The sequence below is a fragment of the Ureibacillus endophyticus genome (assembly GCF_003628435.1).
Taxonomy (GTDB): domain Bacteria; phylum Bacillota; class Bacilli; order Bacillales_A; family Planococcaceae; genus Ureibacillus; species Ureibacillus endophyticus.
This window is the reverse complement of sequence record NZ_RBZN01000027.1, coordinates 1-46,967: the sequence shown is the minus strand read 5'-3', so window position 1 is coordinate 46,967 and position 46,967 is coordinate 1. Positions and strand designations below refer to the sequence as shown.

Here is a 46,967-nt window from a genome sequence, read left to right as displayed (position 1 = left end):
CCGAATGGAGAAAAGGTTAAAATTGGTATTTGGCGAGGGTTATTTAGTGTGCCTACTTTTTCCTCTTCGCCCTCAAAAACAAGGCGCAACCTTTTCGGAATGTTTGTCAAGAGCGATTGTCCCCTCGTTCGGAGAGTACTTATCGCCTAATACTTTGTGATTTTCAGTTTTTCATAGAAGTTTTTACACTACCTTCAAATCTTTCCTTTTTATATTTTATGATGTTATGTATTTTATTAACAGTGTAAAGTGGCCGTCTAAAAAAAGAGAGTTACTTTTTGCGACGGGGATGGTGGGATATTGGTGCGACCACCGCAAGTAAAATTAATCCAGAATAAAAAAGTGCCCAAAAAGTTTAACTTTTTGGACACCTCATAAAAAAGAGAATAAACTCCTTTAGCATTCTCCTCGTTCGCGAGCAGCTGCTTCATCTTTAATTTCTTCACGTAAACCTCTAACAGCTTCTTTACGTCTTTTATTTTTCGCTTCTATTTTTGCTCTCTCTTCAGGTCCCGCAAAAGCGGCAGTTTCTTCTGCGGCTTCAATATTTTCTAATGTATTTTGAACCATACTTTGTAATTTTTCTACGTTATCTGAACGATCATCTGGTTTTGCATTTCTGCGACGAGCCATAATAACATCCTCCCCTAAAGATATAATTATTACGGTCTTTAGTGTGGATGGTACAACTAATAATATACTAAAAAAAGCCCTTCCATTAAAAGGTAGGGCTTTTTTACGAGGGTTATTCTTCTTCTTTAATTTGTTCAAATTGAATTGCTGTAATATGAACATTTACTTCGTTTGTATTAATGGACGTCATATTATAAATTGCTTGACGAATTGAACTTTGAATATCTTTTGCTACTTTCGGAATAGAAAAACCGTATTTTACAGAACAATAAACATCTATCGCAATTTGTCCATCTTCAGAAATTGTTGCTTTCACACCTTTTGAATGAACCTTTTTACCAAAGCGTTCAGCTACGCCAGATGCAAAATTTCCCCGTGTCGCCGCAACGCCATCTACTTCTGTTGTTGCGATACCTGCAATTACTTCAATTACTTCAGGGGCTACTTCTATTTGACCAAGTTCTTCTTTTCCAGAAGGAGTTGGTTGTACGAAAGCTTTTGTTACTTTCTCAGCCATCTTCTTCATCCTCTCCCACTTTGTAAAACTTTTAGTAGTGACACATTTTACAAAGACTTCTATTTGTTTTCATTATACCATTTTTCATATTATCGTTGTTATCAAAGCTATAATATTATTTACTTTTTTACTCTATTTCCAAACATCAGCCAACAATTGATATGAACGTCTTCTTTTTTCTTGATCATAAATTGCACTATTTATGATAATTTCATCTACTTCACGTTCACTTATTAACTGTTCAAGTTTTTTCTTAACCGTTTGCGGTGAGCCAAAGAAAGTATATTTTAATTGTTGAAGTACTGTTTGTTTTTCGTGTGTTGTCCAAAGACTTTCCATTTCACGAGGAGGTTTTGTTTTCCCTTTTTTTCCTTGAATCATTCCTAAAAATTGTTGGAAAAGTGTACTTGCTAAAAATTCACCTTCTTCATCTGTCTCCCCCACCATTGCATTGATGGCAATCATGACATAAGGTTTCTCTAATACATCAGATGGTACGAAATTTCGTTTATATGTATTTATCGCATCATCTAATAACTCTGGAGAAAAATGACTAGCATATGAATAAGGTAAGCCTAATTTCCCTGCTAATTGAGCACTATATAAACTAGATCCTAACAACCATATAGGAATATTTAATCCTCTCCCAGGTACTGCAATAACTGGTCGATCAACATCTTCAAAATACTCCATAAGCTCTTCTACTAAACGATCAAATTCGTAGGCGCCACGTTCATCACGTCTTAAAGCTCTTGCAGTTAACATATCAGATCCTGGTGCTCTTCCTAGACCTAAATCAATTCGCCCAGGATACATTGACTCTAACGTACCGAATTGTTCGGCTATCACTAACGGAGAATGGTTAGGTAACATGATTCCACCTGCACCAACACGAATTGTTGATGTTGCTGCCGCTAAATATCCAATTAAAACAGAAGTCGCTGAGCTAGCAATCCCTTGCATATTATGATGTTCCGCTACCCAATAACGATGATAGCCGAGTTGTTCGACATGTTGAATTAAATCCCTACTATTTTGAAAAGATTGTTCAATTGTTTGTCCTTCTAAAACAGGAGCTAAATCTAATACTGATAATTTTGGTAACAAAGTTTGTCCACTCCCTTCTATTTTTAAGTATAAGACGATTTCTCATTTCATTCATTTATTTGCACTTATATATTCGAAAAATCGCATTTTGATAAAAAAAAGAGATTTTCTCAAAAGTATGAGAAAATCTCTTAAAAAGTTTTATTTTGTTACTGCTTCTTTTTTCACGTTTAAAATATCGTTTTCTTCAAGGAATTTCGTATTGAATTTACCTGATTGGAAAACTTCATTATTCATTAAAGCTTGGTGGAATGGAATTGTTGTGTTAATTCCAGGTCCTGAAACTTCGAATTCACTTAATGCACGGTTCATTCTTGCAATTGCTTCCTCACGAGTATCAGCGTGAACAATTAGTTTTGCAACCATTGAATCGTAGAATGGAGGAATTGTATAGCCAGCATATACTGCTGAGTCAATACGTACACCATAACCACCTGGAGTCACATAAGTGTCTACTGTACCAGCTGAAGGCATGAAGTTTTTGTATGCATTTTCTGCATTAATACGACATTCAATTGCCCAACCGTTAATTTTAATATCTTCTTGTGCGAATGGTAATTTCTCACCTGAAGCAATTTTTAATTGTTGTTGAACTAAGTCAACACCAGTAATCATTTCTGTAACTGGGTGTTCTACTTGGATACGAGTGTTCATTTCCATGAAGTAGAATTTGTCAGCTTGGTAGTCGTAAATAAACTCAATTGTACCTGCACCTTCGTAGTCACATGCTTGAGCAGCTTTAACTGCCGCAGCGCCCATTTCAGCACGACGTTCAGGAGATAATGCTGGAGATGGAGCTTCTTCAACAAGTTTTTGCATACGACGTTGTACCGTACAATCACGTTCACCTAAATGAACTACATTGCCATGGCTATCTGCTAGTACTTGAATTTCACAGTGACGGAAGAATTCAATGAATTTTTCTAAGTATACGCCTGGGTTACCAAATGCTGCAGCAGCCTCTTTTTGCGTAATTTCGATACCTTTCACTAACTCTTCTTCTGTACGAGCAACACGGATACCTTTACCGCCACCGCCTGCAGTAGCTTTAATAATTACTGGGTAACCAATTTCGCTTGCCCATTTTTTACCTGTTTCAATATCTGGAACAATGCCTGTCCCTGGAACAAGTGGTACACCAGCTTCTTCCATTGTAGAACGTGCAACGTCTTTAATCCCCATGATTTTAATTGAATCAGAAGAAGGACCGATAAATTTAATACCAGCATTTTCACAAGCTTCAGCAAAGTCTGCGTTTTCAGCTAAGAAACCGTAACCTGGGTGAATACCATCAACACCAGTTTTTTGTGCTACACCTAATACTGCTGGGAAACTTAAATAAGAATCCTTTGATAATTTTGGTCCGATGCAGTAAGCTTCATCTGCTAATTTTACATGAAGTGCTTCCGCGTCAGCTTCAGAATATACTGCTACAGTTTGGATACCTAGTTCTTTACATGCACGAATGATACGTACTGCAATTTCACCACGGTTTGCGATTAATACTTTTTTCATGATAGAAGCTCCCCTTACTCAGGTTTCACTAAGAATAGTGGTTGACCGTATTCTACTAGTTGACCGTCTTTCACTAGTATTTCTACAATTTCACCTTTAATTTCTGCTTCGATTTCGTTGAATAATTTCATTGCTTCTACGATACATACAATTGTTTCTTCTCCAACTTTATCTCCAACTTTTACATAAGCAGGAGCATCTGGTGATGGAGCTTGATAGAAAGTTCCTACCATTGGAGAAGTAATTTTATGTAAAGATGCATCATCAGCAACTGGTGCAGCAGCTTTAGGCTCTTCTACTTTTTCTTCAGCTTTTGGAGCTACTGGAGCTGGTGCTGGAGCCGCTGCCACTGTACCTTGTTGTACAACAGGAGCTGCTTCTTTCTTAGGAGCAACAACTTCAGTTACTACACCATTACTTTTTTTCAATTTAATTTTAGCACCATCGTTTTCATAAACGAATTCATCGATTGATGAGCCATCCACTAATTTGATAATTTCTCTTAATTCTTGTACTTTAAACATTTGTGTGTACACCCCTTAGGTTTTTAAATTAATTACAAAACCTATTTTATAATTTTTTTTGAACTTTTGAAACAAATAATTTTAATTTTATAAATTTTACGTAAAAAACAGTGCTTTCGTTGCGTAAACGAAAGCACTGCGTAATTTCTGTTATATAACATTATTATATCAATAAACTATTAATTGTAATAATTTGATGAAACACTTACTGATACATCACTTATATCTTCCAACTCAGAGCGTACGATAAAGATAATTTCATTCGCCTGTTGTTTTGAAATTTCATCTGATAATACAGTAACAGCTACTTTCTCATCTTCAACTCGTACTAACGCATCAGAATAACCAAGCGACTCAATTAACATTTCAAGCATTGCTTCAGACGATTCTTGTTCAATTAATGCATTCATTTCATTAAATGCTTCATTTTTCTCCTCAGCTGTGTACTGATCTGAAGCAATTTTTTGAGTAAGCTGCTCTCTTATTTTACTACGTTCGTTACTTTTTTCCATACGCATTTCATCAAATAAATAACTTTCTGAAGTCGTTGTTGTAATTTCTTTGTCATCTACACTTGTTAAAGTTGTTTCTTGTAATGTGTCATCTGTAAAGATTGTTAACAGATCCACATCACGATTAGGTTCAAATACATAGTAAACTGAAATCACAGCCGCTAAACTCAAAAGCGTTAATAACCATACTGTTCTTCTTTTTACTTTCATTGTTCATCTCCTTTACTCTCCATCGGTACAATCATAATTCTGTGAGTAGGCATTTGCATTACTCGACTGATAGTTTCTAAAAGTTTCTGTTGAATGCTTGGGTCAGACGCCCCTTCGGATACAACGAGCAATCCTGATACACTTGGCTTTTTACTTGTTGAACTAAAATCTAGTAAACTATCTCCAGATGTTTTTGTCGTATTTTCATCATAATGGAAGTAAACCTTAACTTGTCCAACACCTTGAATTTGGCTTAATGTTTGTTCAAGTTTTCCTTCAGCTGTTGATGTATCATACTGCTCACCCTTTGGATCATTAAACGTTACAGAAATGTACGCAATGAACACTATTAATGCAATCGGAATAAAGATTAATTTTTGCTTTGTCCATTTCTTTTCCACCTCACCTCTAACGAGCGCCCCCCTTCCATTCAAGACGCCTAATCAATAGGCGTTTATATAATTAAATGTTTTGTTCAGTAAGTTAAGTAATACAGTCTGTATGGGGTTGCACTGAACAAAGTTTCATGTTTCAACACATTGTATGAAGCTAGTCCCAACAGTATGAATTAAAGTTTAAGAAAATCTAACATTGTTGTAATAAAAATTAGCAGTGTTGCTAGTTTTACATAGACAAGAACATCTTTTTCATCAGCTAAGAGCAATAAACATTTTCCTATTAGAATAATCGCAATGAGTTTGATCAAAAACTTTTCCCCACCCCTAGTTGCATAATGACCATTAGAATTAACCAGATAAATACAAAGGCAATGCCTAGAAGAATTGCAACTGCACAAAGTAGTAATAATGATTTTCCAACATCGTCTAATAGCCCGCTAATGGTTCCACCCGTAAACGGTTCAACAATTGCAGCTAAAAACTTAAAAGTCAATGCATGAATTAATAGTTTTCCTGCTGGGAAAAAAGCGGCAATCCAAAAAGCGGTCATAGCACTAAAGCCTGCTACAGTTGTCGCAGTGGATTGATATTTCTGAAAGATTGAAAATCCTTCAACAATCAGTGAACCAACAATTGGTATTGTTTGTTCAATTACTTTTTTCGCTGGACTTGCAATTGCTTGGTCAATTGTGAAGAAAGCTACACCAGTAAATGATAGAACCGTTACCATAGCAATTAATAAAGCCGTAATCATTGTCATGACGGAGCCGCGAATTAAATCCGACGCTTTCGAAAAACTAATATCTTGAATAAACCTTGTACAAAAATCAAGCACCAGCGCCACAGTGACAGCAGGGATTAAAATATTTTTACAAAGTAACATTAGCATTTCGAATATAAAGAGGATTACCGGACTCCATGCAATAAATGAAAACACCGAATTTAAAACTACTAATAAAGACGTTAATATTGGTGTAACTCCTAAAAAGAAATCTGAAGCAACGTTGACCAATTGTCCCATTAATGAAAATGAATCCATCACCGTTTGTCCGAGTGTTAGTATGAGTACAATAATAAATAACGTGTCAGCCCATTTTTTAAATTTGGGGATAAACGCTTCGAGTACTAAAAATAGTATGGTGTAAGTCATTACTAGAATGATAGATTGTCCAGCTAATTTTAGTGGATCGATAAAAACATTAAGTAGATCATTCATTGTCAAAGCCCCTTACTGAAGCTTTTCTAAAATTGACGAGAAATTCGAAAGTACTTTTGCAAATTCGCTAGTCCAATAAAATAGTAGTACAATTCGTACCGAAAACATCACGAGTTCACCAAATGTTTCGTATTCCTCTTCATCAAATAATGATTGAAAAAACAATCCTATCTGATAAAAAAGTGCAGAGTACACAAGCTGGGTTACATAGGGCACTGATGAAACATATGAAAGAAGCTGCTCTACGAATGGAATGGCGAGCACCGACAGTAAGAAATATAGTAGTACGAAAAAGAAAATGATAACAAATAGTCCGTGTAGTTTATGGATCGTTTCTTTAATGAATATTAGAAGTAAAATTAGGATTACGGCATACATTAAATAGTTCATAGGGTACCTAGCTTAAATTGAGCCATTGGAAGAATGTCAAGATATCGTCAAAGAAAAGCCGTAAAAATCTTATTAGTTCTGCAGTTATATATAGGTATGCAATAAAAAATAGAAAAAATGAAAATTCCTTTTTGCCGATTTGCTCAAAGAAAACATGAAGTAAAGCAATGATGAGCCCTACCCCAGCTACTCGCAAAACGTCCGATAACTCCATTACGACGCCTCCTTGTGTAAGGCAATATATGAGCTTGTTCAACTAAATAGACCTGTCCAAACTAAAAAAGCCATCTATTTTTTTAGATGACTGGTTAATAGTTAAATTCTAGAATACGAGCGCTTCATAGTTATTAACTTTTAAAATAATATTTTCTAAATACGCAAAAAATAAAAACAGTAATAAACAAAATTTGTTTATCACTGTTTTTAATAGTATTATGCACGAGATACGTATGATCCGTCAGTTGTATTGATAATAAGTTTATCCCCTTCATTAACGAAGAATGGAACTTGAACAACTAGTCCTGTTTCCATTGTAGCTGGTTTAGAACCACCTGAAGCAGTATCACCTTTAATACCAGGTTCAGTTTCTTTAACTTCAAGAACTACTGTATTTGGTAATTCTACACCTAGCATTTCACCTTGGAATGATTGAATATAAACTTCCATATTTTCAAGAAGATATTTTAATTCATCTTCAATTTGAGCACTTGCTAATTCTGTTTGTTCGTAAGATTCCATGTCCATGAACACGTGAGAATCACCTTGTGCATATAAATATTGCATTTTACGGTTATCAATTTGAGCTTTTTCTACTTTCTCACCAGCACGGAATGTTTTTTCTGTTACGTTACCGTTACGTAAGTTACGTAATTTTGAGCGTACAAATGCCGCACCTTTACCTGGTTTAACGTGTTGGAAATCTAAAACACGATATAACTGGCCGTCAATCATAATTGTTAAACCAGTACGAAAATCGTTTACTGAAATCATGAGTTTTCCTCCATTACAAAATAATTAATTCCTTTTTCGAATGCGTTAATTTTTCATTACCTGTTTCTGTGATTAAAACATCGTCTTCAATACGTACTCCACCGATTCCTGGTAAATAAATGCCTGGTTCAATTGTCACAACCATATTTGGTTCTAAAACCGTTTCAGAACGCGATGAAAGTGCTGGTCCTTCATGTACTTCTAAACCGATACCGTGACCAGTAGAATGTCCAAATGCTTCGCCATAACCTTTGGAAGTTAGGTAATCACGAGCAATGGCATCCGCTTCGATTCCAGTCATACCAGGTCCAACTTTTTCTAAAGCAAGCAGTTGAGACTGTAATACAGTATTGTACATTTCAATCAATTGGTCAGACGGTTGCCCAACTGCAATTGTACGAGTTATATCAGAGACATAGCCATTGTATAATGCACCGAAATCAAGGGTTACAAAATCACCTTTTTCTATCGTCTTGTTTGTTGCAACACCATGTGGAAGAGCGCTACGCACACCACTTGCAACGATAGTGTCAAAAGATGACGCCTGTGCACCTTGTTTACGCATGAAAAATTCCAATTCATTCGACACTTCAAGCTCAGTTTTTCCTGGCTTAATAAACTCTAAAATGTGAGTAAATGCTTGATCTGCAATTTCACATGCAACCTTAATAATATTAATCTCTTGTTCGTTCTTTATCAAGCGAATTTTTTCAATTAACCCAGAAAGAGGTACTAAGTTAGCTTTTAATAAGGACTTATAATTTTCATAAACCCCGTATGTCATAGTATCTTTCTCAAAACCTAACGTTTTAATCCCCATTTTTTCAACTTGATTTGCTACTTCTTTAAACAGAATACCTTCGTGTTGGACAATTCGGTAATTTTGTACTTGTTTTTTTGCCTGCTCTGTATAGCGGAAATCTGTAATAAAAACTGCATCATTTTGAGAAACAATTGCTACTCCTGCTGTTCCTGTAAAACCTGTCATATAGCGGCGGTTATATTGATTTGTAATTAAAATCGCATCAACATTTTCGTCAATCAACGCTTTACGTAATTTTTCAAGTTTAATCATAAAAAACATCCCCTTTTTATTGTTGTAAAAACTTTCTTAGGGCTAATTCATACCCGAATGTCCCCAACCCTGTAATTTGACCAACACATTCTGCTGCAAGTTTCGATTCATGTCGAAATTCTTCACGTTTATGTATATTGGATATATGTACTTCTATAACGGGGACATTTATAGCAGCAATGGCATCACGTAAGGCGATACTAGTGTGAGTATAGGCACCGGGATTAAAAACGATGCCATCCACCCCACTATCCTCCGCTTCATGAAGCCAGTCGATCAACTCGCCTTCATGATTTGATTGTTTAAATTCTAGATTTGCGTTAAATTGTGCAGCTAGAGTAACACATTTATTTTTTACATCTTCTAACGTTTCACTGCCGTAAATTTCAGGCTCCCTTTTGCCTAATCTATTTAAATTCGGACCGTTTAATACTAATAGATTCATAGCGTGATTCTCCTTTTTTAACGAAAATTACCACCTTTTTTTATTTTATCACAGAGTCTTTATACGGCAACTTATTTCGTTCTCCATGCGCTCTGTAATGATACGCAGCAGTTTCGAAAACAAATCGTGCTGTAATAATAACTACTACCATAAACGGAATCGATAATTTTTTAAATGATGATAGTTCTGCAGGTAAATCAAAAATAACCCATTCAACAATAAGAGCTAATACTGCACCGATTACGAGAGACGTGAAAAAATGCGGTACAAGGGCTACATATTGCATGATAAAATATAAAATGAGGGTAATAAGGAAAATCATAATGATTAAAAATAGCCATTTAATCGACCAATGATTGTGAACTAATATCCCCCATTCCTTTGTGTAACCAACAGGACTCCATTTAATAAAATGAAATAGTGATAAAAGTTTTAATGACAATGTCAGAAAAAGAGCAGCAAAAACACTCGTGGTTACTGCTAAGTAAATCATTTTCAACACCTCTTTTTCCATAAGTTTCGCCATTAACAAAATTCATTATACGCTTGGGTAGAGGTTTTGGAGAAAATTTAGTACAATAGTATAGTTACAAGTTTTATATTTTGAGAGAGTGGTGTACATAAATTGAGTAATCAAGCACCTGTTTATGGTGGACAAGCACTTTTAGAAGGTGTAATGTTCGGAGGAAAAGACCATACAGTTACAGCTGTACGTAGAAATGATCAATCGATCGAATATTATTATGCTAAAAAACCCCAAAAACCGATTTTTCAAAAGTTAAAGAAATTCCCATTCATTCGCGGTGTAGTTGCGTTAATCGAATCATCTGGTTTAGGTGCAAAACATTTACAATTCGCAAGTGAACGTTATGACATGGATCCCGGTGAAGAAGAGGAATCTGAAGGTGAAATGTCAAAACTTCAAATGATATTAGGTGTAGCAGTAGTTGGGGTTATTTCATTTTTATTTGGAAAATTCGTCTTTACATTGGTACCTGTATTTTTAGCAGAATTATTTTCTCCATGGGTAACAGGTAAATATCCACAAATATTTTTAGAGACTGGCTTCAAACTAATTTTACTACTTGCTTATTTATATATTATCTCCATGACACCACTAATTAAAAGGGTTTTTCAATATCATGGAGCTGAACATAAAGTTATTAATTGTTACGAAAACGGGCTGGAACTAACAGTCGAAAATGTTCAAAAACAATCTCGTTTACATTATCGTTGCGGATCAAGTTTTATTTTATTCACTGTAATCATTGGTATGTTTGTGTACTTCTTCTTTCCAACAGATCCATTATGGTTACGTTTAGTCATTCGAATATTATTAATTCCTGTTGTACTTGGTATTTCCTTTGAAGTACTTCAGATTACAAATGCATTTAGAGAAATTCCAGTATTAAAGTATCTTGGTTATCCAGGTTTATGGCTTCAATTATTAACTACAAAAGAACCAAAAGATGAAATGGTAGAAGTAGCTATTGCCTCATTCAACAAATTGCATGAAGTTGAAAAAAATCCAGAAGTGGCAATGGAATTACATCACGACTAAAAATAAAGTAACAGGGACTCATGAATGACGATGAGTTCCTGTTTTTATTTATGCTAAATGCTAAGTTGATTTTTGCACGGTAAAACACTATTCCCTTATAAATCATAAAATACCTAATACTGAACAAATGCAATAAAAATGGGGTGATACAAAAGTCAAAACTTTATGGCCACCCCGCTTTTCCTTGCTCAATATCTCTTATTTAGATAAATAAATTGCTTTTCCTATATAAATAAATTGCTAGATTTAGATCTAATTTATTTTTACTTTTAGTTAAATCCACGTTTAATAAGTTTTCTATTTTCTTTAATCTATATATCAGCGTGTTTTTATGAATATGAAGGTCATTAGCAATTTCTTGTAATGAGCTATTACTATTTAGCCACTTTTCAAGATTTAATAGCAATTCTTCATCTTTTATTATTGGTTTAATTGTGCGCTCAATAAAAGTTTGAATTTTATATTCATCAATATCGGACAACAATAATTCAATCGTTAAGTCTTCTTCAAAGATTAGCTCTACACCCTCTGAAATAGCAGTTGACAAGGCGATAAGTGATTTTTTATAGGACTCATGTAAATTATAAAAATCTTCGCAATTTCCAACACCAATATGAAGTTCTGTCTTATATCTTGTTTCTATATTTTTTATTAAGGTTAACAGCCCATTTTTCAATTGTTCTCTAGAAACTTTAGGAATAAGCATTATTAATTTATCAAAACTCCATTGCGCCATTCGTAGCTTTGGATGAATGGTTTGAACACTTAATAAAAAATCAATTTCATGATATTCAAACCTACGATCAACCTTTACGATTACAATTCGGTTATAAACTTCAGGGTCAATACCCATAACTTCAATTCTCTGGGCCAATATGTCCTTTTCGACTCTACTATTCAATAAATCTAACAGTAAAAACTCAAACATTCTTGCATCGCGTTCTTTTTCTTGTCGGGCAAGAAAATCTTCAACGAACAATTCCGTGATTCTTTGAACAAGTTTCCCATATTTTTCAATTTCTGAAGGTTCCCCAGTAACACCAATTACCCCGATTGGTGTGTCTTCAATGATTAAGGGCATTACCATTCCTTCTCGAACACCTTTTAGCGTTTTCGACAATTCATATGTCATGATTGTGACTTCTTTATTTTTCATTGCAAGAAGAGAACCTTCATGAAACTGATTAATTCGGGCAACTTCAGTACTAGCAATGATAAACCCATTATGATCAATTATTACGACATCCTGATCAATTAATTTCTTTAATTCTTCTACAATTTTTGTACCAATCTTCTGTAAATCAAACATCATTTTCCCCTTAAAAATAGTAGTTATCATCATTGCTAGTTCTTCTATTAGACAACCCTATGTACTTGTTCATAAACTAACTCTACTATGTGCACTGCTCTCATTTTACTAGATAAACCTTCTTTGGCAATGCCAGCTTTCATCTGCATTAAACATCCTGGGTTAGAAGTAACAAGTATGGATGGGTTCACTTCTTTGACGTAGCCCATCTTCGTATTTAAAATATTACTTGCCATCTTAGGCTGTAATAGATTGTATATACCTGCAGAACCACAACAACTATCTGCTTTTTTCATTTCTCTATATTGTATACCAGGTAAGTTTTCCAAAATCCTTCTTGGTTGCTCGAAAACTTTGTTCACATTTCGTAAGTGACATGAATCTTGATACGTTGCAATTACTTTTGACTCTGATAAAGGTAGCGACTTTAAATAATCAATTATTCCCAAGTTAATTAGTAAGGAAGAAATATCAATTAGTTTGTTACTGAAACGTCTCGCTTTTTCAGCAAAGTCAGGATTGTCATGTAAATGTTTTTCATATTCTGACAAAAACGCACCACAACCACCAGCATTATTAACAATATAGTCAAAATCATCACTATCAAAGGCTTGTACATTAATCTTTACATTATTTAAACCTTTTTCTAGCTCTCCACTATGGCCATGTAAAGCACCACAACATTGTTGCTCTTTTGGAATCATTACTTCTGCCCCAAGTAATTTTAATAATTGAACGGTTTTATCATTAATTTCTTGAAAAAGTGATTCCATTAAACAACCAGTAAAAAATGCCACTTTTATTGTTGATGGCTTCACAGGAGTAAGTTCTTCTACTTTTCTCGGTACTTCTGGCAATGCTTTTTCCATCTCATTTAAAAATGGTGGGAATAACTTGAGGAAACCTATTTTTCTAGTAACCTTTTGTAAACCTGACTTTTGATAGAAGTGAACTAATTTTACTACCTTATTTAAATCTTTCTTTTCTGCAAATAAGTGATTAAAGGTAATATTTCGAACTGTTTTCTCTAATCGCTTTTGTGGTTTTACTTCTTGAATCGCTTCTTTTGTTTGCTCAATTAATGCACCATACTGTACTCCAGCAGGACATGCAGGTTCACAAGCACGACACCCTAAACAAAGGTTAAAAGATTCTTCAATGGATGTATCCCATTCCACTTTCCCTTCTCTAATTGCCTTCATTAATGCAATTCTTCCACGTGGTGATTGGGCTTCATCTTGTTCTGTATGAAGATACGTAGGGCAAGAAGATAAGCAAAAACCACATCTCATACAATCAAGTAATAACGCTTCATCTACATGTTGTTCAAATGATTCTCTCATAAGTAATTTAACGGACACTTTGTAACACCACTCTCTTTTTTGTTTCCTTTGCAAATACTTTACCTGGATTCATGATGTTGTTCGGATCAAAAGCTTTTTTAATTCCTTTCATAATATTTAATCCTGCTTCTCCAATCTTCCATTCGAGATATGGTGCTTTCATTTCCCCAACTCCATGCTCTCCAGTAATTGTGCCTCCAAGCAATAAAGCTTCTTCAAAGATTTCACTAAATGCTAATTCAACTCGATTTAATTCATCTTGGTCACGAACATCTGTTACACATGTAGGATGCAAATTCCCATCCCCCGCGTGACCAAAAGTAGCAATCGAAAGGTTATATTTTTTTGCGATTTCGTCAATTTTATTTACCATTTTTGCAATTTCAGATCGAGGTACAGTTGCATCCTCTAAAATCGTTGTTGGTCTCAATCTCGATAATGCAGATAAAGCGACACGTCGAGCTGTTTTTAACTTATCCGCTTCCGCTTCGTCATTTGCTATCTTTGTGAAAATTGCTCCATTCTCATTAGCAATTCTTGTCATTTCATTTACGTCATGTTCTACTGCAGCAAGGTCTCCATCTTGCTCAAAAATGAGCATCGCCTCAACTTCAGTAGATAAACCTATCTTCATAAATTGCTCAACTGCTTCGATTGTTTTTTTATCAAGAAATTCTAGGGTAACAGGAATAATTTTATTGGCTATAATGCTTGATACTGTTTTGGCACTAGCCTCTAAAGAATTGAAATAGGCAATTCCAGTCATTTTCGTCTTTGGTAATGGTACAAGCTTTAAAATGATTTCTGTGATGACAGCTAGTGTACCTTCTGAACCTACTAATAAAGCAGTTAAATCATACCCTGCTACATCCTTTGCTAATTTTCCTCCCGTTTTTAGTATCTCTCCGTTCGGCAATACTGCTGTAAGCCCTTTCACATAATCCTTTGTGACACCATATTTGAGCCCGCGCAATCCCCCAGAATTCTCACAAATATTCCCACCAATCGTTGAAATTTTCATCGAACTAGGATCTGGCGGATAAAAAAGATTTTCTTTTTCCACAAAGCTACAAATATCAGCAGTAATGACACCAGGTTGAACAGTGATCGTTAGATTTTCTTTATCGAAATCTACTATTTTATTCATATGATTAAATAGCAGTACGACACCACCACTATTCGGAACAGTACCAGCTGCTAAATTCGAACCCGATCCTCTTGGAACAATCGGAATCTTATGCTCATTACAAATCTTCACAATTTCAGATACTTCCTCAGTGTTTCTAGGAGACAGAACACAGTCAGGTAAAGCTTGATAGTTTGCAGTTGCATCATATGAATAAGCTAGTAACTGCGCAGTTGTCATTTTCACATTTTTCTCACCAACTATATTTATAAATTCTTGTATGATGTGTTGATCCATTACATTCACCTCAATTGAATATCATTTTAATAATTTTATAATTTAGAAAACTCAAATTATATGTACGGTTATGCTAAAAAAATAAGAATTTAACATAAATTTTTGTACTATATGCACAAAAAAGGACACTTGATATTCTCACCCTTCTCTAACCCATGTTCTTCTTTAGACATTTAGACATTAAAAAACACCCTTTTAGACGAATTTAATCTAAAAGGATGTTTTAAATGAGATTATTTTAAGTTTTCACTAATTTTTTATAAACCACATTTTAGTTGTGCTCCACAACCTGTACATGTGTTACAGCCACCTAATTCTTCAACAGTACCTTGTCGACAAACCGGACAAGTATTCCCTACTTCTGAACCGATTGTCACATTCGTAGATGTTAGTGGAGCAATTGTATCAACCAATACAACTGGCTTTTCCTTCACTTTTTCTTCCAATACTTCTTCAAATGCTAATTGCTCATCATGTGAAGATTCAGCTTTTAATGTCAGTACTTGTGAATCACGGCTGCCATCAACGTAAACCGTACCGCCCTTCGCTCCACCTTTGTATAAGCGTTCATATACTTTTTGAACTTGCTCAACAGTGTAACCCTTTGGAGCGTTCACGGTTTTAGAAATTGAAGAGTCTACCCAACGTTGAATTACACATTGTACATCCGCATGAGCTTCAGGCGTTAATTCCATAGAAGAAATGAACCAGTGTGGTAAATTGTTTTCATCTGCATCTGGATGCGCTTTTAAGTATTCTTGTACAATTTCAGCTTTCACTTCAATAAACTTACCTAATCGACCTGAACGGTAATATACGAAGGAGAAATAAGGTTCTAAACCAGTAGCAACACCCACCATTGTACCAGTTGATCCAGTAGGTGCAACCGTTAATAAATGAGAGTTACGAATACCGTTTTCTAGTACTCCTTGGCGAACATGTTCAGGCATTTGTTGCATATATCCTGTATTCACAAAGGCTTGTCTTAAACGATTAGTTTCTTCCTCTGTTTCACCTTGTAAGAATGGGAAGCTTCCGCGTTCTTTTCCAAGTTCAATAGAAGATTCATACGCTGTGACAGCAATTGTTTCAAAGATTTTATCAACTAACTCATTACCTTCTTGTGAACCATATTCTTTTTCACAATAAATAAGCAAATCTGCTAAGCCCATAACGCCAAGACCAACACGACGTTCTCCTAAGGCTTGCTTACGATTTTCCTCTAAGAAATAAGGTGTTGCATTAATAACGTTATCTTGCATACGTACACCAATTCTTACAGTTTCTTTCAATGATTCGAAATCAACAGTTTTTGACTCTTTTTGAGCAAATTGAGCTAAGTTAACAGCTGCTAAATTACATACTGAAAACGGCGCAAGTGGCTGTTCTCCACATGGATTTGTTGCTACAACCTTTTGCCCGTAAGCACGTGCATTTGTCATGTCATTCGCATTATCAATGAAGAAAATACCAGGTTCTGCGGCATAAGTTGCACAAATATTAATTAAATTCCAAAGTTCTCGAGCTTTAATTTTACGATATGTGCGTACTCTGTAACCTAGAGCTTCCCATTCACGAACATCCCCTACTTCATGCCACTTTTCGTTATAAATGGCCATTTCTTCAGGAGTATAGTTTGCAACATCTGGGAAACGTAGTTCGTACTCCTCATCATTTTCGACTGCTGCCATAAATTCTTTTGTTAAAGTAACTGAAATATTTGCACCAGTTAAAAATTCTGGATTGTGAACACTATATGTTCCACCATCACGAAGTTTCGATTCGGCATCCTTAATAATTGCTTCACTGAAACCACCAAGGCCAGGTATATTTTTATAATTTACAATACCTTGGTACATCGCTTCTTCTTGCTGTGTTAATGGCTTAAATTTCAGCTTTTCTTGAGCTAAGCGGGTAATAAGCTCATCTTCTGTATTTTCAATTAAATAGCGAAGAATACGTGGATTTTGCATTTTTGAAATAATAAATTCAACGATATCTGGGTGCCAATCTGCCAACATAATCATTTGTGCTCCACGTCTTGAACCACCTTGCTCTACAAGATGTGTTAACTTAGCAATATCGTCAAGCCATGATACTGAACCACTAGATTTTCCATTTACACCGCGTGCAAGTGTGTTACGAGGGCGTAATGTAGAACCATTTGTACCTACTCCTCCACCACGACTCATAATTTCCATAACTTGTTTACGATGATCACTTATCCCTTCACGGCTATCAGGGACAAAAGGCATAACATAACAGTTAAAGAATGTTACATCTGTTTGTGAACCAGCTCCGTACAACACTCGTCCAGCAGGGATAAATTTCAATGAAACAAGTTGCTCATAGAATTTATTAAACCATTTTTCTCTATTTTCATCTGTTTCTTCAACAGAAGCTAACCCTGTTGCATTACGTTTTGCGATTTGTTCATAAAAAACTTCTAGAGGCTTTTCAATAACGTCTAAGGACCTTACAATAATGCCTGTATTTTGTTCTTTAGAATCATCTAGTACGTGACGGTATTCTTCCTCGATTAAAATTTCAGCTTTCTTTGCTTCAAAATCAATTGAGCGAATAAACCCTAATCCACGTGCAGGAAATTTTGGATCTTCCTTAATAGTTAATACTACAAAATCTCCAGGCTTTAATGTCTTCTTTTCTGTATCCTTAAACGAATAGCGGTCAATCATCACCAATCTTGACACGCCTTTATGAGTTATATGCATGTCCTTTGTAATTGGATGAACTTGGGGGAAATTCTCGATGTCTTTATTAAGTTGCTCTATGAGGATGGTTGTTTGTGTTTCATTTACCATTACCATCTGCCAGCCTCCTTGCTATTAATACATCTAGTATGATTTACACTTAATAACCACACAATATATTGTGCTTATATCAAAACAATCACACTAGATGTTGTATTATTTATATTCACTAGAAAAGATTACCGCATAAAAATTATCAATGCAAGGGGTTGATTTTTTTAAATTTGTATAAAACGTTGAGAATACATGACTTTCAATGAAAAAATATTTTTTCAGCTTAAACAAAACGTATGTTCTATATACTATTTTCTATAATTCCACTCATCAGTCAAGTATTTTTTTTCTTCTAATTTTCTAACATACTCTAATTGCTCAGAAGTTAATTCATAAGGAACTAATTCAATATCTAGTGCCTCTTCAAAACCATCTCTGAAAGCATCAATACATTGTGAAATCGTAATTTTTTTAGATGTTAATTGATTAATTGCAACTGCTTTTTCAGGTAATTTTTTTCGCATTCTTTCCTTAACTTTGTCAGAAGAAAACTTAAATACAGATAATAGTTTTTCTTCATCTAGTTCTAATAAAATGGCACCGTGCTGTAAAATGACACCTTTTTGTCTTGTTTGCGCACTTCCAGCTACTTTTTTACCCTCAACAACAAGTTCATACCAACTTGGAGCATCAAAACAAACTGCGCTTTTTGGACTTTTTAAATCAGCACGTTTTTCTTCTGTATCTGGAACGCTAAAATAAGCTTCTAAGCCAAGGTTTTGGAAACCAACTAGTAAACCTTCACTTAACACTCGATAAGCTTCTGTAACGGTTGCAGGCATATTAGGATATTGTTCTGTGACGATTATGCTATAAGTTAATTCATGTTCATGTAAAACAGCCCGTCCACCAGTTGGTCGTCTAACAAAACCAAGATTTTGAGCTTTTACTGCATCTAAATCGATATCCTTTTCTGCACTTTGGAAATAGCCAATCGATAAAGTTGCTGGATTCCATTCATAAAATCTAATTACAGGTGGAATTTCCCCCTTACTATGGAAGTCTAGTAATGCTTCATCTAAAGCCATGTTATATGAAGGACGACATGGTCCAGAATTTATAAAATACCATTTTGCTTTCATCATTTCATCTCCTCACAATAAATATCATTTTATCAAACCCATTGGACTATCGCTACTTTCTCTTTTATAATAGTAAATGGAGAAAGAAAGGAGAAATTTAGTAGTGGAAGTACTTTATACAATCGCTATCATACTTGGTTTAATAATCGTGTATGTCTTAGTAAACATGTTAAGATTAAAAAAAGCAGTAACAAATCTAACTCAAGAAGAATTCATTCAAGGCTATCGCAAGGCGCAATTAATCGATGTACGAGAGACAAAAGAATTTGATGCTGGACATATTTTAGGTGCACGTAATGTTCCATCTACACAATTACGCCAACGATACAAAGAAATTAGACCAGATCTACCTGTTTATTTGTATTGTCAGAATTCAGGTCGAAGTGCACGTGCTGCATTATTCTTAAAGAAAAAAGGTTACAATCAGCTTTACCAACTTCAAGGTGGATTTAAAACTTGGACTGGTAAAGTGAAAACAAAAGCATAACTAATTTTTCACTAAACTGTAAAAATTTCAGTTACAATACTATCTTAAAATAATTGGGATGCCATTCTTTAGGGGCATCCCATTTTTAATATATTTTTAGACTTTTTCCCTATTATCTTTTAGAAAAAAATAGTTTCTTCCTATATAAATAGTCACTATTAAATTAAAATAATTTTTTGATTTCCACTAATATAATCATTTCAACCATCCACGCACACCATAAAAAACGTCTCACTATAGTGAGACGCTTCAAAATATTAAGCTTCTACTTTTGTATAACGAAGCACTGGTGTACGTGCAGCACGTGTTTCATCTAATCTGCTTACGACAGTTGTGTGAGGTGCTTCTTGTACAATTGCAGGGTTTTCTTCTGTTTCTTTTGCGATTTGAATCATAACATCACAAAATGCATCTAACGTTTCTTTTGACTCTGTTTCTGTAGGTTCAATCATCATTCCTTCTTCCACGTTTAATGGGAAGTAAATTGTAGGTGGATGATAACCGAAGTCAAGTAATCGTTTTGCAATATCTAATGTACGAACCCCTAATTTCTTTTGACGGCGTCCAGATAACACAAATTCATGTTTACAATGACGGTTATATGGAAGATCGAAATAAGGTTCTAAACGACGCATCATGTAGTTTGCGTTTAATACAGCATATTCTGTTACTGATTTTAACCCTTCTGGACCCATTGTGCGAATATAAGTATAAGCACGAACGTTAATTCCAAAGTTACCGTAATAAGGTTTTACACGGCCAATTGATTGTGGACGATCGTAATCGAAATGGAATGTTCCATCTTCTTTTTTCACTAATACTGGTTTTGGTAAGAATGGAATTAAATCCGCTTTAACCCCTACAGGACCAGAACCAGGACCTCCACCACCGTGAGGACCAGTAAATGTTTTGTGTAAGTTTAAGTGAACACAATCGAAGCCCATGTCTCCAGGACGAGCCTTTGACATAACCGCATTTAAGTTTGCTCCATCATAGTATACTTTCCCACCTACACTATGAATAATTTCAGCCATTTCAAGAATGTTTTCTTCAAATAAACCTAATGTATTTGGGTTTGTTAACATTAATGCAGCAGTATCTTCTCCAACTACACGACGTAAATCCTCTAAGTCTACTAATCCGTCTTCATTTGACTTAACTGTAATTGTTTCAAAACCAGCTACAGCTGCAGAAGCAGGGTTTGTTCCGTGAGCAGAGTCTGGTACGATTACTTTGTTTCGATGTCCTTCACCATTTGCTTCATGGAACGCACGAATCATCATCAATGCTGTCCATTCACCATGAGCACCCGCTGCTGGTTGTAAAGTTACTTCATCCATACCTGTAATTTCAACTAAAGAGGTTTGTAACTCATATAGTAATTCCATAGCACCTTGTACAGTTGATTCATCTTGTAGTGGATGTATATTAGCAAATCCAGAAAGTCTAGCAACGTTTTCATTAATTTTTGGATTATATTTCATTGTACACGAACCAAGTGGATAGAAACCTGAATCTACACCATGGTTACGGCGTGAAAGTGCAGTATAGTGACGCATAATATCAAGCTCTGAAACTTCTGGAAGTTCGGCAGCTTCTTCACGAACATATCCTTCTGGTAAAAGTTCAGCAAGATCGAAATCAGGTACATCGATTTCAGGTAAACTATAACCTACACGTCCCTCTTTCGATAATTCAAAAATAAGAGATTGGTTTTCGTTAAGCATTGTAAGCCCCCATTTCTGCAACTAATGTTTCGATTTCCTCTTTTGTACGTAATTCTGTCACAGCAATTAACGCATGATTTTCTAATTCCGGATAAACGCGACCTAAATCGAAACCACCGATAATACCTTTTTCTAGTAATTTGTTATTAATTTCACTAACAGGTTTATTTGTTTTCACAACGATCTCGTTAAAGTGAGAACCTTGGAAAGGAACAACAAATCCAGCATTTTCAAAGGCATTTTTTGCAAATCTTGTTTTTACAATATTTTGCTTCGCCATTTCTTGTACGCCTTGTTTACCAAGAGCTGTCATAGCAACAGATGCTGCAAGTGCAAGTAATGCTTGGTTTGAACAAATATTAGAAGTAGCTTTCTCACGACGAATATGTTGCTCACGAGCTTGTAATGTTAATACATATCCACGGCGTCCTTCGTGGTCAACTGTTTCACCAACTAAGCGACCAGGCACTTTACGCATTAATTTTGAAGTTGTTGCAAAATATCCACAGTACGGACCTCCGAAACTTTCAGGAATACCAAACGGTTGTGCATCCCCAGTTACGATATCTGCGCCTAATTTGCCAGGTGGTGTTAATACGCCAAGAGCAAGAGGATTTGCCGAAACGATGAATAATCCTTTCACATCATGAGTTAATTCACCAATCGTCTTAATATCTTCAATTTGACCGAAGAAGTTAGGATATTGAACTAATACTGCTGCAGTCTGGTCGTCTAGTAGACCTTTCAACGCTTCGATATCCGTTACACCATCTTTTGATGGAACTGTAACGACTTCAATTGATTGACCATATGCATATGTAGCAACAACGTCTCTATATTCTGGGTGAATTGCATCAGATACTAAGAGTTTTTTACGGCGTGTATGTCCAGCAGCAAGCATACCTGCTTCTGCTAAAGATGTACCACCATCGTACATAGATGAGTTTGCTAAATCCATTCCAGTAAGCTCTGCAATCATAGTTTGGAATTCAAAGATAGCTTGTAGCTCACCTTGTGAAATTTCTGGTTGATATGGTGTATAAGCTGTATAAAATTCTGAACGAGAAATTACATGATCTACGATAATCGGTTTGTAATGGTTATAGATACCAGCACCTAAGAACGATACATGAGATTCTGTATCACTATTTTTTGATGCTAATTGCTTTAACTCTTTAAGAAGAGCAGATTCTGACTTTGCCTCTGGAATATTATATAACCCTTTAAAGCGAACACTTTCTGGAATATCCGAAAATAGTTCATCTACACTTTGTACACCAATTGTCTCTAACATTTCTTTTTGATCTGTTTCCGTCATTGGAAGATAACGATGTGCCATGGAATTACCCTCTTTTCCTATTTTTTTGAACGTTTATAAAAAGGTGTAGCAACCGTTTTAGCTTTTACCTTTTTATTACGAATTTCGATTTCTAACTCTGTATCTAATTCTGTGAATTTTGAGTCAATTAAAGCTAAACCGATATTGCGTTTCGTTAAAGGAGATTGAGTACCAGTTGTTACCTCTCCAATTTCTACGCCGTCTTTAAATACTTTATAACCATGTCGAGGAATACCTTTATCAATCATTTCAACCCCAACAATCTTGCGTTTTAATCCAGCTTCTTTTTGAGCAATAAGAGCTTCTTTCCCGATAAAGTCACTTTCTTTTTGTAGTTTCACAACGAAACCAATTCCTGCTTCAAGTGGTGAAATATCTTGAGATAACTCTTGACCATATAGTGGTAGACAAGCCTCAAATCGTAATGTATCTCGTGCACCTAACCCAGCTGGAACAACACCTTTATCTTTTCCAACTTCTAAGATTTTTGTCCAAAGTTTTACAATGGCAGCTGGTTCCCCATATAGTTCGAAACCATCTTCACCTGTGTAACCTGTGCGAGAAACTAAAACTTTCTGACCTGCTACATCAACATCATTAATAAATTTGAAAGATTTAATTTCAGATAAATTTGTTTCTGTTAATTGTTGTAATACTTCTTCAGCAAGTGGTCCTTGAAGTGCAATTTGAGCATATTCGTTGGATTTGTTTGTTACTGTTACATCACCTTCAATGTGACGCTTCATCCATTCAAAATCTTTTTCAATATTTGCTGCATTTACGCATAATAAATATTTATTTTCTTGCAAGTAATAAACAAGAAGGTCGTCAACTACACCACCATTTTCATAGCACATTGCATTGTACTGAGCTCCACCAAACGGTATTTTTGAAATATCATTGGATAATAATTTTTGTAAGTAAGTAGTAGCATCTTTACCTTCAACAAAAATTTCACCCATATGTGAAACATCAAATAATCCAGCACGGTTTCTTACAGCATCATGCTCTTCTTTAATAGATGAAAATTGTACAGGTAACTCCCATCCACCAAAATCAATCGTTTTACCGCCATATTTTGCATACTCTTCAAAAAGCGGAGTTCTTTTTAACTGGTTTGACATGCGATTTCCTCCTCATTACATTACATAAAAACAAGCAAATTCATTTATACAATACATTAACATTAAGATTCGGGATTTTCTGCAATAATTATAGGAATATAACTAAAAAAGGACAGAAGAATCCCTTTAATCTTTTAGGATTCCTCTGTCCTTGCACCTGAAAGTTACACCAGAACAATCGACTATAGATCATGTCTGATTATTCGGCTTTCCCCTTTGGTGGCTATTTTTACGCTACTCGATATTACGTACATTCCAAAAAAGTTTTAGCAACTTTTTAGACGAGTACACATTCAAAAAATGTATTTGATAAAATAGCACTCTCCAGAGATGCGTCCTGTACGAGTCTTTTTGCCTGAGAGATTCATAGTTAACACTACTTGCTCCTTCGGCGACGCTCTTCACGTTCTCTCCCCGTACAATCATCCGCGCAATATTCATAATTTAATGTACAATATACTGCTCTTAGCCATATCCTAACATTAAATTAAATAGAAAGGCAATCTTTTTTTAAAATAGTCATAAAAACGAACAATTTTATTATTTTTTTATCTATTATTCGCCTTTTAATCTTCTAACTTGGAAGCCAATATATTCAACAATTTGTCTTAATGTACGTCCTCCAGTTAAAACGCGGATATGACCTGCTTCACGGTAAAATTTTCTTCTGGAATAATATAATTGTTCTAACTCAGTTTTTGTAGAACGTTGTACAATAGGGCGATTTTTGTCATTTTTTATCCGTACATATATATCTTCGAAGGTTGCATCTAAAAAAAACACTAGACCACTTCGTCTCATCAGTCTTCGGTTTTCTTCTTTCATCGCGACTCCACCACCAGTTGCGATAATACACGCCTCGTCCCGAAAATTTCGTAAAAATTCTGTCTCTAAATTTCTGAAATAAGCCTCCCCATATTTTTCAAATATTTCTGGAATTGTCATTCCTTGTTGCCGAACTATTTCGTGATCCATGTCGTAATATGGCATCTTTAAAAAATAGCTTAATCTTCTACCGATAGCACTTTTGCCACACCCCATGAAGCCAACCAAATATATTTTCCGCATGATATCACCTTCTTTACTACGCAAACTCTTACTACTTACTACCAATTTCCTCTAGTAGGTTTATCGTAGCACGAACATTGGCGAATTCCAATGAATTATATATTTTTATTTGTGATTCGTAAGAAAAAACAAAATATGTCGCAAAAAATGTCGTTAAAAGTAGTAATGATATTGCAAGTAAATAGCTTCCTCCTCTATTATTCATTACGTATTTGTACAAAAAATTCTCGCTCCTTTACTGCTCCACTTTGAAATTCAACATAAACGGTAATATAGTTGCCATTTAAACGAAAAGAAGAATTCTTTATCCCCATTAATAGAGGAATATAACCTAGATAATTTTTTTGCATTCGAATGATATCCTGATATTGATCAACTACAACTATTTCGTTGGAGTTAACATAACTAATTTGAATAGTCTTTGCACGCGTATTTGACTGTTCAATATGCTTAACGTTCGATAAATATTGTTCAAAGTCATTTACGAATAACTCCCATGCAACATGATCATTATTTGTTATTGAATCGTTCATCTGATTTAGCCAACTGTAAATGAAAATAAGAAGGTGAATAAACAATGCGAACACAATAAAACTAAATAATGCTTCAATCAAAGTAAACCCACTAGAATTTAATCGATTTCTCCAATTTCGTTGATACATTTCGTCCTTTCTCCATGTAAATTGGTAAAATGCACGCATATTTTAGAATCTTCATAATTCCATCGATAAACATTACTTTCTATATTCATTACTCCACTATTACTTCCTTCATTTAATATCTTCTTAGCTGCTTCGTATGCAGTGATAGATGCATGTAATTCCATTTTTTTATTAATTAGGGTGCTATACATCTGATAAGAAAGCGGTATTAGTGTACCTGTGATTATTAAAATAATAACGATTGTCAGAAGACTTTCGACAAGTGTTATCCCCTTACAGTTCAGCAAGCTTCATCCGCCCTTTATGAATATTTATAATGATTTGTTTTTCTCCTAAAGGCGTTATAAACTTTAATTTTCCAAAGTCATTTATCTCTCCATTGAAAATCCGAATCAATTTTACGGTACTAAAGGGAGAAAATTCGATATTTGCTGGATAAGGTCTATCTATAATACGCTGTCCACTTCTATCGTAATATGCATAATACGATTGTTTATCATTAAATTCGATTGTAATTACCCTGCCTTGTTCTATGGTAAGTGCTTGTATCGTTTGGATATCAAATTGTACTTGTTGAATAAAACTCTCTACTTTTTGCTTTTCTGCAAATTTATTTGAGAATTGCAGTACGATTGAACTAATAATCGTTAAAATAAATAAAACTAGTAACATTTCTAATAGCGTATATCCTCTGCTATCCAATGTTATCCTTTTCACGAGCCATCACTAACATTTGAAGCACTATTAACTACTACACTACCATCCTCTTGAATATTTACAGGATCACCATTAGGACATGTCGTTTCGTTTTCTTTTAAATATTTTTCATCTACAAGTTGTTCTATGGTTGTGGGAAATGTTTTATGGTCAATTTTGTAAGCTTCAACTTGGCCTTGTACCATGTTGACATAGGCATCACAACCCTTTTCATCGATGGTTGCAAAATGTTTTGTAACATTTGGTATGGTTACTAAAATTAGTACAGAAATAATCAGCAATACTATTAACATTTCGATGAGGGTAAAACCTTTTGAATTTTTCATCATGAATTGTCACCTCAATTAAAGTATTTCAATGATTTCATACATTGGTAGTAACACACTTAAATATGCTGCGATAATACAGATTGCAATGATGATAAATAACAATGGCTGTACAACAGCTATACCTGTTTTAATAATATTTTGAAGTTTCTCATCTAGTAAATCACAATAAATAAGCAATTCTCTTCCAAGATGTCCGTTTTTTTCTCCGTGTTTAATAAACTCCTCGAATTTCGGAAAAAACCAAGCAATAACGGAAACACAGTGAGAGAGAGAATCACCATAAATAATATGTTTCTCAATTTCCGATGAAACGTAAGCTAATAACTTATTAAATTGTTGCTGTTGTAATATATTTAATGCTTGTTGTAAAGAAAAACCACTGACCAATAGACTTCCTAAACCTCTACATAATTCTCTAGTCAGAAGTAATTTATAAAAATAGTTTACAATTGGGATTTTTAAAAACAGTATTAATCTTTGTTGAACAGTTTGTCTTTTAAAATACAATGAACATATAAACAACCCAAAAGTTATTAAAAGTATAGATAAAAATAAAACATCAGGTAAACGAAGTAATATATTTGATAACCCAATATTTGATGTTTGTCCATCTGTTCTTGAGTGAATAATCCCCTGAATATTCGGTAGAAAGTACGTCCTAAATGAAATAAAAACACACGTTAAAACGACGAATAATAATAAGGGATAACTTAAAAGTTTTATTAACTTCTTTTGCATTTTCTCATTGAATTCCATTTGAATAGCGATATTCTTTAGTGCCCTCGCCATATCCCCATTTTCTTCTGCAATTTTTATTGCAATTAAATAGTATTGGGGAATTGAAAAACATTTTAAAATACTAGCTACGTCTTCCCCACTTCGTAGTCTTTCATGAATAGTAGTATTCCAGTAATCAATTTTCTCTGTATGAAATGGGAGTAGCATTGTAATAGAATCCGAAAATGTGTAACCTTCCTCTAAAAGAGTACTCAATCTTAATAAAAACGTAGGAATTTGTTTTATTTTCCCTTTGTTTTTCATAGACATATATCTATCTTTGATATCAAGATATTGTTGTACTAACATGATTTTTATTCACCTCTAACTTAGAGAGTTGATAGCTTATAGTTTCATTTTTCGGTAGACGATATTCGTCCCCGCGCATGGTTGAATATATTGCCTCAACTAAGTTAAACTCACTTAATATCTCGTAAATTGCTTTTCTTTCATCGGTATCAACCTGAACTAAACATTGCGCAACGATTCCAATTATCGCTTGTCTCATTTCTTCAAGGGAAATATCTAAATCCATCAGACGATATAAACAATTCACCGTATCTTTAGAATGAACAGTTGATAACACAAGATGACCTGTAAGTGCGGCTTCAATTGCAACCTTTGCAGTTTCTTTATCGCGTATTTCACCAATCATAATGACATCAGGGGAATGACGAAGAATTGCTTTTAAACCAGAAGCATATGTTACCCCAGCTCTCTCATTTACTTGAATTTGTAATAATTGAGTTTGATTACTTTCAACAGGATCTTCTAAAGAAATAACCTGTCTAGCAAGTGTTTCACTACAATAATTAATTAGCGAGTAAAGTGATGTAGTTTTTCCAGATCCAGTAGCCCCACAAAACAGAAGGAGTCCTTGTCTATTTGAAACAAGTTGAATGAGTTTATCAGCAGCATTTGGAAATAAACAAAGTGAAGTAATAGGATGACGAGAGTTTTGAAGCAAAAGACGTATAACAAGACTTTCTTTACGATAAACAGAGGGTAATGTCGATACTCGGAACGAATAAATATTTTCTTCTATATTTTTTTGGAAAGATCCACTTTGGGGTTTTCGCTTTTCACTAATATCGAGTGATGATAAAAATTTAAAAAATGATATCATTCGATCCCCAAGCTCAAACGGTATATTCCCTGCCGGAAATAGCTTTCCGTATTTTCTAAAATGGATTTTGTAATATTCAGTTGTGGGTAATATATGTAAATCAGAAGCTCCAAAATGGATTGCTCTTACCAATAACTGAATACTTTTGTTTTCTACTACCGATTCAATGTCCATCGTTAACACCTCTTCAAAGTAGAATTTTTATCGACCGCAAATTGTTAAAGACAGTATATAATGGCTAAAAGTAATAGAAAAGGGATTTTCTCAACAAAAAAATTTGATAGTATTTTTAACTACCAAATGTAATTTTTCATTTAAATTTAATCCATTCTATTAATTAAATAAGGAAAAAGAATATTTTGAAAAATTTACAAGTATTGAAAAATAATTTCATTCCCTCTATCATTTCCACTATATAAAAGATAAAATTGTAATATAAATAAAAAATTTCGTAGAGAGGTGATTTGATGATTCATCCTTTAAAAGTAACGAGCACTTTAGCAGACGAAACTCGATATCAAATATATGAATACATGCTACAAGAGAAAAAGCCGTTTACAGTTCAGGATATCGCAGACCAATTTAAAATTCATCCAAACGTTGCTCGACTCCATTTAACAAAGTTATCCGAAATAAATGTTATTACAGCAGATTTTGTTAAATCAGGCAAAGGTGGACGTCCAGGAAGAGTTTATAAGGCAAATGAGGAAGGTATCGTCTTAAGCTTCCCAAAACGGGATGAAAGCCAATTATTAAAATGGTCTCTTCAATTAATCGATAAATTGGGTCCAAGTGCTTTAGAAACAGCCCAAGAAATTAGTTATCAAGATGGATTTGAGTATATTAGTAAAAAACTTCAAACGGAACAAAAAATAAAACAAATTATCGGTTTCGATGAAAAGGTAAATATACTAACTCAAGCTGCAGCTATGATTGGTTATGTGCCAGAAATAGTAGAAACAAGTACTGGAAAAATAATAAAATTCTCAGTTTATAATTGTCCGTTTAATAATCAATTATCTACAAATAATAATATTGTATGTAAACTACATGAATCCTATTTAAGAGGACAAGTAGATGCTTTATTCTCACAAAACGAATTTGTCCAATTTAAAAATATGGTAAGCGATTGTGATTTTTGCCAGTATTCAATAAATGTTCCTGATACGGTAAAAATATAATAATCCATCTGTTTGTCACAAACTAAATAGAAGTAGCGGTTTACATTAAGCTTTCTAATCATTTATAATAAGAAATGAGATTATTGTGTCGTATGGCAAAAGGAGGGATTCTTCATGAGTAATATGTATAAAGTGTTAGCTTTCTGGACAGGTATATTTGCCGTAATGTTCTATTTAGGTGATATGTACGAGGTTTCGCTATTATTCGTTGGTAATACGGTATTATTCTTATTATTAGGCTTTTTAAACCTAACAGAGCGCATGTACATGTACATTTTCGGAGCTTATTTAACAATTTTCTTCGCTGGATTCACGTACTATACTACATTTATCCACGTACCTGGTGCAGGTCATTAATAAATGACATCGGCTGATATTTTCAGTCGGTGTTTTTTTAATATATAAAAGAAAAAATGAGTACCAAAAACTAGGCACTCATTTTTAATCAGAATCCATTTAAAAAAGGATTCATATCCATTTCAGCTCCAGGAGTTGTATAAGATCCATGACCAGGGTAAATAATAAAATCCTCGGGTAATACAAGAAGCTTTTCATGAATCGATTTTAGTAAAACTTCTAAGGAACCACCAATTAGATCTGTTCTTCCAATACTACGTTCAAATAATGTATCGCCTACAATTGCAAAACCAGCATTTTCAAAAATGTATGAAACACTTCCCGGCGAATGACCTGGAGTAAAGACAGCTTTAAATGTAAAATCCTCAATTGTAAAGTTTTGTTCTTTTTTGATAATATGCTCTTCATTTGGTGGAGCAACAATATAATTCGGTAATTCAGCATATTTGCCAGAGCCATTTTTCATAGGATCTGCAAGCCAACTTACCTCATTCGCATGTATATATAGAGGAAGATCATAGGCTTCTCTTAGCGCATCTACTGCTCCAATATGGTCAAAATGTGCATGTGTTAGAAATATTGCTTTTGGTTTTAATTGGTTGGACCGGATTGTTTTAATAATTTTTGAAGCTTCTTCACCCGGATCAAAAATCAAACAATCTTTCTGTTTATTACTAACTATATAGCAGTTTGTTTGTACAGGGCCTAAACTAAAAACTTTTACATTCAACATTGTTTTCACCTCTTCAATATTATACATGTGTAAGAAGAAAATTACATTGTTTGTTCATATTTATCTTGGATTAGTTCTCGACAAAATAGAGCCTGTGATTTACAATAAAGAAGGAATATTGTTTATCGACATTCATTTTCTAATGTCGAAAGGAGTGTCTTATTAATGAACTTATTAATGGTTATTTTCGCTTTAGTAGCAATCTTTGCAGTAGTAAATATATTCCAAGGTATTAAAGAGAAAAATGTATTGGCTATCATTTTCAGCCTAGCTACTGCAGCAATTTTTGGTTGGTTTGTAATCATGACTGTTTTAAATCAAGGTTATCCACCAAAATTACACTAATATTTATGAAAAAACGAGATATCATCATGATATCTCGTTTTTTCAATTTATTAAATCAAAAAAACTGGTGTAGCGATAGTTGCTACACCGGTTTTATTAATTGACAACATCTTGTTTTAAATTACCTGTCTCCGAATCATAGAAGCGAAGTAAATCGCCATTTATAATCGCATCCGAATATTCTAATTCTGTCGTTGCGCGATCGATATATGGTTGACATGCTTCAATACCAATATCATTTCCCGTATTACGATCGTAACAAACTTCACCAGCATATACTAACTCATTTGTAACAAAACGTCCGTCACGGAAAATAACAAAGTCTTCATGTTCTTCTGAGAAAATATCAGCACCTAACTGCATGTCATTTGAAGTTTCAATACCTAACAAGTGTAAAATTGTAGGTCTTAAATCAATTTGACCGGCTGTTTTATTAATCTCGCCCCCATCTCCAGAGCCTGGAATATGGATATATAGTGGCACCGACTGAAGTAAGGCGCTATCATATGCTGTAATTTCTTCTTTATCTAAGTACATTGCCATTGCTTTGTTATGATTTTCTGAAATACCATAATGGTCTCCATACATTACAATAATTGAGTTTTCATAGAGACCTTTTTCTTTTAGTTCTTCAAAGAAAACTTTAACAGCTTCATCTAAATAGCGTACTGTTTGGAAATAACGATTTAAAGTGCCTGAATTAGAATCATATTCAGGAATCATTATATCTTCTGGATCTAAATAGAACGGATAGTGGTTCGTTAATGTAATTAAACGAGAATAAAATGGCTGTTGCATCTGAGTCATTAGTTCTGTCGATTGTTCAAAGAATGGAATATCTTTTAATCCCCAGTTTACAGAATTTTCATCCGTTACCTCATAGGAGTTGATATCATAAAATTTATCAATATTTAATGATTTATAAATCATATCACGATTCCAGAACGATGAATTATTTGAGTGCATTACATTAGTAAAGTAGCCATTTTCACCCAATTTTTCTGCCATTGAGTTATACGTATTTCCGCCGTGTGTAAAGAATACTGCACCGCGACCTAGACCGAATAACGAATTCTCAACGATAAATTCCGAATCCGATGTCTTACCTAATCCAGTTTGATGATAAAAATCACTGAAATAATAAGTATCTTTATCATTTGTTAAAGAATTTAAAAACGGTGTTACCACTTCACCATTCATTTTATTATTAATAACAAAACTTTGTAATGATTCTAGCGAAACAAGAATTAAGTTTCGACCAGCATACTTGCCAAACATTTCATCATTAACAGCAGCTTGGTTTGCTTGCACATAGTTATCCACTTCAACGAGTTCACTACCGTCTGCTAATGCGCGTTGGGCACTCGATTTTGATTGTACATAAATATCGTATAAATGGTAGTTATACGTACCGATGTTTTTCACAAGTAATTCACGGTCAAAAGCACGTGTTAATAATTGTGGACGTTCTGTTTCAGCTAATCCTAAATTTAAGAATAATACTGCCATTGCTAGCACAAAATAAGCACGTCGGAATTCTTTACGAATTGTTAATTGACCTTGTAATTTCGGAACAAACTTAATAGCTATAATTAAAATAATAACATCGATGAAATAAAGTATATCCAGCCAATTTATAATCGCGCCAACTGATGTACCTAGTTCACCGAAATTGCTAGTTTGGAACAGTACAGGTAGTGTTATAAAATCGTTATAGAATCGATAAAACCCTACGTTTGTATATAAAACGATGGATAAAATGATACTCATCGCTATAATATAACGATTCCGCGCTTTCGTTGATTTTAAAAATAAGGATAAACCATAAATAAATAATAAGAAGCTTAATGGGTTAATAAACAGGATAAACTCTTGCATTAAGTTTTCAATGTCCATTTCAAAACTTGTATGGTATACAATTACAGTTTTTATCCAAGTCGCAAGTACCGCAATAGCTAAAATCGAATGTTTAGGCCATTTTATTGACTTCATCCCTAACATCCTTTCTACATAATTGATATAGTAAAGAACTAAATTTTTCAACATACACATTAGATTTTAAGAAACAAAGTTTATCTTAATGTTTTTGCCAACAAGAAGCAATAAAAATTGTCGGCTTAAAAAATATGCAGAAAAATTAATATAACAATTACTATACATTTTTAAATCGTATCTCATAATATTTACGATTTAGTTACAAAAAGGTTCCAAAATTAAAACAGTGGATAATTATTCCACTGTAATATCCTCTGTAAGTTCTGATAAAGATTTTAAATTAAAAGGAAAATTTTTTCAACGTATAATAAACTTTTTTCTTTTTTCTACAAATTCTCCTAATATCCATCAATTAATTATCTAATTCTCGTTCTAATTTTGATATTTCACTTCGAATAATTAACATTGCTGATTGAAAATCTTTCGGATCTAATACACGTGCTTTGTATAATTCTCGTACCTCATCTTCCATTAAAATTAAATCACCAATACGATCTCTTGTATAAATATATATTCCGTATTGCTTTAGTAAATCATAAATGTCTTTCATTGTCTTCATACTATACTTCCTACCTCTTTCGATAAATGTTGCAATCAATTCTGTCTTGATCAGTAATAATTACATTAACTGGGATATCATGCGAATCTTTCGGTACTGATTCAACCACTTGAAAATGAAAAGCAAGGGAAATAAGTTGCCCTTTAAATCTTTCTAAATAACGGTCATAATATCCTCCACCATATCCGATTCTGTATCCACTTTTGTCAAAGACGATTCCTGGCACGATCATACAATTTATTTGTTCCGCAGAGACAAGCTCCGTTAAATCCGGGATTGGTTCTCGCAAATCCATATATACGATTTCAAGTTGATTAAAATTCTCGATTTTATAAAATTGCATCGTTCTATTTTTTGAATTACATTTAGGAACTACTACGTTTTTATCTGCTTTCCATAGAGATTCAATGATACCAATCGTATCAACCTCTCTATTATTTGAGATCGTAATAGCAATCGTATTTCCTTCTATTATAGATGGCTCTTTTAATAATTTTTCTCTAATTACTAAAGAGGACCGCATATACAAATCATTCGACATGTTTTCGAGTTTTTCTTTTATTTTTAGACGCCATTCACTTTTATTCAAGGTTATTCACCATTCCCTCTTTAATAAGTAAAAAGCCAAAACCACGAGTGGTTTTGGCAAAAATGCTTATTACTTTGTTTCACGGTGAAGAGTGTATTTCTTCTCGCGAGAGCAATATTTTTTAAGTTCTAAACGCTCAGGATTGTTACGTTTGTTCTTTTTAGAAATGTAGTTACGTTCGCCACAATCTGTGCAAGCTAATGTAATGTTTACGCGCATTATTAACCCTCCCACTCTATATCTGTACTTTTATTCTTGAGCATGATTTATACGACTAAATCATTATAACATATATCGAAAAAAAATCTAGCATGATTTATTAATAACTTTCCATATGTTAAAATAAGTTAAAATATTTATTTTAGAAAGGACCGACAAAGTGGAACTATCAACTATTATCATGATAATCGGAATAATATGTATTGTTCTCTCCTTTTTCCTAAAAGATTCTTCAAAAAAAGTGGAACAGGAACTAGAAGAGCTTTCTATTAGCATATACCAAGAAACAAACTCCTTAAAGAAACGACTAAAAATTGTAGAAGAAGAATTACTATTAGAACCTAATTTTAACGTAAAATCCCCTGTTTCGACAAAAAAACAGATGGACGCATATAAACAACAACAGGTCTCTAATAAATCATTTAATCCTACACCCAAAAAACAAACTCAAATAAATGAAATACTTGTTGCCCAAGTAATTTCACTTAATAAACAAGGCTATCCGATTGATGAAATTAGTAAAATGTCAACATTATCAAAAGAACAAATTAAAAGCATTTTAAACAATGGAGGCGCCCGATGAAAAGATCTTCCGTTCGAGCATTCGGTGTAGCCTGTTTTTTAATAGGTGCTATTTTAACAATTGCAAATCAATACAATATTCCTATTATCACTTCAAAAGAAGAAAATGTTCAACAATATAAAGAGCAAATTGCTGAACTTGAACTTCAATTAAAAAAGGCGAATGAAAAATTAGAACAGACTGAACAAACAAAACAAAATTCAGAAGCTGTTCAATCAAAAGAAACAACACAAGAGACCCAAGAAGTAGAATCATCACAAGAGAATACAATTCCTGATAAAAGCGACAAAATCGTATCAGGCACCCTCTATATATACTCAGGTCTTACATCTGCTGAAGTTGCTCAAAAGTTAAAAGATTTAGGCGTTATTAAAAACAGTGTAGAAATGGAACTTTTTTTAGCTCAACCTGAATATGCGAAATCCATTCAAAAGGGGCAATTCGAATTAGATTCCTCAATGTCAGTAGAGGAAATTGCAAATATCATTACAGGGAAACCCCAAGAGTAATATTTTTTCGCGCAAGAATGTTTTTCTCAAGCATTCTTGCGTTTTTATTTATTTCTAAAATAATCCCTAATGAACATTGCAAACTGCCTAGTAGCTGAACTTTTAAATCCATTTTTCTTATACGCTAAACCAATTTCTCTTTTACAGTTTTCCAAATCTACCTTGATTAACTGAAGATTATACTGCTCAAGCCCTTTAATATGTGGGATTAATGACACGCCTAATCCACTTTCAACTAATCCAGCAACTGTATGTATTTCTTCCCCTTCAAACGCAATATTTAATTGAAAGCCTTCCCTCCTAAATAGCTCATCAACGGTTCTACGCAAGGAATTTCCTTTTTTAATTGAAATAAAAGGATCATGGGCAAAGTCTTTAATTTTCACGTGTTTTTTTACAGCTAACGGGTGGTTTCTAGCAACAATTAAAAATAACTCCTCATCCCATAATTTTTCCCAAACAACTTCACTATTCCTATCAATAGAAGATATTAAACATAAGTCTAATTCACCTGTTTCGAGTTTTTCCATTATGACGCTAGAATTGCTTTGAGTGAGTTGAAATTTCATGTTTGGATAAAGATTTTTCACATCCATCAATAACGAAGGAATCACTTCGAGCCCTAATGTATGCATAAAACCTAGAGAAACTTCACCTTGACCAGGAGAAACAATATTCGCTAAATCTTCTTTGGCCCTTGCATATTCCTTTATAATACGCTCAGCTCTTTCAAGAAAAAATTTCCCATAGCGATTCAACTTAATTGAACGTCCATTACGATCAAATAATTCTACCCCGACACTACTTTCTAAAACAGAAATCGATTTACTCAACGCGGGTTGAGAAATATGTAATTCCTCTGCTGCCCGGGACATATTTTCATACTTTGCAACTTTTAATAAAGTAGTACAGCGAATTAAACTCCATACCCAACCCCCTTATAACTTATTTTTATAAGATACATAAAAACAATGAATTTCTATTATATAACACCTTTCATTATAATGAATTTACAGTTTTAGTTCAAAAAAATGTCACAACTATAAAGAGGCGGCTACTATGAGTTATTTACAAAAAGGAACGAAACAATTTACGTTGGCTAATTTAGCATTATTTGCTGCAGGATTTATTACTTTTGCAAATTTATATTTAACACAACCTCTGCTTCCACAGTTTTCAGAGGAATATCATGTTTCACCAGCAGTCGCTAGTTTATCCTTATCAGTATCTACAGCAGTCTTATCTGTTAGTTTAATTTTATTTGGTTCTTTTTCAGAGGCATGGGGACGAAAAAAATTGATGACGTTTTCAATTTTTGCTGCAGCGATATTAACAATTGCTCTTGCCTTCTCTCCTAATTTCGAAATACTTTTGTTATTACGAATACTTCAAGGTTTTGTCTTTGCAGGTGTTCCCGCAATTGCAATGGCCTATTTAGGAGAAGAAGTGGATCCATCTAGCTTAGGAACTGCGATGGGGCTTTACATTAGTGGAAATTCTGTTGGGGGTCTTGCAGGTCGTGTCATTATGGGGACAATGACACATTATTTTAACTGGCAAATAGGGATGATTTTTATAGGACTTTTAAGTTTAATAGTCAGCGCTTATTTCGTTTGGGCATTACCTACATCAAAGCACTTTACACCAAGACCATTACAATTTAAAGCCTTAACGAAATCATTATTGACTCATCTAAAAGATCCAGGATTAATCTGTTTGTTTGGAATTGCTTTTACCTTAATGGGCGGATTCGTTACATTATATAATTACATTGGCTATAAATTAATCGGCCCTCCCTATAATTTAAGTGCAGGTATTGTTGGTTCAATTTTCATTGTCTATTTAGTTGGGACGTTTAGTTCAGCTTGGTTTGGAAGTTTATCCGATAAATTTGGAAGACAAAAAGTTCTTATGGTTGGAATACTCATCATGTTTTCTGGTGCAATTCTTACACTACCCGGAAGTTTATATGTAAAAATTATTGGGATTGTTTTATTTACATTTGGTTTTTTTGGTGCCCATTCAATTGCTAGTGGATGGGTTAGTTTCCGAGCGAAAAAAGATAAAGCACAAGCCTCATCACTCTACTTATTTGGTTACTATTTTGGTTCTAGTATAGGTGGTACAACAGGGGGGATTTTTTGGGTGAGCTGGGGCTGGAATGGTGTTATCGCATTTATCAGTGCTTTTTTAATTACTTCTTTCACATTGTCGATTATACTTTTAGTACTAGGGAGAAAAACAAAAACCCTAAATGATCAACTTCAATACTAAAAGTAAAGAGGGATATACATGAATATTTACGAATTTGAAGTAAAAACAGAAAAAGGCGAACCCTATTCTTTAGAACAATACAAAGGCAAAGTATTATTAGTTGTAAACACGGCAACAAAATGTGGTTTAACAGGTCAATTTGAAGAGTTAGAAGAACTATATAAAAAATATAAAGATCAAGGATTTGAAATACTCGGCTTCCCATCAAATCAATTTAAACAAGAGCTCCCAAATGCCACAGATGCAGCAGAAGCTTGTCGTTTAATCTATGGTGTAACATTCCCTATGCACGAACTTGTAAAAGTTAATGGAGAAGATGCACACCCTCTTTTCAAATACTTAACAGAGCAAACAAAAGGTTTATTAGGTAAAAATGTAAAATGGAACTTTACAAAGTTTTTAATCGATCGCGAAGGTAATGTTGTAAAACGCTTTGCTCCAACAGATAAACCTTCAAAATTTGAGAGTGAAATCGTTAAATACTTATAAAATAGGGCTAACCCAAAACGACGATTCATTTGGGTTAGCCTTTTTTTACCACAACGGTTCATCTTCTTTAGAAAAGGACATTGTAAATTTACTAATGTATAAATTGAAAACTAAACTGTTTAAAAGAAATGACATCAAAATAAATGGGAACGGAAATTGAAAGAAGCCCAAAATAAAATAAGTTAAAAACAGAACAGGGAACATAGATGAGTTTTTCTTTTTACTAGATGTACTATGAAAAATTCTTTCATTACATTTATCACATTTCGTCCGATAAGCATTCCAAGACATTGAGAAGATTTTTCTACTTGAAAATTGGCATCCGCAGTGAGGACAAGCCGCCTGTTCGCTATTTCGAATACACCATAATAAGTAAATACAATTTAATGCAGAAACAATTAAGACCAACCATAATTGTAAAAATAAAATTTGAAGAATGTTCACAACTAAAAAAGTAGGTATGGCTAGTAGAAAATAAAAGAATATTAACAAAGGTACATATTTTCTTTCTGCATATATTTTAATATATAGAATCCATTTTTTATTTTCCCAACGAGTAGTTTTTATAATCGTAAAAATAAGAGCTGTAATTGTAAAAACAGTTAATATATAAATTATTAAAAACCAGTAGAAATTTGAAGTAAATTCAATTTCATCTAGGTGTCTGGATCCTAAAGTCATTGTATTTAAAGTAAATGAACGATCACTTAACGTAATCATTATAAAAAATAGCCCAAGAATTGTAAAACCTGCTAATACAGTATTATAAGCCCAGTTCCCCTTATGTATTTTATTATTTTGACTTGATACAATTTTATTTATTATTTGAGTCTTCTCTTGTTGTGTAAATTGAAGATTTGTATCGAGTTCCTTTTTCCATTTTTCTTTAAAATCATTCATTTCCATTTATCAACACCTCCAAATCACTTTGTTGTAATATCTCTTTCAACATGTTCCTCGCCCTTTGAATTCGTGACTTTATTGTTGAATTTGGTGTATGTAATAATTGCGCAATTTCTTCTATTGAATAGTCACCAAAATAGTACAGCAGAATTACTTCTCGATATTTTATTTTTAATTGTAGAACCGCTTTTGTTAATTCCATTTTTTCTTCCGATTCCATTAGCAACCTTTCCGAGTCTTTTGAATTCCCTTTAAACCCAACTCGTTCAAAAAGTAATTCTTTTTTACTTTTCCAGCTACGTAAATAATCATAACTACGATTGACAGTCATTTTTGTTAAATATGTCTTTAAACTTGATTGTTCTCGAAACTGGTCTTGTTTTTTATAAAAATTAATAAAGACATCTTGTACAATTTCTTCAGCATAACGTTTATCCTTTACATAGATATAAGCTATTCGAAGTAAGTAATCACTATATCCTTCAACGATTTGTTCTATTGATAATCTCACAGTAAACCTCCTTTCAATCCACTTCATTCTATAGACGGATACTTTTCAATTTAGGACGCAAAAAAAGGAACATCTTAAAAAAATTTTTTAAGACGCTCCCCTTGTACTTATACTATACTCTTTCTAAAAAGGCTTCTACCATTTTTGTTCCAGTTTCAGTACCGATCGATTCTGGATGAAACTGCAATCCAAATACTGGGTATTGCTTATGTTGAATCGCCATAATTTCCCCATCATCTGCTGAAGTCGCAACAATTTCAAAATCTCCATGGATTGTTGAAGGTTCGATGACTAATGAATGGTAACGCATTACTTCTATCTCACCGTTTAATTGTTCAAATAACCCTTTTTGCTCATAGTTTAGAGTTGAAAGTTTGCCATGCATGATGTTTTCTGCACGAATAATTGTTCCTCCAAAGGCTTCACCAATGGATTGATGACCTAAACAAATTCCTAGAATGGGATATTCATTATATAATTCTTTAACAACATCAACTGTGATTCCCGCTTCCCTAGGAGTCCCTGGTCCTGGTGATAACACAATCGCTTCCGGATGTAGATTGCGAATATCTTCTATTGATAAAGCATCATTTCTAACGACTTTTACTTCTTTTCCTAATGCAGCGATTTGTTGATATAAGTTATACGTAAATGAATCATAATTATCGATTAGTAAAATCATCTTTGTACCTCCAATAGAGCTTTTGCTTTGTTTAATGTTTCTTCGTATTCGGATTGTGGAATGGAATCATATACTACTCCTGCTCCTGCCTGCACATAAGCATGTTGATCCTTTACAATCATCGTACGAATCGCTAGGGCCAAGTCCATATTTCCATTACTCGAAATATATCCAATTGCACCTGCGTAAACACCGCGTTTTGTTTGTTCCAAATTATTAATAATTTGCATAGCTCTTATTTTTGGGGCACCAGATACCGTTCCTGCAGGTAAGCATGATGTTAAAACATCTAATACATGAACATCATCATGAAGCTCACCAGTAACTTCTGAAACAATATGCATCACGTGTTTATAACGTTCGATTGTCATATATTTACTCACTTGTACAGATCCAATTTTACTCACTCGACCGATATCATTACGTCCTAAGTCTACTAACATTCGATGTTCTGCAATTTCTTTTTCATCATTTAATAGGAGTTGTTCGATTTGATTATCTTCTTCTTTTGTTTTTCCACGAGGTTTTGTACCTGCTATTGGATTTGTCGTAACGATACGATTTTGAACCTTCACTAAGCTTTCCGGTGAAGTTCCTAAAATTGTATATTCATCAAACTCTACATAAAACATATAAGGTGATGGATTGGACGTTCTCAATTTACGATATAAGCTAAATGGATTTCCTTCAAAAGGAGCTTTAAATCGTTGAGATAACACAACTTGGAAAATGTCACCTTTTTCAATATGCTCCTTTGCTGTTTCCACCATTTCAATAAATTGTTGCTTTTCAATTGTTGGTTGAAATTTTACTGAAACTGCTTCTTCATCAGTAAAAGGAATACTTTGTGTAATCTCTTTTTCAATCTGCTTCACGATATTTTGCATCTCTTCTTCAGAGCGCCCATTATTAAATAAATCAATTGCTACAATTGTTACTTTTTGTAGTAAGTGATCAAACACAATAAAGTTATCATAGAAGAATACATGAACATCCGGCATATTTAAATCATCTTTTAATGATTCACCAATCTTTTCATTATAAAAAGCTGTATCATAGCCAAAATACCCAATTGCACCACCAAAGAAAGAAAATGGATAATCTCCATTTTGAATTGGCATCATTTCCTTCAACTTTAGTAAAACTGATCCTTTTTCTTTTTGTGGTTCTTCGTTAACATATTGAGCTGTGTACTCTTCATTGTTCCCTTTTAATTCTGCAATAGGATTTACAGCAATAAATGAATATCTACCGCTTTCTTCATGTTTCGCAGAGGATTCAAATAACACCTTATGTTTGCCTTTTAAGCTACTAAAAATAGAAATTGGTGTCATCATATCCCCTTGTACTTCGTGAATGACATATTGCTTTACTTCAACAACCATCTCATCTCTCTCCTTCTCTACTCTACTCATCTATGCACTTGCTGACGTTTGAAATCAACAAAAAAGGCCCTTCCATCACAAAAAGGACGGAAAGAGCCGTGGTGCCACCTTTATTGACTATCCATGAAAAAATCGATAGTCCACTCAACTGTTGTAACGCAAGTCATGCGCTAGTACCTACTAAAAGTTCAGTACTAGAAGCTAGAAAGCCCATTCATATTATTTCCTGCACTAGCTTTCACCCACCGCTAGCTCTCTAAAGCAGTCCATAATACTACTATTTTTCATCATCGCTCATTATTATACTACAAATAGTTTATTATAAATTTTCCGATTATTCAAATATAATTATGAAAAATTTTAATTGTTTAAATCAATATGTTGCCCCTTTTTCAAATATAAAAGATGTTCTGCAATATTTGTTGCATGGTCAGCACAACGTTCAATATAACGGCAAATAAAAGATAAATACGTAATTTGTGAAATGTTTTCAGGTGTTACTGCACTTAATTTCATTAAATGTTGTATCATATTACCGTACATCTCATCAATTTGGTCATCTAATTCCGCCACTTCTTTTGCTTTTGTAATATTTTCTTCAACAAATGAATCAACTATTTGTCGTAACATTAATGTTGTTTTGAAGTACATGTCTTCAAGTAATTCAACGGATGTAATAAAGCGACTATTCCCAATATGCAAAGTTTCTTTTGCAATATTCACTGCATAATCGCCAATCCGTTCCATATCATTAGCAGCTTTTAATAATACAATTAATCGTCGTAAATCAGTGGCTACCGGTTGTTGCCTAGTTATCAGTTTAATAACTCGATCATTAATTGCTTCTTCTAATCGATTAATATCTACATCTTTATCTATTATCTCTTGTGCTTTTATTAAATCTTTTTCAATAAATGCAGTAAAAGAAGCTTCAAAAGATAAAATACTTCGATTACATAAAACTAATAAATCTTGTTGCACTTCATTTATTTCGTTATCATATCGTCCACGAACACTACTCATTCCTATAACATCTCCTTATTATCCGAAGCGGCCTGAAATATAATCTTCTGTACGTCCGTCTCGAGGCGTTGAGAAAATTTTATCTGTGTAATCAAACTCTACAACTTCCCCATTTAAGAAAAATGCCGTTTTATCAGAAATACGAGCAGCTTGTTGCATGTTATGAGTTACGATGACAATAGAATAGTTATCTTTTAATTCTTGTACTAGCTCTTCTACTTTTAATGTAGAGATTGGGTCAAGGGCAGAAGTTGGTTCATCCATTAAAATAACATCCGGCTCAATAGCAAGGCATCGGGCGATACAAATACGTTGCTGCTGACCACCTGATAATCCATATGCATTTTGATTTAAACGGTCTTTTACTTCATCCCAAATCGCTGCTCCACGTAGAGATTTTTCAACTATTTCATCAAGAATTTTTTTATTTTTTATTCCGTGAATTCGTGGACCATACGCGATATTATCATAGATTGATTTTGGAAATGGATTTGGTTTTTGAAAAACCATGCCTACTTTTGTGCGCAGTTCTTCAACTTCATATGAAGAATCAAAAATATTCCTTCCACGGTAGTTAATTTCTCCTGATGTTTTTACAATCGGTACTAGTTCTACCATACGATTTAACGCTTTGATATATGTTGATTTACCACATCCAGAAGGACCGATAATTGCTGTTACATCATTCTCTTTAATATCTAGTTGAATATCCTTTAATGCATGGTGCTCACCATACCAAAGATTAAAATTTTTTGTACCAAAAACCGTATTTTTTTCAACTCTATTTATCATTGGACTAACTGCTTGCTTTTGAGATTTCATATTTATCTGATCACTATTTTTTATCATAAGTTCTACCATTTATCACTCATCCTTAATATCGTTTTTGGAACTTATTGCGAATAAATATCGCAATCGAGTTCATTACTACAAGCAGCCCCATTAAAACAATGATTCCTGCAGCTGCAACAAACTGAAATTCCTCTTGAGGACGTTTTGCCCAATCATAAATTTGAAGTGGTAATGTAGTAAATTCACTTAATAGGCTGTCAGGTAAAAATTGCAAAATCACTGGAATCCCTAAAACTACGAGGGGAGCAGTTTCACCTACTGCACGAGATAAAGCTAAAATACTCCCTGTTAAAATTCCTGGAATTGCTGCAGGTAATACAACTCGAGTAATCGTTTGCCATTTCGTAGCTCCCATACCATAAGAAGCTTCCCTCTGCTCTTTTGGCACAGCTCGAATCGCTTCTTGGGCAGCTACGATAATGACAGGTAAAATTAGTAAACTCATCGTTAAACCTGCTGCTAAAATACTTTTTCCTAAAAATAACATTCGAGCAAAAATTGTTAACCCCAACAATCCAAATACAATAGAAGGTACACCAGCTAAGTTTGAAATATTCATTTGAATAAAATCTGTAAACTTATTTCTCTTTGCATATTCTTCTAAATAAATAGCTGTTCCAACACCTAAAATCATTGATACAGGTGCGATGACCAGCATTAAATAAATCGATCCGATTAATGCAGCCTTAATTCCAGCTTTTTCTGCAAATCGAGAACCAAAGTTATTGAAAAAATCCCAGTTTAAATAACTCATCCCTTGTGACAAAATTCGGATTAATAGAATGACTAAAGCAAGTAAAGCTAAGCTTGTCGCGATAAAAAAGATTGCTTTCCAAAACTTATTCACCTTTAATCGAGACTTCATACGCTTCATTACTACAGTATCATCGATATATCTCATATTTTTAATACTCCTCCCTGAAGCGTTTTGAAATGTATTGGGCTAGTAAATTCATTGATAGAGTAAAGATAAATAGTGTAAAACCAACTGCATAGATTGAGTAGTAAATGGTTGTACCATAACCAGCATCTCCGGATGAAACTTGTACAATATACGCAGTCATAGTTTGAATTGAACCCGTAACATTGAACTCAAAATTTGGAGTTGCTCCACCAGCAAGGGAAACAATCATCGTCTCCCCTATTGCACGAGATACAGCTAAAACGACAGATGAAATAATTCCTGACAATGCTGCTGGTAATACAACTTTTAATGCAACTTCAAGCTTCGTAGCACCTATTGCTAATGCACCTTCACGAATAGAATTTGGAACAGAACTCATAGCGTCCTCGGATAATGATGCAATCATCGGTAAAATCATGATTCCAACGACAATACCTGGACTTAATGCATTGAATATTTTCAGCGACGGTATCAATTGTTGTAATAATGGCGTTACAAATGTTAAAGCAAAGAAACCATAGACAATGGTTGGCACACCAGCTAGAACCTCTAAGATTGGCTTAATGATGCGACGTGTTTTATCTGATGCATATTCACTTAAGTAAACAGCAGCCGCAATTCCAAGGGGTACAGCTACACATGCTGCAATGACAGATACTTTTAAAGTCCCTAATATTAATGGTAATACACCATATAAAGGCTCACTACCTGAGAAGGGTAACCATTCAGTACCGAATAAGTAGTCGGTAATTGATACTCTCTGAAAAAATTCAAAGGTTTCAAAAATAAGGGTAAAAATGATTCCGATTGTTGTTAAAACAGAAATAAATGCTGTGATTATTAAAATAAGGGGCATTAATTTTTCAATTATCTTTTTGCCTTTTTTATTTCGAGATTGAGCGATTAACTCTTGAACACTCTGCTTTTTCTCGATACCTTGAGAAGACATAATGTAAACTCCCTTCACCTATGTAAAGAACTAATCTCAAACTTTTATATAGAGATTAGTAAATGTTTGAGGTATCCTACTATAACCGTAGTGGATACCCCACACTCAAGAAATTATTTTAAACTTTCTAAAGTAGATAAGCCTTCATCGTATTTTTCATCTGGTAATTTTACATAACCAACTGCCTCTGCCATTTCACCAGCATGTTCTAATGTAAATTTCATAAAATCATAAAATGCTTCATTTTCTTTTAATGCACTATTCTTTGCATATACGAATAGTGGACGTGACAGTGGAGTATATTCTCCAGATTCAATTGTTTCGTTTGTTGGTGCAACACCGTTAACAGATACTGCAGTTAATTTATCTTGGTTTTCTAAGTAGTAAGCAAATCCGAAGAATCCAATTGCATTTTTATCAGAAGCAACACCTTGTACTAATACGTTGTCATCTTCAGATAAAGTGGCAGATTTTACTAAATCAGAACCATCTAAAATTACTTCATCAAAGTAATCATAAGTACCTGAGTCAGTACCTGGTGAATAGAAGACGATTTCTTCATCCGGCCAAGATGGATCGATATCTGACCATTTTTTCGTTGAGCCATTTTCAATCCAAAGTTGTTTTAACTGATCTACTGTTAATTCAGTAGCCCAATCATTTTCTGGGTTAACAACTACTGTTAAACCGTCGAATGCAACTTGAAATTCTGTATAGTCAATTCCCGCTTTTTCTAATTCAGCTTTTTCTTCATCTTTTATTGGACGTGATGCATTTGAGAAGTCAGTTTCCCCAGCGATGAATTTTTCAAAACCACCACCCGTACCCGATACACCTACAGATACTTTGACATCTGGTTGTACTGCGCCATATTCTTCAACAAGACCTTCAGTAATTGGTGCAACAGTTGACGAGCCGTCGCCTGAAATCGAACCCGTTAATTGTGCATCGCCAGAATCTGCAGTTTCTACTGTATCATTACCAGTTGTTGTATCTTCCGTTTCTGTATCAGAACCACATGCTCCTAATAGTAATGCTGATCCTAGTACGGCAGTCACCGTTAAGTACTTCCACTTTTTCATCTCTTATTTCCTCCATCAGTTCATAGTAAGTTTGTCTTACAGGTAAAACTATAATGGTAGATTGTTGATTTCATATAAATCAATGGTAAAGAGATTGTAAATAGATGGTGAACTTTGTAAATCTTTTTAGCATAAAAAAAGGAGGTGTCCAAAAAGTAATAATTTTTTGGACACCTCTATTCTTTCTTGATAAATATCTCTTATGAATTATTGCTCCTGCGGTAGTCGAAATAAATTCCCACTATCCTCGTCGCAAAGGAGTTGTCTCAAAATGACTTTTCAGACAACTCCTTCTTACGATTAGTCAAGTATATTTAAGTTATTTCTTTTATTTTAATGAATTAGTTTTAGAAGGGAGGGGTACCCCTCCCTTCTAAAACTAATTTTTTCATGCCGAAAAAACCTAACGATT

General features: G+C 34.0%; 54 protein-coding genes, 1 riboswitch and 1 other annotated feature. Of the genes, 10 read left to right on the top strand and 44 right to left on the bottom strand.

What is annotated here, in order from left to right; all coding sequences use genetic code 11:
* Positions 1-396 precede the first annotated feature (396 nt).
* From tlp to D8M03_RS11350, 9 genes are all read right to left on the bottom strand, one after another.
* Positions 397-633 carry a small acid-soluble spore protein Tlp gene (gene tlp / locus D8M03_RS11385; protein WP_121214901.1) on the bottom strand — a complete coding sequence of 79 codons (237 nt, stop codon included), beginning with the start codon at positions 631-633 and terminating at the stop codon, positions 397-399.
* Positions 634-745: 112 nt separating this feature from the next.
* Positions 746-1,150, bottom strand: coding sequence for an Asp23/Gls24 family envelope stress response protein (locus D8M03_RS11380; protein WP_121214900.1), 405 nt, complete (start codon positions 1,148-1,150; stop codon positions 746-748).
* A gap of 132 nt (positions 1,151-1,282) precedes the next feature.
* Positions 1,283-2,257 (bottom strand): LLM class flavin-dependent oxidoreductase, encoded by a 975-nt coding sequence (locus D8M03_RS11375; protein ID WP_121214899.1) that lies wholly within the window; start codon positions 2,255-2,257, stop codon positions 1,283-1,285.
* Positions 2,258-2,398: 141 nt separating this feature from the next.
* Positions 2,399-3,772 (bottom strand): acetyl-CoA carboxylase biotin carboxylase subunit, encoded by a 1,374-nt coding sequence (accC, locus tag D8M03_RS11370; RefSeq protein ID WP_121214898.1) that lies wholly within the window; start codon positions 3,770-3,772, stop codon positions 2,399-2,401.
* A gap of 14 nt (positions 3,773-3,786) precedes the next feature.
* A complete protein-coding gene (accB, locus tag D8M03_RS11365) occupies positions 3,787-4,296 on the bottom strand; it encodes an acetyl-CoA carboxylase biotin carboxyl carrier protein (protein ID WP_121214897.1) in 510 nt (169 codons plus the stop codon).
* Between the two features lie 179 nt (positions 4,297-4,475).
* Entirely contained in the window at positions 4,476-5,018 is a 543-nt protein-coding gene (locus tag D8M03_RS11360; protein WP_121214896.1) for a SpoIIIAH-like family protein, read from the bottom strand.
* Complete coding sequence (locus D8M03_RS11355; protein WP_121214895.1) at positions 5,015-5,419, bottom strand: hypothetical protein; 405 nt, start codon at positions 5,417-5,419, stop codon at positions 5,015-5,017. The genes D8M03_RS11360 and D8M03_RS11355 overlap by 4 nt, the downstream gene beginning before the upstream one ends.
* Positions 5,420-5,586: 167 nt before the next feature.
* The gene (locus D8M03_RS17730) at positions 5,587-5,724 is read right to left on the bottom strand and encodes a hypothetical protein (protein WP_161946751.1); all 138 of its coding nucleotides are present in this window, start codon (positions 5,722-5,724) and stop codon (positions 5,587-5,589) included.
* The gene (locus D8M03_RS11350; RefSeq protein WP_121214894.1) at positions 5,721-6,632 is read right to left on the bottom strand and encodes a stage III sporulation protein AE; all 912 of its coding nucleotides are present in this window, start codon (positions 6,630-6,632) and stop codon (positions 5,721-5,723) included. The genes D8M03_RS17730 and D8M03_RS11350 overlap by 4 nt, the downstream gene beginning before the upstream one ends.
* A 122-nt stretch (positions 6,633-6,754) precedes the next feature.
* On the opposite strand from D8M03_RS11350, the gene D8M03_RS11345 reads away from it, so the two are divergent.
* On the top strand, positions 6,755-6,934 hold the full coding sequence (locus D8M03_RS11345; protein WP_121214893.1) for a hypothetical protein: 180 nt from the start codon (positions 6,755-6,757) through the stop codon (positions 6,932-6,934).
* Positions 6,935-7,029: 95 nt separating this feature from the next.
* On the opposite strand, the gene D8M03_RS11340 is transcribed toward D8M03_RS11345, so the two are convergent.
* From D8M03_RS11340 to D8M03_RS11320, 5 genes are all read right to left on the bottom strand, one after another.
* Positions 7,030-7,236, bottom strand: coding sequence for a stage III sporulation protein AC (locus tag D8M03_RS11340; RefSeq protein ID WP_121214892.1), 207 nt, complete (start codon positions 7,234-7,236; stop codon positions 7,030-7,032).
* Positions 7,237-7,454: 218 nt separating this feature from the next.
* A complete protein-coding gene (gene efp / locus D8M03_RS11335) occupies positions 7,455-8,012 on the bottom strand; it encodes an elongation factor P (RefSeq protein ID WP_121214891.1) in 558 nt (185 codons plus the stop codon).
* Between the two features lie 13 nt (positions 8,013-8,025).
* Entirely contained in the window at positions 8,026-9,087 is a 1,062-nt protein-coding gene (locus D8M03_RS11330) for a M24 family metallopeptidase (RefSeq protein WP_121214890.1), read from the bottom strand.
* A gap of 16 nt (positions 9,088-9,103) precedes the next feature.
* Positions 9,104-9,532 carry a type II 3-dehydroquinate dehydratase gene (aroQ, locus tag D8M03_RS11325; protein ID WP_121214889.1) on the bottom strand — a complete coding sequence of 143 codons (429 nt, stop codon included), beginning with the start codon at positions 9,530-9,532 and terminating at the stop codon, positions 9,104-9,106.
* A gap of 40 nt (positions 9,533-9,572) precedes the next feature.
* Complete coding sequence (locus D8M03_RS11320) at positions 9,573-10,025, bottom strand: hypothetical protein (RefSeq protein WP_121214888.1); 453 nt, start codon at positions 10,023-10,025, stop codon at positions 9,573-9,575.
* A gap of 183 nt (positions 10,026-10,208) precedes the next feature.
* On the opposite strand from D8M03_RS11320, the gene D8M03_RS11315 reads away from it, so the two are divergent.
* Positions 10,209-11,093 (top strand): DUF1385 domain-containing protein, encoded by an 885-nt coding sequence (locus D8M03_RS11315; RefSeq protein WP_414674158.1) that lies wholly within the window; start codon positions 10,209-10,211, stop codon positions 11,091-11,093.
* Positions 11,094-11,295: 202 nt separating this feature from the next.
* Here the strand turns inward: D8M03_RS11315 and D8M03_RS11310 are convergent, their stop codons facing one another.
* The 5 genes from D8M03_RS11310 to D8M03_RS11290 form a co-directional block, all read right to left on the bottom strand.
* On the bottom strand, positions 11,296-12,435 hold the full coding sequence (locus tag D8M03_RS11310) for a CdaR family transcriptional regulator (RefSeq protein ID WP_121214886.1): 1,140 nt from the start codon (positions 12,433-12,435) through the stop codon (positions 11,296-11,298).
* A 14-nt stretch (positions 12,436-12,449) separates the two neighbouring features.
* On the bottom strand, positions 12,450-13,763 hold the full coding sequence (locus tag D8M03_RS11305; RefSeq protein WP_342768809.1) for a (Fe-S)-binding protein: 1,314 nt from the start codon (positions 13,761-13,763) through the stop codon (positions 12,450-12,452).
* Positions 13,753-15,168, bottom strand: a complete 1,416-nt coding sequence (locus D8M03_RS11300) for an FAD-linked oxidase C-terminal domain-containing protein (protein WP_121214885.1) — start codon at positions 15,166-15,168, stop codon at positions 13,753-13,755. Before D8M03_RS11300 ends, D8M03_RS11305 begins: the two co-directional genes overlap by 11 nt.
* A gap of 257 nt (positions 15,169-15,425) precedes the next feature.
* Complete coding sequence (locus tag D8M03_RS11295; RefSeq protein ID WP_121214884.1) at positions 15,426-17,996, bottom strand: vitamin B12-dependent ribonucleotide reductase; 2,571 nt, start codon at positions 17,994-17,996, stop codon at positions 15,426-15,428.
* Positions 17,997-18,241: 245 nt separating this feature from the next.
* Positions 18,242-19,078, bottom strand: a complete 837-nt coding sequence (locus tag D8M03_RS11290) for a lipoate--protein ligase family protein (RefSeq protein WP_121214883.1) — start codon at positions 19,076-19,078, stop codon at positions 18,242-18,244.
* A gap of 100 nt (positions 19,079-19,178) precedes the next feature.
* On the opposite strand from D8M03_RS11290, the gene D8M03_RS11285 reads away from it, so the two are divergent.
* Positions 19,179-19,562 carry a rhodanese-like domain-containing protein gene (locus tag D8M03_RS11285; RefSeq protein WP_121214882.1) on the top strand — a complete coding sequence of 128 codons (384 nt, stop codon included), beginning with the start codon at positions 19,179-19,181 and terminating at the stop codon, positions 19,560-19,562.
* Positions 19,563-19,819: 257 nt separating this feature from the next.
* On the opposite strand, the gene gcvPB is transcribed toward D8M03_RS11285, so the two are convergent.
* The 10 genes from gcvPB to comGA form a co-directional block, all read right to left on the bottom strand.
* Complete coding sequence (gene gcvPB / locus D8M03_RS11280; RefSeq protein WP_121214881.1) at positions 19,820-21,289, bottom strand: aminomethyl-transferring glycine dehydrogenase subunit GcvPB; 1,470 nt, start codon at positions 21,287-21,289, stop codon at positions 19,820-19,822.
* Positions 21,282-22,628: an aminomethyl-transferring glycine dehydrogenase subunit GcvPA gene (gcvPA, locus tag D8M03_RS11275; protein WP_121214880.1), complete on the bottom strand. Its 1,347-nt coding sequence runs from the start codon at positions 22,626-22,628 to the stop codon at positions 21,282-21,284. Before gcvPA ends, gcvPB begins: the two co-directional genes overlap by 8 nt.
* Before the next feature lie 17 nt (positions 22,629-22,645).
* Positions 22,646-23,752: a glycine cleavage system aminomethyltransferase GcvT gene (gene gcvT, locus D8M03_RS11270; protein WP_121214879.1), complete on the bottom strand. Its 1,107-nt coding sequence runs from the start codon at positions 23,750-23,752 to the stop codon at positions 22,646-22,648.
* A 333-nt stretch (positions 23,753-24,085) separates the two neighbouring features.
* Positions 24,086-24,178: riboswitch (glycine riboswitch) on the bottom strand.
* 129 nt (positions 24,179-24,307) lie between these two features.
* Entirely contained in the window at positions 24,308-24,820 is a 513-nt protein-coding gene (locus D8M03_RS11265) for a shikimate kinase (RefSeq protein ID WP_121214878.1), read from the bottom strand.
* A 197-nt stretch (positions 24,821-25,017) separates the two neighbouring features.
* Entirely contained in the window at positions 25,018-25,482 is a 465-nt protein-coding gene (comGF, locus tag D8M03_RS11255) for a competence type IV pilus minor pilin ComGF (protein ID WP_170148434.1), read from the bottom strand.
* Positions 25,452-25,769, bottom strand: a complete 318-nt coding sequence (locus tag D8M03_RS17595) for a hypothetical protein (RefSeq protein ID WP_147404819.1) — start codon at positions 25,767-25,769, stop codon at positions 25,452-25,454. Before D8M03_RS17595 ends, comGF begins: the two co-directional genes overlap by 31 nt.
* A complete protein-coding gene (locus D8M03_RS11250; protein WP_170148433.1) occupies positions 25,756-26,184 on the bottom strand; it encodes a type II secretion system protein in 429 nt (142 codons plus the stop codon). The genes D8M03_RS17595 and D8M03_RS11250 overlap by 14 nt, the downstream gene beginning before the upstream one ends.
* 11 nt (positions 26,185-26,195) lie before the next feature.
* Positions 26,196-26,525: a competence type IV pilus major pilin ComGC gene (comGC, locus tag D8M03_RS11245; protein WP_121214903.1), complete on the bottom strand. Its 330-nt coding sequence runs from the start codon at positions 26,523-26,525 to the stop codon at positions 26,196-26,198.
* Positions 26,526-26,543: 18 nt separating this feature from the next.
* On the bottom strand, positions 26,544-27,614 hold the full coding sequence (gene comGB / locus D8M03_RS11240; protein ID WP_121214874.1) for a competence type IV pilus assembly protein ComGB: 1,071 nt from the start codon (positions 27,612-27,614) through the stop codon (positions 26,544-26,546).
* On the bottom strand, positions 27,592-28,605 hold the full coding sequence (gene comGA, locus D8M03_RS11235; protein ID WP_121214873.1) for a competence type IV pilus ATPase ComGA: 1,014 nt from the start codon (positions 28,603-28,605) through the stop codon (positions 27,592-27,594). Before comGA ends, comGB begins: the two co-directional genes overlap by 23 nt.
* A gap of 293 nt (positions 28,606-28,898) precedes the next feature.
* On the opposite strand from comGA, the gene D8M03_RS11230 reads away from it, so the two are divergent.
* Entirely contained in the window at positions 28,899-29,612 is a 714-nt protein-coding gene (locus D8M03_RS11230; protein WP_121214872.1) for a helix-turn-helix transcriptional regulator, read from the top strand.
* Positions 29,613-29,726: 114 nt separating this feature from the next.
* Positions 29,727-29,969, top strand: coding sequence for a DUF2626 family protein (locus D8M03_RS11225; RefSeq protein WP_097075345.1), 243 nt, complete (start codon positions 29,727-29,729; stop codon positions 29,967-29,969).
* Between the two features lie 88 nt (positions 29,970-30,057).
* Here D8M03_RS11225 and D8M03_RS11220 read toward each other — a convergent pair whose 3' ends face one another.
* Positions 30,058-30,702 (bottom strand): MBL fold metallo-hydrolase, encoded by a 645-nt coding sequence (locus tag D8M03_RS11220; protein WP_121214871.1) that lies wholly within the window; start codon positions 30,700-30,702, stop codon positions 30,058-30,060.
* Positions 30,703-30,867: 165 nt separating this feature from the next.
* On the opposite strand from D8M03_RS11220, the gene D8M03_RS11215 reads away from it, so the two are divergent.
* Entirely contained in the window at positions 30,868-31,047 is a 180-nt protein-coding gene (locus D8M03_RS11215; protein ID WP_121214870.1) for a DUF2759 domain-containing protein, read from the top strand.
* A gap of 96 nt (positions 31,048-31,143) precedes the next feature.
* On the opposite strand, the gene D8M03_RS11210 is transcribed toward D8M03_RS11215, so the two are convergent.
* From D8M03_RS11210 to rpmG, 4 genes are all read right to left on the bottom strand, one after another.
* Entirely contained in the window at positions 31,144-33,039 is a 1,896-nt protein-coding gene (locus tag D8M03_RS11210) for an LTA synthase family protein (RefSeq protein WP_121214869.1), read from the bottom strand.
* 355 nt (positions 33,040-33,394) lie between these two features.
* The gene (locus D8M03_RS11205) at positions 33,395-33,601 is read right to left on the bottom strand and encodes a YqgQ family protein (protein WP_121214868.1); all 207 of its coding nucleotides are present in this window, start codon (positions 33,599-33,601) and stop codon (positions 33,395-33,397) included.
* A 10-nt stretch (positions 33,602-33,611) separates the two neighbouring features.
* Positions 33,612-34,190: a 5-formyltetrahydrofolate cyclo-ligase gene (locus D8M03_RS11200; protein WP_121214867.1), complete on the bottom strand. Its 579-nt coding sequence runs from the start codon at positions 34,188-34,190 to the stop codon at positions 33,612-33,614.
* A 69-nt stretch (positions 34,191-34,259) separates the two neighbouring features.
* Positions 34,260-34,409: a 50S ribosomal protein L33 gene (gene rpmG / locus D8M03_RS11195; RefSeq protein WP_008408521.1), complete on the bottom strand. Its 150-nt coding sequence runs from the start codon at positions 34,407-34,409 to the stop codon at positions 34,260-34,262.
* A gap of 160 nt (positions 34,410-34,569) precedes the next feature.
* Between rpmG and D8M03_RS11190 the strand changes: the two genes are divergently transcribed.
* Positions 34,570-34,992 (top strand): hypothetical protein, encoded by a 423-nt coding sequence (locus D8M03_RS11190; RefSeq protein ID WP_121214866.1) that lies wholly within the window; start codon positions 34,570-34,572, stop codon positions 34,990-34,992.
* A complete protein-coding gene (locus D8M03_RS11185; protein ID WP_121214865.1) occupies positions 34,989-35,501 on the top strand; it encodes an endolytic transglycosylase MltG in 513 nt (170 codons plus the stop codon). The genes D8M03_RS11190 and D8M03_RS11185 overlap by 4 nt, the downstream gene beginning before the upstream one ends.
* 44 nt (positions 35,502-35,545) lie before the next feature.
* On the opposite strand, the gene D8M03_RS11180 is transcribed toward D8M03_RS11185, so the two are convergent.
* The gene (locus tag D8M03_RS11180) at positions 35,546-36,376 is read right to left on the bottom strand and encodes a LysR family transcriptional regulator (RefSeq protein ID WP_121214864.1); all 831 of its coding nucleotides are present in this window, start codon (positions 36,374-36,376) and stop codon (positions 35,546-35,548) included.
* 184 nt (positions 36,377-36,560) lie between these two features.
* On the opposite strand from D8M03_RS11180, the gene D8M03_RS11175 reads away from it, so the two are divergent.
* Together D8M03_RS11175 and D8M03_RS11170 are read left to right on the top strand one after the other, a co-directional pair.
* Positions 36,561-37,775 (top strand): MFS transporter, encoded by a 1,215-nt coding sequence (locus D8M03_RS11175; protein ID WP_121214863.1) that lies wholly within the window; start codon positions 36,561-36,563, stop codon positions 37,773-37,775.
* Between the two features lie 18 nt (positions 37,776-37,793).
* Positions 37,794-38,264 (top strand): glutathione peroxidase, encoded by a 471-nt coding sequence (locus tag D8M03_RS11170; protein ID WP_121214862.1) that lies wholly within the window; start codon positions 37,794-37,796, stop codon positions 38,262-38,264.
* A gap of 45 nt (positions 38,265-38,309) precedes the next feature.
* Here D8M03_RS11170 and D8M03_RS11165 read toward each other — a convergent pair whose 3' ends face one another.
* The 9 genes from D8M03_RS11165 to D8M03_RS11125 form a co-directional block, all read right to left on the bottom strand.
* Positions 38,310-39,170 (bottom strand): hypothetical protein, encoded by an 861-nt coding sequence (locus D8M03_RS11165; protein ID WP_121214861.1) that lies wholly within the window; start codon positions 39,168-39,170, stop codon positions 38,310-38,312.
* Positions 39,157-39,678 (bottom strand): RNA polymerase sigma factor, encoded by a 522-nt coding sequence (locus tag D8M03_RS11160; protein ID WP_245987555.1) that lies wholly within the window; start codon positions 39,676-39,678, stop codon positions 39,157-39,159. The genes D8M03_RS11165 and D8M03_RS11160 overlap by 14 nt, the downstream gene beginning before the upstream one ends.
* Before the next feature lie 112 nt (positions 39,679-39,790).
* The gene (locus D8M03_RS11155) at positions 39,791-40,360 is read right to left on the bottom strand and encodes an anthranilate synthase component II (protein ID WP_121214859.1); all 570 of its coding nucleotides are present in this window, start codon (positions 40,358-40,360) and stop codon (positions 39,791-39,793) included.
* Positions 40,357-41,745 carry an anthranilate synthase component I gene (gene trpE / locus D8M03_RS11150; RefSeq protein WP_121214858.1) on the bottom strand — a complete coding sequence of 463 codons (1,389 nt, stop codon included), beginning with the start codon at positions 41,743-41,745 and terminating at the stop codon, positions 40,357-40,359. Before trpE ends, D8M03_RS11155 begins: the two co-directional genes overlap by 4 nt.
* A 79-nt stretch (positions 41,746-41,824) precedes the next feature.
* Positions 41,825-42,045, bottom strand: a binding site (T-box leader).
* A 60-nt stretch (positions 42,046-42,105) separates the two neighbouring features.
* Positions 42,106-42,768 (bottom strand): phosphate signaling complex protein PhoU, encoded by a 663-nt coding sequence (gene phoU / locus D8M03_RS11145; protein WP_121214857.1) that lies wholly within the window; start codon positions 42,766-42,768, stop codon positions 42,106-42,108.
* An 18-nt stretch (positions 42,769-42,786) separates the two neighbouring features.
* On the bottom strand, positions 42,787-43,560 hold the full coding sequence (gene pstB / locus D8M03_RS11140) for a phosphate ABC transporter ATP-binding protein PstB (protein ID WP_245987557.1): 774 nt from the start codon (positions 43,558-43,560) through the stop codon (positions 42,787-42,789).
* A gap of 82 nt (positions 43,561-43,642) precedes the next feature.
* Positions 43,643-44,521 (bottom strand): phosphate ABC transporter permease PstA, encoded by an 879-nt coding sequence (pstA, locus tag D8M03_RS11135; RefSeq protein ID WP_121214856.1) that lies wholly within the window; start codon positions 44,519-44,521, stop codon positions 43,643-43,645.
* A gap of 4 nt (positions 44,522-44,525) precedes the next feature.
* Entirely contained in the window at positions 44,526-45,473 is a 948-nt protein-coding gene (gene pstC, locus D8M03_RS11130; RefSeq protein WP_121214855.1) for a phosphate ABC transporter permease subunit PstC, read from the bottom strand.
* A 113-nt stretch (positions 45,474-45,586) separates the two neighbouring features.
* Complete coding sequence (locus tag D8M03_RS11125; protein WP_121214854.1) at positions 45,587-46,555, bottom strand: PstS family phosphate ABC transporter substrate-binding protein; 969 nt, start codon at positions 46,553-46,555, stop codon at positions 45,587-45,589.
* Positions 46,556-46,967 lie beyond the last annotated feature (412 nt).

Bases quoted from the DNA above. Each gene is read 5' to 3' on its own strand.
- tlp (WP_121214901.1), bottom strand. From the start codon at position 633: ATGGCTCGTCGCAGAAATGCAAAACCAGATGATCGTTCAGATAACGTA.
- D8M03_RS11380 (WP_121214900.1), bottom strand. From the start codon at position 1,150: ATGGCTGAGAAAGTAACAAAAGCTTTCGTACAACCAACTCCTTCTGGA.
- accC (WP_121214898.1), bottom strand. From the start codon at position 3,772: ATGAAAAAAGTATTAATCGCAAACCGTGGTGAAATTGCAGTACGTATC.
- accB (WP_121214897.1), bottom strand. From the start codon at position 4,296: ATGTTTAAAGTACAAGAATTAAGAGAAATTATCAAATTAGTGGATGGC.
- D8M03_RS11360 (WP_121214896.1), bottom strand. From the start codon at position 5,018: ATGAAAGTAAAAAGAAGAACAGTATGGTTATTAACGCTTTTGAGTTTA.
- D8M03_RS11350 (WP_121214894.1), bottom strand. From the start codon at position 6,632: ATGAATGATCTACTTAATGTTTTTATCGATCCACTAAAATTAGCTGGA.
- D8M03_RS11345 (WP_121214893.1), top strand. From the start codon at position 6,755: ATGTTTCGTATTCCTCTTCATCAAATAATGATTGAAAAAACAATCCTA.
- D8M03_RS11340 (WP_121214892.1), bottom strand. From the start codon at position 7,236: ATGGAGTTATCGGACGTTTTGCGAGTAGCTGGGGTAGGGCTCATCATT.
- efp (WP_121214891.1), bottom strand. From the start codon at position 8,012: ATGATTTCAGTAAACGATTTTCGTACTGGTTTAACAATTATGATTGAC.
- D8M03_RS11330 (WP_121214890.1), bottom strand. From the start codon at position 9,087: ATGATTAAACTTGAAAAATTACGTAAAGCGTTGATTGACGAAAATGTT.
- aroQ (WP_121214889.1), bottom strand. From the start codon at position 9,532: ATGAATCTATTAGTATTAAACGGTCCGAATTTAAATAGATTAGGCAAA.
- D8M03_RS11320 (WP_121214888.1), bottom strand. From the start codon at position 10,025: ATGATTTACTTAGCAGTAACCACGAGTGTTTTTGCTGCTCTTTTTCTG.
- D8M03_RS11315 (WP_414674158.1), top strand. From the start codon at position 10,209: ATGTTCGGAGGAAAAGACCATACAGTTACAGCTGTACGTAGAAATGAT.
- D8M03_RS11310 (WP_121214886.1), bottom strand. From the start codon at position 12,435: ATGATGATAACTACTATTTTTAAGGGGAAAATGATGTTTGATTTACAG.
- D8M03_RS11300 (WP_121214885.1), bottom strand. From the start codon at position 15,168: ATGGATCAACACATCATACAAGAATTTATAAATATAGTTGGTGAGAAA.
- D8M03_RS11295 (WP_121214884.1), bottom strand. From the start codon at position 17,996: ATGGTAATGGTAAATGAAACACAAACAACCATCCTCATAGAGCAACTT.
- D8M03_RS11290 (WP_121214883.1), bottom strand. From the start codon at position 19,078: ATGATGAAAGCAAAATGGTATTTTATAAATTCTGGACCATGTCGTCCT.
- gcvPB (WP_121214881.1), bottom strand. From the start codon at position 21,289: ATGCTTAACGAAAACCAATCTCTTATTTTTGAATTATCGAAAGAGGGA.
- gcvPA (WP_121214880.1), bottom strand. From the start codon at position 22,628: ATGGCACATCGTTATCTTCCAATGACGGAAACAGATCAAAAAGAAATG.
- gcvT (WP_121214879.1), bottom strand. From the start codon at position 23,752: ATGTCAAACCAGTTAAAAAGAACTCCGCTTTTTGAAGAGTATGCAAAA.
- D8M03_RS11265 (WP_121214878.1), bottom strand. From the start codon at position 24,820: ATGCGGAAAATATATTTGGTTGGCTTCATGGGGTGTGGCAAAAGTGCT.
- comGF (WP_170148434.1), bottom strand. From the start codon at position 25,482: ATGTATCAACGAAATTGGAGAAATCGATTAAATTCTAGTGGGTTTACT.
- comGC (WP_121214903.1), bottom strand. From the start codon at position 26,525: ATGAAAAATTCAAAAGGTTTTACCCTCATCGAAATGTTAATAGTATTG.
- comGB (WP_121214874.1), bottom strand. From the start codon at position 27,614: ATGTTAGTACAACAATATCTTGATATCAAAGATAGATATATGTCTATG.
- comGA (WP_121214873.1), bottom strand. From the start codon at position 28,605: ATGGACATTGAATCGGTAGTAGAAAACAAAAGTATTCAGTTATTGGTA.
- D8M03_RS11230 (WP_121214872.1), top strand. From the start codon at position 28,899: ATGATTCATCCTTTAAAAGTAACGAGCACTTTAGCAGACGAAACTCGA.
- D8M03_RS11225 (WP_097075345.1), top strand. From the start codon at position 29,727: ATGAGTAATATGTATAAAGTGTTAGCTTTCTGGACAGGTATATTTGCC.
- D8M03_RS11220 (WP_121214871.1), bottom strand. From the start codon at position 30,702: ATGTTGAATGTAAAAGTTTTTAGTTTAGGCCCTGTACAAACAAACTGC.
- D8M03_RS11215 (WP_121214870.1), top strand. From the start codon at position 30,868: ATGAACTTATTAATGGTTATTTTCGCTTTAGTAGCAATCTTTGCAGTA.
- D8M03_RS11210 (WP_121214869.1), bottom strand. From the start codon at position 33,039: ATGAAGTCAATAAAATGGCCTAAACATTCGATTTTAGCTATTGCGGTA.
- D8M03_RS11205 (WP_121214868.1), bottom strand. From the start codon at position 33,601: ATGAAGACAATGAAAGACATTTATGATTTACTAAAGCAATACGGAATA.
- rpmG (WP_008408521.1), bottom strand. From the start codon at position 34,409: ATGCGCGTAAACATTACATTAGCTTGCACAGATTGTGGCGAACGTAAC.
- D8M03_RS11185 (WP_121214865.1), top strand. From the start codon at position 34,989: ATGAAAAGATCTTCCGTTCGAGCATTCGGTGTAGCCTGTTTTTTAATA.
- D8M03_RS11180 (WP_121214864.1), bottom strand. From the start codon at position 36,376: ATGTCCCGGGCAGCAGAGGAATTACATATTTCTCAACCCGCGTTGAGT.
- D8M03_RS11175 (WP_121214863.1), top strand. From the start codon at position 36,561: ATGAGTTATTTACAAAAAGGAACGAAACAATTTACGTTGGCTAATTTA.
- D8M03_RS11170 (WP_121214862.1), top strand. From the start codon at position 37,794: ATGAATATTTACGAATTTGAAGTAAAAACAGAAAAAGGCGAACCCTAT.
- D8M03_RS11165 (WP_121214861.1), bottom strand. From the start codon at position 39,170: ATGGAAATGAATGATTTTAAAGAAAAATGGAAAAAGGAACTCGATACA.
- D8M03_RS11155 (WP_121214859.1), bottom strand. From the start codon at position 40,360: ATGATTTTACTAATCGATAATTATGATTCATTTACGTATAACTTATAT.
- trpE (WP_121214858.1), bottom strand. From the start codon at position 41,745: ATGGTTGTTGAAGTAAAGCAATATGTCATTCACGAAGTACAAGGGGAT.
- phoU (WP_121214857.1), bottom strand. From the start codon at position 42,768: ATGAGTAGTGTTCGTGGACGATATGATAACGAAATAAATGAAGTGCAA.
- pstB (WP_245987557.1), bottom strand. From the start codon at position 43,560: ATGATAAATAGAGTTGAAAAAAATACGGTTTTTGGTACAAAAAATTTT.
- pstA (WP_121214856.1), bottom strand. From the start codon at position 44,521: ATGAGATATATCGATGATACTGTAGTAATGAAGCGTATGAAGTCTCGA.
- pstC (WP_121214855.1), bottom strand. From the start codon at position 45,473: ATGTCTTCTCAAGGTATCGAGAAAAAGCAGAGTGTTCAAGAGTTAATC.
- D8M03_RS11125 (WP_121214854.1), bottom strand. From the start codon at position 46,555: ATGAAAAAGTGGAAGTACTTAACGGTGACTGCCGTACTAGGATCAGCA.